Source organism: Streptomyces sp. NPDC005181 (genome assembly GCF_040608395.1).
Taxonomy (GTDB): domain Bacteria; phylum Actinomycetota; class Actinomycetes; order Streptomycetales; family Streptomycetaceae; genus Streptomyces.
Genome location: NZ_JBEXID010000022.1, coordinates 1 through 57,406 on the forward strand (window position 1 = coordinate 1; position 57,406 = coordinate 57,406).

A 57,406-nucleotide genomic window follows, 5' to 3' on the forward strand; every position below is an offset into this window, starting at 1 on the left:
CTAGTGACACGCCACTTCGGCGTGCCCACAGGCATATCCGCAGGTCAACCTACATATTCGTGCCCTAGTCGGCACCGCCAACTGTGGAACTCAGGCTAAGGCTTGTCCCGTAAATGATCTTTGACTGGGTGTGGCGTGGTCGGTGACCAGTCCGGCTGCTCGCCTATCCGGCGAGGTTGAGGTTGTGCAGACGTGCGATGCCGAGCATGGCGTGGTGGACGCCATCGCCTTTGAGGCGGCAGTCGCGGAGGATCTTCCAGGTCTTCATGCGGGCGAAGACGTGCTCGACGCGGGCGCGGACCTGCTTGTGGGACTTGTTGTGGGCCTGTTTCCAGTCGGGCAGTTCTTCGCCTTTGCGGCGGCGGTGGGGCATCACGAGCCCGGTGCCCGGATAGCCGCCGTCGGCGATCGTCATCGTCTTGCCGACGGCAGCCTTCGCGCCGGACTCCTGCCACGCCTTGCAGTCGTTGCGGTTGCCCGGCAGGGGCCGGCCGACCAGCACGACGAGCCGGGTGTCGGCGTCGATGACGACCTGGTGGTTGGTGGAGTACCTGTAGTTCTTGGACTGCATGGCGATGGTGTGGTCGCGGGTAGGCACCAGGGTGCCGTCCACGATGAGCACGGTGTCCTTGGGGAACCGCTTGCGTGGCTGGAGCGCGAGTGATGGGCCGAGGTGGTCGATGACGCGGTCGGCCGCGGACTTCGAGATACCGAAGAGCGGAGCGAGTTGGCGCATCGTCAAGTTCTTGCGCCAGTAGGCCGCCACGAGCAGCACCCGGTCCTCCAGCGGCAGAGCCCACGGGCGACCCTTGCCGACCGGATCTGCACCTTCACGGCGCAGCGCGCTCACCGGCTTGTCGAAGGAACGCGGGCTCAGCCCGGTGAACGGGGCTATCCAGGAGGGCTCCGACGCCGTGATCACACCAGACACCGCAAGATCATCTCACCTGTGACCAGCAGTTACGGGACAGCCCTTAGGCGGTGCCAACTAGAAAGCCTGGTCACAGTTGTGACAAGGCGATTTTCGGATGCCACCCGTCGCGGCACCGATCCCGCCTCCGAACATATCTGGACATTTCAGCAACTGCAGGACCTGCTGGACGAATGGATCGTCGCAGCGACCACACAGCGGAAACACGAGCCGCCCAGCTGCTGGCCGAAGCCGTCACCCGGGCCGCCGCGGCCGGCTGGCGCACGCGTGTGCTCGACTCCACGATGGGCCGGGGACCCGAACCGCTATCCAGCAAAAGGCAGCCCTCGTGATCGCGGATGCTCGCAGAGGTCGTAGCGTGCTGGCGACCGTCTCGCTGGCCATGGCAGCCGGGACCCTGCTGGTCACGGCCTGCGCCGACACGAACCTCAGCCCTGGCAGTGCCCGGGGCGCCACAGCGGTCGCCAACCCGTCACCGGAGCCCGCCCGGGCGATGGCGCCCGAGGCCCGCGTCTACCTGACCGAAGTGCTGGACCTGCTCCAGCAAAGGGCGCTGAATCGTCACGAGGTCGACTGGCCGAGCGGGCGGCGTCAGGCGTTTGCCGAGGCCGCCGGGGCAGCGACCACCGCCGACACCTACCCGGCGATCCAGCTGGCGGTCGCTGCCCTGAACGATTCGCACACGTTCTTCTTCGGCCCCCAGGAGGCCAAGGAATTCACCGAAGCCCCCGAGACATCCGATGCGACGGCGCCGGCCTTGACGCCCCTCGGTCGACTCATCGGCTCGATGATCGGCTATGTGATGCTTCCGGGCAGCCTCGGAGCCGTCTCGGGTTATGCCCGGGCCGGTGCGGCCGCAGTCCGTAAGCTCGATGCCTCCCGGCCCTGCGGGTGGATCGTCGACCTGCGCGGTGACGAAGGAGGGGCCATCTGGCCCATGCTCGATGCCATCGCACCCCTGCTCGGGGACGGCAAGCTGGGCGCCTTCGTCGATGCCGACGGGAAGCGCGAGGACTGGGTGCTGCGCCGAGGCCGGCTGTTCCTGGGCGGCCAGGTCCTCCCCAAGGATCTCCCCGGGGGCAAAGAAGGCGGCGGGATCCCGGACTACGTGACGCACAACGCCTACGTGCTTCACCGCCCCCACCCTCCGGTGGCGGTCCTGACCGGCCCGGACACGGCCAGCGCCGGGGAAGCCACCCTGGTCGCCTTTCGGGGGCGGGCGCAGACCCGGTCCTTCGGACTACCTACAGCCGGTCTGGCGTCGGGCAATGCGTCGTACCCGCTCAGCGATGGCGCGGAGCTCGGCCTCACCGAGTCCGCCGATGTGGACCGGACCGGACGCCGCTACGGAAATTCCCCCATCGCCCCGGACGTCTCGGTGACCTCGACCGCGGTCCGGCCGGCGACCCGGTCACCGAGTCCGCCCTGGTATGGATGCAGAAGCAGCCCACCTGCCGGTCCTGACAGGCTCGGCCGGAGCGGTGCCGGGCCGCCGCCGGCCTGGTCATCTCCGCCCCCACGCGCTACACGGGCGACCGCTGCAAGCACCAGTGGGCCGCTGAGCGTCATACCGACCTTGTTTCCGATCTGGGGTGATGTCATTTCGACGCTTGCGCCGTGCGGGGTGCGTTGCGATCGGTGGTCCGGAGCCCCTCGCCGAGCTCACCAGCCTGTTCACACCGGGCGACAGCACCGCTGACCTGGTCACGGACCACCCCCGCGCCCAAGACGTATCTGCGAGGTCATCGCACCTGGTCACGGTGGGTATGACGGCTGTAGCTGCAATCGAATTCGTGTGCCACGGTGAGGTGTATGGAGGGGAATCGGCACACCCACACACCCGACCAGCACAGTCACGGGCCCGCTCACGCGGACGCTGAGCATCGGCACGAGTCCGGGATTTCGCTGCTGACGCGGCTGCGCCATCAGCTCGCCCACCTGGTCACCCCGCACAGCCACGAGGCCAGTGCCAAGGTCGATTCGGCGATGGAGACCTCCCGGGAGGGAATGCGCACGCTGTGGATCTCCCTGGCTGTCCTGGGTGTCACCGCGCTTGTCCAAGCCGTGATCGTGGCCCTGTCCGGGTCGGTGGCACTGCTCGGCGACACGATCCACAACGCCGCCGACGCGCTGACTGCTGTCCCGCTGGGCATCGCATTCGTGCTCGGGCGCAGGGCGGCGAACCGCCGTTACACCTACGGCTACGGCCGTGCCGAGGACTTGGCCGGCCTTGTCATCGTGGCGACCATCGCTGCATCCGCGGCCCTGGCGGGCTGGGTGGCCGTCGACCGGCTGCTCAACCCCCGCGACGTCACCCATCCGTTGGCGGTGGCCGCTGCGGCTCTGAGCGGGTTCGCCGGCAATGAGTGGGTCGCCCGCTACCGCATCCGCACCGGCCGGAAGATCGGTTCGGCCGCGCTGGTCGCCGACGGTCTGCACGCCCGTACCGACGGCTTCACTTCCCTCGCCGTTCTTCTGGGCGCCGGCGGTGCCGCTGTCGGCCGGCAGGCGGTCGACCCGGTCATCGGGCTGCTCATCACTGTCGCGATCCTGTTCGTCCTCAAGGACGCCGCCCGCGAGGTCTACCGGCGCTTGATGGACTCCGTCGACCCCGCTCTCATCGAAACCGCGGAGCGCGCGCTGCACGGGGTGAAGGGGGTGCTGGACGTCGGGCAGGTGAGGATGAGGTGGATCGGCCACGCCCTGCGAGCCGAGGCCGACATCGTGGTCGCCCCGCACCTGACCGTCGTTGAGGCCCACCGGTTGGCCGTCGCCGCCGAGCACGCCCTGATCCACGCGCTCCCGCGGCTGACCGCCGCGACCGTCCACACCGACCACACCTCCATCGTTGGCCACGACCCGCACGCCGTCCTCCGCCACCACGGTGAGCGGCCGGGGGCGCTGTCGGTGGCGGCTAAAAGGATCACTGGATGACAAACCTCTCTGCTGCCGTCACCGCCTACTCGGACGCCGTCGCCCCGGGTTTCGACGACGAACCGGACCACGGCCTGCGGGCCGCAGAAACCCGCGCCGAACGGGCCATGCGTCTGACCGAACGGCTCCGGTCCGCCCGGCCGACGCTGTGGATGTCGGCTGCGGCACCGGGGCACTGTCCGAGCTGATCGCCGAGGCCGGGCACCGCATCACCGGCGTCGGCCCGGCCTTGCGCACGGCTGAGCAGGCCCGGGCCGCACTCGCGGCTGCCGGCCTCGAGGGCCGCCGTCACCTCTGCGTGCTGACGGCGGTGTCGCGCAGCGGGACCGATGATGCCCGCTTCGTCGGCGGCAGGCTCGTTCGGGCGTCTCGGAGTGAGGTTCTGGCCTGGTCTCCCGAGTACGGAATCCGTCCGGACTCCTCTTGACGATCAGCTACGGACCCGCGCCACAGGTGTCTCGTCCCGGCGCAGGGCATTGAGCGCCTGGTCGAGCGAGGTCTCGAGATAGGTCAGGGAGTCGGTGGCCTGGAGCAAGGTGGCGCCACCGGTGACGGCGGTCAGGATGGCTGTCGCCGCTGCGTCGGCATCGAGGCGCGCGTCGGCCTCTCCCGAGTCCTTCAACGCCTGTACGCCTTCGGCGAGATGGGTGTGCCAGCGGTCGTACAGACGCGTGATGATGCCTTGCGTGGCCGGGCGGGCGACATCGAGCTGGGCGGTAAGTGCGGACAGCGGGCAGCCGGCGCGCTGGGCGTCGTACTTCTCGATCACGCGCTCGCGCCAGGCCTGCCACTTCTGCCAGCTGGTGAGGTCGCCGAGCATGGGCTGCTGGTCGGCGAGGACCTGTTCGGCCTCGTACTCGGCCACCGCGAGGAGCAGGTCGGACTTGCCCTGCGGGAAGTAGTGGAACAGCTGGCTCTTGCTGGTGGAGGTGGCGGCGCGGATGTCGTCCAGGCTGACTCCGGCGACACCGTGGTCGCGGATCAGGGCTGCCGCGCCGGTGATGATGCGCTGACGGGTGGCGGCTCCACGGGTGGTGAGCACGATGTCGGTGACCTCCTTGTGGGCCCGCCTTCCGGGAGGCGTCGATGGCGACCACGCTAACTCCATTGGACTTGACAGTCCAGTTCCGCGGGTTCACATTGGACCTCACGGTCCACACTGGACCTCGCGGTCCACTTGCCGCCATGCGGCCAGGACCGACTGGATCCACAGAGTTCATTCCGCGCGCCGCCACGACGCCACGCCGACGAGAAGAGACACCGCATCATGGGCACTCGCCTGCAGCACAAGACCGCTCTGGTCACCGGAGCCACCAGCAACATCGGACGCGCGATCGCCGAGGCATTCGCCGCCGAGGGGGCACACGTCGTCGTCTCCGGCCGCAACCACGAGCGCGGACAAGAGGTCGTCGACGGCATCAAGGCCGTCGGTGGGCGGGCCGACTTCGTCGCCGCCGACCTCGACGGCAGTGCGGCGGCCTCCCAGGCCCTCGCCGACGAGGCGACCCGCGTGCTCGGCGGGCGGGTCGACATCCTGGTCAACAACGCCGGCATCTACCCCGGCTCGACCACCCCGGCCACGGACGAGAAGACGTTCGACCAGGTCTATGCCGTCAACGTCAAGGCGCCGTTCTTCCTGACCGCCGCTCTCGCTCCCGCCATGGCAGAGGCGGGCGGCGGTGCGATCGTCAACCTCGGATCGTGGATCGCCCGCCTGGGCATTCCCGTCGGAGCCCTCTACAGCTCCAGCAAGGGAGCGGTGGAGACCCTGACCCGGGCGTGGGCCGCCGAGTTCGGCCCGTCCGGTGTGCGGGTCAACGCGATCTCGCCCGGCGTGGTGCGCACGCCCGCGCCGGACGAGACCGAGACGCACCCCGGTGACATCATGATGAAGGGCACTCCGGCCGGCGGGGTCGGCAGCCCCGAGTCCATTGCGCAGGCGGCGGTGTACCTGGCAGGCGACGAGGCGGCATTCGTCCACGGAACCGTGCTCGACGTCGACGGGGGCCGGGTCGGCGTGGCGGTCATCGCCGGGGCGTGACCTAGCCGGAGCGGGGCCTGGAGCATCAGCCCGGTCACAGCGCATCCTGTGGGTGCGTACGTCCTACGCACGTACGCGGCCGAGCGGGAGGTACGAGCAGACATGGCGCACGCCGACCCGGGGCTCTTCGGGCCCCAAACCGTCACCTGGCAGCTGCACGGCGACCCGATGATGTGGATCGCCGGCGTACGCGCTCTGTACCTCCAGGCGCTGCACCCCCGCGCCGTCCGCGGCGTCATGCAGAACTCCGACTTCCGCAAGGACGCCTGGGGGCGGCTGCTGCGCACGGCCGGCTTCGTCGGCACCATCACCTACGGCACCACGGAAGCCGCCGAGAAGGCGGGCGCCCGGGTCCGCAGGATCCACCGGCTCCTCAAGGCCACCGACCCGGCGACCGGCGAGACGTACGGCGTCGACGAACCCGAGCTGTTGCTGTGGGTGCACTGTGCCGAGGTCGACTCCTATCTTCAGGTGCAGCTCCGCTCCGGCCAGTCCCTCACCGCCGCGCAGGCCGACCGTTACATCGACGAACACCGCACCAGCGCCCGCCTGGTGGGTCTCGACCCCGGAGATGCACCCGCGACCACCGCCCAGCTCGCCGCCTACTTCGACCGCATGCGGCCCGAACTCGCCGCGGGCGCCGAGGCGCTCGATGTCGACGCCTTTCTCCGCCGTCCGCCCGTCCATGCCCTGCTGGTCCCGGCGCGCGAACTGCTGTGGCGGCGCGTCGCGGCACTTGCCTACCAGTCACTGCCCTCGTACGCCCATGAGCTCTACGGCAGGGCCGCGCCACCCCCGCGCACCGTCGACCGGCGCCTGCGCGTCGCCGGAAGCGCCCTGCGCTGCATCCCCTCACGGCTGCGCTGGCAACTCCCGCCCGGCCACATCGTGCAGGCGATGGAACGACTCGGACCCGGTAGCCGCCCCACCCCCTCCAAACTCCGCGGCGGGGAAGCCATACTGGACGGGCCGGGGAGGGCGCAGCAGTAGGCGAAGCAACGGGGGCGACAGCACGCGATGGCGGACACCAGGCTGATCCAGAGCCGGTACCGGCTGCTCGATCTGATCGGGCGCGGGGGCATGGGCGAGGTGTGGCGCGCCCGCGACGAGTCGCTCGGCCGCCTCGTGGCCGTCAAATACCTCAAGCCGGTGGGGCCCCAGAACGATCAGTCGTTCACCCGGATCCTGCGTGAACGGTTCCGCCGCGAGGCCCGGGTGGCCGCCGCCCTCCAGCACCGAGGCGTCACTGTCGTCCATGACTTCGGCGAACACGACGGCGTCCTCTACCTGGTGATGGAACTCCTCGACGGCCGCAACCTCAGCCAGCTCCTGGAGGACAACGAACAGCATCCGCTGCCGGTGCCCGACATCGTCGACATCGCCGAGCAGGTCGCCGACGCGCTCGGCTACACCCACCAACAGGGCATCGTGCACCGGGACCTCAAGCCCGCCAACATCATGCGGCTGGCCGACGGCACGGTGAAGATCTGCGACTTCGGCATCGCCAGGCTCGGCCACGACATCGGCTTCACCTCACGCCTCACCGGTACGGGCATCGCCATGGGCACCCCGCACTACATGTCGCCCGAGCAGATCAGCGGCGGCCATGTCGACCACCGCAGCGACCTCTACTCACTGGGCTGTGTGCTGTACGAGATCGCCACCGGAGCCCCGCCGTTCGACCTCGACGACGCCTGGGCAGTGCTCGTCGGGCACCGCGACACCCCGCCCGAACCGCTGCGCACCCACCGCGCAGAACTCCCCGGTTTCTTCGACCGGGTCGTCCTGGAGCTGCTCGCCAAGACCCCGGAGGAGCGGCCCGCCGACGCGGGCGACCTGCGGCAGCGGATCGCCGTCGGGCGCACCGGTGAACAACAGGAGCTCCCGCCGACCGGGTACGGCCGGCCGGCCGGGCATCTCCAGCCGTCGGGGCAGGTCCGGCTGGCCCCGCCGGTCCCCGTCGTACGCCCCGGCCAGCAACCCTCCGGCCTCGGGCCGCGGCTGCCGTCCTGGACCCGCGGCATGACCATCGGACACAAGGCGTCCGGGGCCACGCACCTCGGCCTCGCCCCGCCCGACCATGCCGCGGGCCTGACCGGGGAGTGGACCACCGGCACCGGCATGCGGGCCCTGACCGGCGGAGTCCCGCTCGCCCGGCCCGAGCGGCCCACACCCTCGCCGGAGCTGCTCTCCACTCTCGCCAACCGGCACAGCGCGGGCCTCAACCTGGGCCGGCTCGGCCACTGGGAGGAGGCCGGCGAGGTGCACCGCGCGGTCGCCGCCGAACGCGAACACGCCCTCGGCCCCGACCACCCCGACACCCTTTCCAGCTGGTTCGAGGTCGCGTTCACCCTCAGCCGCACCGGACGCGCCGCGGATGCCCTGCGCGCGTTCGACCGGGTTGCTCAGGGCCGCGAACGGACCATGGGCCCCGACCACCCGGAGACGCTCGCCGCCCGGCAGGAGATGGCGTTCGTACTGGGCCAGCTCGGCCGCCATTTCGAGGCCCATCAGGTGTACGCCGCGGTTCTCGCCTCCCGGGAACGGTCGATGGGCCCCGACCACCCCGACACCCTGCGCTGCCGCCACAACCTCGCGTTCAACCTCAGCAGGCTCGGGCGCCTGGAGGACTCGTACCGGATGGCCCGCGACGTGGCGCACGCCCGCACCCGACTGCTCGGCGCCAGTCACCCGGACACCCTGGTCACTCTCTACGAAGTCGCGTACACCCTGGGCCGGTTGGGGCGGTGGACGGACGCGCTGCAGACCTACCGGCAAGTCGCCCGGGGCCGCGAGGCAACGCTCGGCGCCGACCATCCCGACACGCTCTCCGCGCGCTACGAGGTCGGCATCAGCCTCGGCAGGCTGGGCCGCAGCGCGGAGGCCCTGGAGCTGTACCGCGCCCTCGTCGACGACCGGACCAGGGTGGGCGGTCCCACCGACCCCGAGACGCTCCGTGCCCGCCACGGCCTCGGCGTCAATCTGGGGCGACTGGCACGCTGGGAGGAAGCCCTCGCCGAGTCGCGCGATGTGTGCACGATCCGGGAGCGCGTCCTCGGCCCCGACCATCCCGACACCCTCGTCAGCCGCCGCGAGGTGGCGGTCGGTCTGGGCTGGCTCGGGCGCTGGGCCGATGCCCTCACGGCGTACCGGACGGTCGCCGAGGCCCGCGAGCGTCTCCTCGGCGCCGACCACCCCGATGCGCTCGCCAGCCGGAACGACCAGGCGCACTGTCTCGAACAGCTCGGGCGCGGCACGGAGGCGGTCGAGCTGTACCGCAGGGTCGCGGCGCTGCGCCAGCAACGGGGCGTCGAACCGCACTGACCAGGAACTTCCGCCCCGCCGCCTCTGGTCAGAGGCGATCCTCCCGTGTTACCAAGGGCCATGCCCGCACCTGACATGTATGACGCAGTGATCGTGGGCGGCGGCCACAACGGTCTGGTCGCCGCCGCCTATCTCGCCCGCGCCGGACAGTCCGTCCTCGTCCTCGAACGCCTCGGCAGCACCGGGGGGGCGGCCGTCTCGACCCGACCCTTCGACGGGATCGACGCCCGGCTGTCGCGCTACTCGTATCTGGTGTCCCTGCTTCCGCAAAAGATCGTCCGCGATCTCGGGCTGGACTTCGCCGTACGCAAGCGAACCGTCTCGTCGTACACCCCGACCGTGCGCGGCGGCCGCGCCACCGGACTGCTCGTCGGCGGGGACACCACTCGGGAGTCCTTCGCCGCGCTCACCGGCGGCGAGCGCGAGTACGCGGCCTGGCAGCGCTTCTACGGCATGACGCAGCAGGTCGCCGAACGGGTCTTCCCGACCCTCACCGAGCCGTTGCCCAGCCGGGACGAGCTCCGCAACCGGATCGGCGACCCGGACGCCTGGCGGATGCTCTTCGAGGAGCCCATCGGCGCGGCCGTCGAGGAGAACTTCGCCGACGATCTCGTACGCGGCATCGTGCTGACCGACGCGCTGATCGGCACCTTCGCCGATGCGCACGACCCGTCCCTGCTCCAGAACCGCTGCTTCCTCTACCACGTGATCGGCGGCGGAACGGGTGACTGGGACGTCCCCGTCGGCGGCATGGGCGCGCTCACCGACGCCCTCGAACAGGCGGCCCGGCAGGCGGGCGCCGAGATCCGGGTCCGGCACGAGGCGACCCGGATCGAGACCGACGGCACCCGGGCCGAGGTCACCGTCCGCTCGCCCGAGGGCGAACACCGGGTCGCCGCCCGCCGGGTCCTCGTCAACGCATCGCCGCAGGCCCTCGCCGCACTCCTCGGTGACGAGCCGCCGGCCCCCGCCGAGGGCGCCCAGCTGAAGGTCAACATGCTGTTGCGCCGGCTGCCCCGGCTGCGTGACCGCTCCGTCGACCCGCGCCAGGCGTTCGCCGGAACCTTCCATATCGCCGAGGGGTACGGGCAGCTGGCCGACGCCTACCGGGACGCCGCATCGGGACGGCTGCCCGCGGCGCCCCCGTCCGAGATCTACTGTCACTCGCTGACCGACCCATCGATCCTCGGCCCTGAGCTCGCCGCCAGTGGCTACCAGACCCTCACCCTCTTCGGCCTGCACACGCCCGCTCGGCTCTTCGCCGCGGACAACGAGGCGACGCGCGCCGCCCTCCTCAAGGCCACGCTCGCGGAGCTCGACGCGCATCTCGACGAGCCGATCGCCGATTGTCTGGCCGTCGACGGGAACGGCGAGCCGTGCATCGAGGCGAAGACCCCGCTCGACCTCGAACGGGATCTGCGGCTGCCCGGCGGCCATATCTTCCACCGCGACCTCGCCTTCCCGTACGCCACGGAGTCCTCCGGCCGCTGGGGCGTCGAGACGGCGCACGCCAATGTGCTGCTGTGCGGGGCGGGCGCCGTACGCGGCGGCGGGGTCAGCGGGGTCCCCGGCCACAACGCCGCGATGGCGGCGCTGGGCCGGTGACCCGTCCACGTACCTGCTGATCCGTACCTGACTTGATCTTCAACCCCGGGGTTGAAGATCAAGTCAGCCGAACACGCCGCGCAGCGCGCCCAGCTTGCGCGGCAGGTCGTACTCCGCGCCGCCCTCGTGCCCGTTGTACGTGAACACCTCGATCTCGGCCGGTCCGGCGTAGCGGTGGTAGGCGGCGAACACCGTCGACGACGGGCAGATCTTGTCCATCAGACCCACCGAGAACCACGCCGGAGCGGTCGCCCGCGCCGCGAAGTTGACCCCGTCGAAGTAGGACAGCGTCTCCATCGCCTCGTCGATCCGGAAGCGGTGCCCGGACAGCCAGCGGGCGATCTCCGCGTACGGGCCCGCGTCCGTGATCTGCGAGGCGCGCCGGTAGTGGCAGAGGAACGGCACATCGGCCACCGCCGCCACCACATCGTCGCGCAGCCCGGCCACGGCGAGGGCGAGACCGCCGCCCTGGCTGCCGCCGAGCACCGCGACCCGCGAGGCGTCCACGGCCTCGTGCGCCTTGGCCGCGTCGACGGCCCGCACCGCGTCCGTGATGAGCCGCCGGTAGTAGTGCCGGTACGGATCCTCGATGCCGCGCGTGAGGAATCCGGGGGACGAGGAGCCGTGGCCGTCGGGGCCGATGTCCGGGGTGTCCGCGGTGTTCTTGCCCCCGCCGCCCTGCCCCCGGTTGTCCATGATCAGATGCGCGTAGCCGAGGGCGCTCCAGGTCAGCCAGGAGTACGGAATGCCCCGGCCGCCGTTGTAGCCGATGTACTGCACCACGGTGGGCAGCGGCGCCGAGCGCGCCCGCGGCAGCATGAGCCACGCCTTCACCGGTTGCCCGCCCCAGCCGCGGAACGTCACATCGAAGGCATCGACGGTCGCGAACCCGGCGTCGTACGGGACGAACTCGGCGTCCAGCTCGTGGCGGGCCGTCTCGGTGAGCGTCTTCGCCCAGAAGGCGTCGAAGTCTGCGGGCTCCTCCGGCTCCGGCCAGTACGCCCGCAGCCGCTCCAGGTCCATGTCGAACAGCAAGGGTCTAGCTCCTCTTCAGGGTGAGGTTGAGGGTGAGGGTTGCGCCGTGGCGTTCAGCGGTGTCGGCCGTGATCCGGATGCCCGTGGCCGTGGCCGAGGCGCTGACGCCCGGATCGGCGGAGACGACGGTCAGACCGCGCTGCGCGAGGTCCAGCACGACCGAGGACCGCAGCTGGGTCGGATCGGACAGGGACACCGTCACCGTCTTCCCCTCGGGCCGCACCAGCACCGACGCAGGCCCGTCCGAAGTGAGGTCCTGTGCGGTGCCCGCGGTCCAGAAGTTCGCTGCGAACAGCCCGTCCGCGCAGCGGCGTACCGCATGCACGGCCGTGGAGTCGGCGACCAGCTTCACCGGCGGCGCAGCCGACCACAGTCTGGTGCGTCCGGCGGACGCGGCGGGCGCCTGCAGCCAGAAGTAGCCGGCCCTGTCCGGTGCCGTGCCGTGGTCCTGCCACAGCGTCAGATATGGGCGGGTGACGGGGGTGTCGGTGCCGTACTTGAGGTTGATCTCGCGCCAGGTCGCGGTGCGCTCCTCGCGCACACCGTTGACCGTGGTGGCCCTGGGGAAGATGTAGCCGCCGGCCCCGGCGAGGTGCAGCCAGCGGACCTGGCCGAGCCGATCCGACCAGCCCGAGCCCGCCGGCACTGCCGTGCCGTTGACGAGGAGAGCCGCCTGTGGGTCGCGCAGTTTACGGTTCTCCACGACCGTCTCGGCAATGCCCGCGTCGGCGGTGATGCCCGAGCCGACACAGGCGATCACATCGTCCAGGCAGAACCAGCTCTTCAGACCGCGCAGCGAACTCCCGAACGCGCGCAGCTCCATGCCGTACGCGCCGAGCGTCGTTCCGGGCAGCGCGGCGCCGCCCGCCCAGTCCGCCGTGCTGGTGGTGCGCTGGCCGGCCGCGTCAGCGGGGCGGCCGGCGATGACGGTGGTGCCGGGCAGCCGCGTCGGGTCGACGGTGGGCCAGTAGTCCTCGCTGTAGTGCCCGAGATCGTCCGTGTAGAGCAGAACCATGCCGTCGGAGAGATGCCAGGCGTGCAGATTCTCGTTCTGGATCGACTCGTAGTTGTAGATCCTCGACGAGTACGCGGAGATGCCGAGTGCGAACGACGGCCGGTGGTGGGCCGCCTTGTCCTTCCGCGGGTGCTGCTGGTGGGCGACCAGCGGGCCGCGCGCCGGGACCGGCGAGGCGATGATCCGCCGGGCGGCGACCAGCGTCGCCAGGTCGGTTGCTGCGAGGAAGTCCCGGTAGGTGTCCTCGGCGATCCACTGCTTGACCAGGGCGGTGAACCGGTCGGCGGCGTCCCCGGGGAAGCTCGGGATCAGCCGCACCACCGCTTCGATGACCGTCTGCGCCGAGACATGGCCCTGCTTGCTGGGGCGGGCGATCTCGCGCCCGCACACCGACGCCATCACATCGCCGCGGGCGATCAGCGGGTCGAAGCCGTCGTCGACCCAGTGCCGGACGTTGTCGAGATCGGGGTCGGTGACCGTCCACGGCGTCCCGGCGAGCAGGTTCAGCAGCCGCGAGAGATTGCCGAGCAGCTCTTTGCCGTAGCCGCCGTTGTACGGGTGTTTGTAGTGCTGGAGGAACGATCCGTCGGAGTAGAACCCCTCACCGGTGCCTTCCGCGGCCGCACTGGTGTCGTTGAACGCCAGCACAATGTTGGCCCCCGAACCCTCGACGTCCGAAAGAGCGTCACGGACTCGGACGAGATCGTCGCCGTTGTCGCGCAACACCGCGTTGACTGCGACGACGGTGGCGATCCACACCCGGTTGGCACCGGTCGCGATCTGCCGGTCGGCCCGCCACAGGTTCGGGTCGGGGGTGTAGTGCCGGACGGCCGTGCTGATCCGGTCCAGCCGCTCCGTACCGAGCGCGTCGTACAGCAGAACGGACGCGTCGTTGAGGGCGAGCGCGGAGCCGATCTCCCAGTCCCAGTCGTTGTCGAACCTGGTGTGCTCGGGGCCGTAACGGTGTGTCAGCATCCAGTCGAGGCCGGCCAGCAGCAGATCGCGCAGCGCGGCGTCGCCGTACTGCGGGGTGCCGGGGACGGCCCACGCGGTCGCGACCGTGACGAGGCGCTTGAAGGACGTGGTGACGTGGTTGGAGAGCGTGGTGCTGGTCAGATCGGGGAACAGCCCGTCGGTTCGGGTCGGGTCGAGGCCCTTGACGGACGTGGTCGCGGCTTTGCCGATCCTGGCCACCGTCGCCGCGATCTGCGGGTCCGTGAGATCGAGCCCCGGGCCGCCGGTGAGCAGGGTGTGCCAGCGGGTGCGCAGGGCGGCGACGTCACCCGCTGCGGCGAGTGCGGTCCCACCGGCGGACGTGACAGGCAGCGCGGCGGCTGCGCCGAGCGCCGCCACTCCGGCGAGAACAGTGCGTCGGGTGGTGCCCCGGGTAGTGCCTCGGTTCATGATGCGGGCCCTCACAGGAGGTGTCGGCGGTCGACGGCCGCGGCGAGCGCCGCATGGCCGGAGGGGTTGGGGTGCAGTCCGTCGCCGCTGTCGTGCGCGGGCAGCATCCGCGAGGGGCGGTCCGGGTCGCGGACCGCTGCGTCGAAGTCGGCGACGGCGTCGAAGACCTGGCCGGTGCGCACCGCCGCGTTGATCCGCTGCCGGACCGCTTCGAGCCCGGGCGTCCAACGGGCCCAGCCCTCGAACGGCGTGATGGTCGCGCCGACGACCCGCAGCCCGGTGCCTCTGGCGCGCAGGACGAGCTGCCGGTAGCCGGCCAGGACGAGCGCGGGATCGGTCTGACTGGGCGGCTGCTGAAGGTCGTTGACCCCGAGATGGACGAACACGGTCCGCAGCCCGGGCAGTGACAGCGCATCACGGTCGAAGCGGGCCTGGACGCTCGGTCCGAACCGGGTGTCGTCCAGCAGCACCCGGTTGCCGCTGATGCCGAGATTGGCGACGGCCGAGCCGGGAAGGCGTCGCGCCAACTGGTCCGGCCAGCGCAGATCGGCGTCGTCCGGCGTGCCGACACCCTCGGCTATGGAGTCGCCGACCACCGCGATCGCCGGCCCGTGCGCGCCTGTCACGTCGACGCCCGTCAGCAGGAACACGGAGGTCGTGCGGACGCCGTCGACACGGTGCGAGGCATGGGTGTTGCGGTGGAAGGAGAGCGGTCCGGTGGGGCCGGACAGCCGGGTCTCCACGGTCAACCGGCCCGCTTCTGTGGTACGCAGACCCGGGACCGGATCACTCGTCAGCGAGGCGCCCGCGGCGATCCATGCCTGCGCACGCCCGCCGAAGGTCACGGGCTGCCCGCCCGCAGTCACCGGCCCGATCAGGACCGGTACGGTGCCGAACGCATGCCCGTACCGCAGCCGGATCTGTCCGCCGGCCGACAGCCGGACGGTGGCGGTGAACGTCCCGTCGGTCAGTCCGGTGCTCGCCAGGGTGTCGGTTGCGGTCGGCGCGGTCTGTGCGGTCGCCCAGGACGTCGTCCAGCGTGACCGCTGCGCACCGTTTCGCGGCGCCTCGGCGGCCTGCGTGTGCGGCGCCGTCGCGGCGACCGCGGCCAGCCCGGCAGCCGCCGTCAGTACCCCGCGTCTCGCGGGTCCCCGGCCGGTCATTGCGGGCACGCACCCGTCGGCGTGTACTCGCTGCCGTAGGTGCCGACCGCGTAGCCGCCGGTGTTGCCGCTCATCGTGTTGGTGCACACCGGGCCCTGCGGAGTGCGCATGAACTTGATGCCGCCGCCCGCGTTGTCGGTGATGGTGTTGCCGTAGATGCTGGTACCGATGCCGTCCGTCGCGGTGTCCCCACCGAGCCGGATGCCCGCGCCGACGTTGTCGTGAATGGTGTTGTAGCGGAAGATGTTGCCGCTGCCGCGCGCGTCGAGCCCACGCGAACCGGCGTCCTTCTGACCGCTGCAGTCGTTGTACTCGACGTAGTTGTTGGTCGAGTTCTCCTTCACGTCGACGCACTCATTGCCCTGGGTGGCGATGGTGTTGTGGTGGATGCGGTTGTTCTTGCTGATGTCGGGGGCTGCGTCCGGGGCGCCGTTCGCGCCCTGCTGCTCGGGGGCCGTGCCGAGGTAGATGCCCTCACCGTTCTTGCCACCCCCGCCGAACTTGAAGTCGGCCACGCCGCAGTTGGTGATGGTGTTGCCGAAAATGTCGGCGCCGGTCACGAGATAGCGCACCCGCAGACATTCGTCGGCTGCACCGGCGGCGAGGTTCACCACCGCGCCCGTCGGCGCCAGGTCCACGGCCTTCTGGATCGTGGCGAGCGGAGCACTCGCAGACGTACCTGCGTTGGAGTCACTGCCCGACGGCGACACGTAGTAGGCGGTCGCCGACTCCGCCGCGACCGACGGCGGCGGGAAGGCGAGCGGAGCGCCCGCGGCGAGTGCGGCGACGAGGGCGGTGTGCAGTAAACGGCTCATGGGGTGTGCCTCCTGGGATCGGCGAAGGACAGGGCGAGGAGTACGGGAATGCTCGGGCCCAGAAGCAGCGGCCCCAGCGGTACGACGAGGGAGAGCAGCGTTGCGGAGATCACCGCACCGAGCAGTGCGGTGCCACGGGCCGCGGACCCGAAACCGAGCACGAGCGCACCGCGCGACCAGGAACGGACCGTCTCCTGCGGCGAACGGCCTGCCTCGGCAGCCAGCGCCACATGGTGGATGACCGCAGCCGCCGCGATGCCCACTTGCGCGGCGAGCACCACGAACGTCCAGGGCTCCGAACGGCCCAGCAGGTGGACGATGTTGGCGGTGAGGACGAGCGCCGCGACGGTGGACGCCAGTGAGTGGAGCCACAGCGCGCGCCAGTACTGCGCTGCGGGAACGCCGTGAACGCGCGGGTGAAGCAGCGGGTGTCCCCCTCGGTGCGCCACCGTTGCAGGGCGTACCCCATCGCGGCGAGCGCGGGCAGCCACGTCACGACGCCGAGGGACAGCACGGCGAATGCGGCCCCAGCGGCTGCCGGGTAGGCCACGAACTCCAGCCGGCGCAGCAGCGTCGGCCATCCGGACGGGCCGGCGGCCCGCTGTTCCGGGGGTGAGAGGGTTGCCTGCATGGGTCAGCCGACCTTTCCTGTGTACGGCTCCGAGACGTCGAGGAGCACGCGTCCGTTCAGCTCCAGCCGCGTGGCCGCGACGACGTACGGTGCACGGGCGTCGTCGCGGAGGAGCACGGCCGCGGCATCGGCGCAGACGGCAGCGGTACGGATCCGGCGCGCGACGGGGGAGAGCAGCACCGTTTCGCCGTGGAAGATGACGCCGTGCCCATCCGCGCACTCCGCTCTCTCGCCCGAGTCCGCCGCACCGGGCGTGATCGCCGTGAGGAACAGTCCGGAGACGGACCGGGAGGACATCGACCGGAGTGTGTGCAGCGTGCGGGTGAGACGCAGCTCCGGTGTGCTGGACGTCGGATTGGCCTCGACCTCGGTGACCTCCCAGGTGACCGATGCGTCGAGCGGGGCGAACTGCCGTACCCGCGCCACGGCCGAGCCGGACCGGATCAGCCGCGTACCGTCCGGCTGCGGCTCGGTGGGCCGGTCGGTCTGGAGGAGGAACGTCCACTCCCGTCCCTCGCCCGGTTCCGACTCCGCCAGATCGAGCAGCACCAGCCGCCCCGACGGGGTGAACACCAGCGTCCGGTCGAGCCGCCGCACCCCGAGCCCCGGGTCGTACATGGCGGCGATCTCCGCTGTCGCGTGCGCCCAGCCGCACTCGTCGCCGATCAGCACATCGCGCTGCCGGGCCTGTCGCTCGAACGGAAGGTCCTGGTAGACGTGGTACCGGCCCTCGTCCGCGTACCCCTGCCCGTCCACCAGCAGCAGATTGTGGTGCGCGGCCCGTTTGCGGTTGCTGTACCCCTCGTCGACCGCAAGGAACTCACCCTGCGAGACCATCACGAAGGAGCCGGAGTCCGGGTGGTGGTGCCCCTGGTTGAGGGTCTCCCAGCCCCGCTCGGCGCGGTGCTTCGCAGATGTCTCCCACGCCTTGTGACCGCCGCCCGGACTCGCCTTGAACGAGACGAGCGTGGCGTCGTCGTCCCAGCCCGTACGCGCCGCGAGCAGTCCCAGATCCGGGAAGAACGCCCGGGTCTCGGTGGGCCGCGTTGCCTGCACGGACGGGTCGTACCAGAGGTATTCGAGGAGGGCCTCCGGGAGGATCCCCGGTCGCACCCCGCTCTTCGACGCCTCCTGCCAGAGCAGCTCGCCCGACGCCAGATCACCCATCCACTGCGCCTCCGGAATGCCGTACTGCGCAGCCAGGCGGTAGTACAGGGCGGCGCTGTGACCGCTGCGCCGGTCGTGGCAGTCGCCGTGGTCGACATTGCGGGCGAAGCCGGGGGCGGTCTGGTGCAGCCGGTAGCGGAACGTACGGGACAGGAAACCGCCCCGGTCCCACCAGTCGATGCCCTCCGCCTCCTGGAGGAGATCCAGATGGATCGCGAGGAACGGCACGCCGTAGCGCCAGTAGACGACACCCTCGGCGTGCGAGCCGTCCTCCGGCATCAGATCGAGGACCGTACCGAGGTTCTCCTTGGCGCGCTCGGTCCACTCCTCCTTGCCCAGCACGTATCCGGCCGTCGCCAGCCCTGCGTAACAGATCCAGTTGTGGTTCTGCCAGTAGGACGACGACCACCAGCCGCCCTCGCTCGCCACCGCGAACTCGTACATCCGCCGCCCCTGGAGCAGCAGCTTGTACCGCAGCAGTGCCCGCAACCCGTCCGGCAGCTCGTCACCGATCCACCGGTAGGCGAGCGACAGATGGTGCAGCAGCCAGCCTGCGTCCAGATCGTGGTCCGGCATATGGGCCTTGCCCCAGTGCGGCAGCCGGACCGCCGCTTCGATCCAGCGTCGGCTCTCCGCCAGATGGGCCGGGTCACCGCCGACCCGGTGGGCCAGCGCCGGATTCGATGCGGCGGGACCCAGCCAGGTGATGCTGGCCAGGGGGTGGGTACGGGGCGGGGTCAGCCCGCGACGGCGGGCGGCCTCCCCGTACAACCGCGCCTCCTGGGCGGGGCGCGGGCCGGGCGGCGGGGTCGCCGAGAGCAACAAGAGTCAGTCCTCCGTCCGGAACTGCGCCGTGCTGCCGTCGGCCAGACCGACCGTCAGCCCGTCACCGTCCAGCTGTACGTCGGTGACGGCGGGCCCCGCCGACGACGCCTGGTACACCGAGGCGAACGTGACCCGCTGCGCCTCGGCGGTGAAGTCGACCTGGGTGCGAATCCGCTGCGGATCGTCGGCCGGGCCGGGGCCCGGCCGGGTGACCGGACGGACCGGTACGCCGGCGATGTGCGTGTGCCAGCCGTGCAGCGTCTCGTCGCCGTACCACGTGGTACGCACGGGACCGCCGGCCTGCAGCTGGACGTCCAGCGCGACGCCGGGGCGCAACTGCGCGGTGAGCTGCCGGGAGTCCTCCGCCGTCACGGTCAGCAGATCGACGAGACAGCTGTCACCGACCGTGATCCGCCGCACCGCCCGCACACCTGCGTACGCTTCGGTCACCTCGGCGCGGACGGAGGAACCGTCCGAATCGAGCAGTTTCCCGGTGCACTCCGCCTGCTCGGCGCGGTCCACCCGGAAGGTGGGATGCGCTTCCGTGGATGCGTACAGATCACGGAACTCGGCGTGGGCATAAGGGACCTGACCGGGATCGGGCTGCCATGGGGTGGTGTCCCCGTACAGATACAACGAGAGCTTGTCGCGATGTCCGTGCGAGCCCCCGTGCGGACCGAAGTCCAGCAGCGCATGGATCCCCGCCCCACGCAGCACCGCATATCCGCTTGCGCGGAACACCGTGACCGGACCCGGCGCCGGACGCTCCGGCAGCGGCGGGCCCGCGAACCAGCCGCCCACCGCCCGGTCCAGCCCGTCGTCGTGCGTGCCGAGCTCGGCACGGGCCCGCTCGGCCACCGCCTCCAGGGCTGTGGACGGCACCAACCGTTGTGTCAGCGCTACCAGTTCGAGCCACTCCAGCGCCAGCGGATGGCGCAGATACGGGCCGTCGTGCAGCGCGGGGAGAATGCTGCCGGGTGTGGCGACGGTCGCCAGCACATCCGTCATTGCGGCGAGTACGTCGACCACATCGGACGGAATGGCCGCCGGATCCGTGGAGCGCAGCGCCAGCAGCGCGGCGCGCAGCACGAACCCGTGGTAGTAGGTGCTGCCCTCCCACTCCCAGCCGTCGTCGGCGACCGCGACGCGCAGATGCGCGTACAGCCCGTGGTCGCCGTCGAGCCATACCTTCGCGCCCTGCCACTCCTGGCCGCGGGCGGCGGCCGCGCCACGACTCGCCGCCACTCCTGCGGCGTTGAGCCAGGCGGTGTAGTTGGATGCGAGGTGCCCCTGCCCCGTAAGCACTCCCCGGGCGTCCAGCGTCGCGCGCTCCAGATCGTCGAGGAGCGGCAGCACCGCTGCCAGACCATCCGCGGAGTCCTCGGCCAGGGTGATGACGGCATGCCCGATGTTGACCGCCCAGATGGCGTCGGTCAGCGCCTGGTGGAAGAGGCGGCCGCGCAGCATCCAGGCCTGTGCCTCGCCGTGCCGTTCGGTGGCGAGCTCCGCGTACAGACCGGCGTACTCGATGAGCCGCGCCACCGCCTCAGCCCGCTCGCCTCGGTGGGCGAGCACCCGCAGATGCCGCGCCCACGCCTGGTGCGACAGCACCAGCCAGGCGCCGCGCACAGCCTCGTCGTCCACCCGGCAGCCGTACGCGCACCGCGCACCACCGTCCGGGAAGGCCCCGGCGAGCAGATCACCGTGGTCGAGCTCGATCCCGTGTGCCGGGCAGACGTACGCGTGCCACCAGCCGCCGCGCTCCCGGGCGATCCGCCTCAACGCGGCCATACGCCACCGTCGATGTCCACCGTGGTGGCGGTGAGGAAGCCGGACGACGGCGACGCGAGGTGGACGACGGCCGCGGCCACATCCTCCGGCGTGCCGGCCCGGCCCACGGGGATGCCCGCCTCCATCGACTGCTGCGCCTCCGGCGCGGTGAACGTGTCGTGGAAGGCGGTGCCCTTGATGAAGCCCGGGGCGACGGTGTTGACCGTGATCCCGGTACCGCCGAGTTCCTTGGCCAGCCCCTTGGTGAAGCCGCGGACACCGGCCTTGGCCGCCGCGTACGCCACCGAACCGGGGCCGCCGCCGTTGTGCGCGGCCAGCGAGGACATGGTGATGATGCGACCGGCCGACGACTTCGTCAGATGCGGCAGCGCGGCCCGCACCGTACGGAACGTCGACGTCAGGTTGGTGGAGATCACCCGGTCGAAGTGGTCGTCGGTCATCTCGGCGATCGTGGCGCGGCCGATCAGATGGCCCGCGTTGCAGACCAAGACGTCCAGACCGCCGAGGAAGCCGGTCGCCTCCTCGACGACCCGGTCGACGTCCGTCGCCACGGTCACGTCGGCCTGGAACGCCTTCGCCCTGCGGCCCAGCGCCTCGATCGCGGAGACCGTCTTCACGGCCTCGTCGGCCGAGGAGTGGTAGTGGACGGCGATATCGGCGCCGGCCTCGGCGAGGGCGACGGCGATGGCGCGGCCGATGCCGTGGCCCGCTCCTGTCACCAGTGCGCGGGATCCGTTGAGATCAGCAGACATGGGGGTCACCCTTTCGATAACCGGCCGCTCAGGACCGGAACCGGTCACTTGAGACCGGCAGTTGCAAAGCCCTGCACGAAATAGCGCTGGCCGATGAGGAAGAGAACGACCATGGGGAGGGTGGCGAGCGTCGTGCCCGCCATCAGGAAGTGCCACTGGGTGCCGTTCTCCGTCTTGAAGACGGAGAGCCCGACCTGGATCACCCGCAGGCTGTCCGTGCAGGTCACCAGCAGTGGCCAGAGGAAGTTGTTCCAGGACGACTCGAAGGTCAGCAGCGCCACCGTGGTGAGTGCGGGCTTGACCTGCGGCGTCATGATCCGTGCGTAGATCCGGAACTCGCCGAGCCCGTCCAGCCGGGCTGCCTCCTCCAGCTCCACCGGAAGATCCAGGTAGAACTGGCGGAAGAGAAAGACGGCGAACGGGGTCACGGCGCCAGGGACGATGAGCGCCCACCAGGAGTCCAGCCAGCCGCTGCCGCCCTGGCCGAAGATGTCACTGGTAAATCGATGCACTGATGCTAGGAACGCCTCAAGAGGGACGTCAACAGCTGATGCACAAGAATTTTCAAGGAAGTTAACGAGTGTGCCGGTGAAGAGAGTTCAGTAAATCGGTACACTGGGATCGTGCAATGGGTTCCGAACCGGAGGTGGCATGAGCGGGGTAACGATCCATCAGGTCGCGGAGGCCGCTGGGGTCTCCGCGAGCACGGTCTCGAACGTCCTCAACGGACGTACGGACCGTATGCAGGCGGCCACCCTGGCCCGAGTCGAGCAGGCGATCGAGCAGCTGAGCTACCGGCCCAACCGTGCGGCAAGGATGCTGCGGACCGGCCGGATCAAGGTCATCGGTCTCATCGTGCCATCGGTAGCCAACCCCTTCTGGGGGTCGCTCGCCCGCGAGTTGGAGGCCATTGCGCTCACCGAGGGGTACCACGTACTGCTCTGCAACAGCGAGCGTGATCCGGCCCGCGAGCTCAAGTACAGCGAGGAGTTGCTCGCCGACGGGGTGAGCGGGGTGGTGCTCTGTTCCTCGCTGCCGTCGCTCGACCATGTGGCACCGCTGCTCGGCCGCGGCCTGAAGATGGTTGCCTTCGACCGCACCGCCCAGGCGGGTGACCCGCCGTCACTGTCCTCCATCAGCGTGGACAACGCGATGGGTTCCGAACTCGCCACGCGTCATCTCATCGAACTCGGCCACCGGCGGCTGGCGTTCATCTCCGGGTCGGTCAACAGTGTCAACCGCCGCGAGCGATTGCGCGGTTTCCGTGCCGCCCTGGAATCGGCGGGGCTCGACCCGGCCGACGCGGTGGTCTGGCCGGGCGCCGACACGACCGAGTTCGGCGACAAGGACGCCGCCGAACTGGGCCGCAGAGCGGCGCGGGAGCTCCTGTCCGGACCGCACCCGCCCACCGCTTTCGTCGCCATCAACGACATGTGCGCGATCGGGATCTGCCGGGGGGCGAAGGATGCGGGGCGCAGCGCCGGACAGGACGTCTCGGTGGTCGGCTTCGACGACATTCTGCTCGCCGACCTCTTCGAACCGCCGCTCACCACGGTCCGCCAGCCGCTGCCGGAGATGGCAGCCGAGACGTTCCAGCAGCTGCGGGCCAGGATCGACTCGGCCCCGGTGGCCGGGCGTTCCCTGCTCATCCGGCCGCGTCTGGTCGTACGGGAGTCGACGGCGCCGGCCCCGGTCGCAGTGCCCGTTCTGCCCGGCGCCACCCTCCCTGCGTCGACGGGGGCCGGACAGCCGCTCGTGGGATAGCCGGAATCCGGACACTGCCCGCCGCTTCCGCACCCCGCCCTGTTCCGTACACCGGCGCAGGGCGTGGCGATCGGGAATCGCCATGCCCTGCGTTTGTTCACTTCTGACGTTTCATCAAGAGGCGGTGCAGGCACCGATGGAGGGTGTCGCCGAGCTGCCGTTTGTCATGACCGTGAACCCGAAGGCCGTCGACGCTCCTGCCGCCAGACTGCCGTTGCCGTTCGGCTTCATGGTCATCACGTTTCCGCTGGCGTCCCAGCCGGGAGTGCCGTTCCAGGTCGTGGAGACCTTCTGCGGCGAGGTCAGGGTCACCGGTACGGACCAGTTGGTGATCGCGGAACTGCCGGCCTTCATCGTCACCTGCCCGTTGTAGCGGTCGCTCCAGGTATCGGTACGCGTGCAGGTCGCCGTGCAGGTGGCGCCGCGCGTGCCGCCGCCGGGGGTGCTGCCGCCGAGTGCGGCGAGCACCGCGTCGTACGCGGGCTTCTTGCCGTAGTTGTTGTCGAACAGCAGCGGGGTGCCACTGCTGCGCCACGAGTACTTGTCGGGGATGCCCCAGACCGTGATGCCGGTTGGCCTGGTAGTCACTGGGGACGGGCGAGTTGCTGTTGAAGTGCGACTGGAACTCCGCGCAGTCGATCGGCACCCCGCGCTGCTCTCGGGCGTCACCGCGTTGAACTCGGTGTCCAGCGTGGAGGCGTACTGAGCCTCACCGAGGTGATTCGCGGCCACCGCCGTACCGAAGTACCCGCCCTTGGCCGCGGCCGAGGCGCCGAGGGTGCTCGCAGCGTTCGCGCTGCCGGCGAGCGAGAGGACGCCGGCGGCGGCCAGGACGCCGGCCGTGCCGAGGACGAGTGCAGTAAAATCCACCTGGCCGCTGACCGGCGCTGTCGGCCGTGGCGCTTCTCCTGACCGCCGGGCAGGCTGCTGACAGCCCCCAATTCATCCCCGTCCTGACGAAGGTACGGGTCCTCCTGCCCGTCGGCCGCCCCCGCACCCGGCCCGCCGCCCGGTCGGCAGCACGGCACGGGCGATGCCGGTGAGGTTGCCCTGCAGGACGAGGATCTCCGTCCGGTTCGATCCGTCGAGATCGGCCGCGTAGACGGTCCCGGCCAGGTCGGTCACGTACATGCGGCCGTCGTCCGGATCGAGGGCGAGGCCGATGCCTTCCATGAGGTGGGTCAACAGGATCTCGGGCGTCCATCGCCTGTCCGGCAGGTCCATCGGCGAGCGGTTCACGCTGTTGCCCCGCGGCGGGTCCCCGCGATCCGTCCAATACAGCATGCGCTCCGCGAGGTCGAGTTCCAGGTCGATCGGCTCCGGCAGCTCCTCGAACAGCACCTCGATGTCGCCGCGTTCGGCCGCTCTCTCCCCGGAGGGCAGATCGACTCCGGCCCGCAGGATCTTCCCGAGCCCCGCGTCGCTCGGGCCCTTCTGTGTCCAGTAGAGGTGCCCACCGACAGGGTCGACGGCGACTCCCACGCACCACCTGGTCTCGTCGCGGCGGTCGTCGTCTCCCTGTCCCGTCTGCACGAGGGTCTCGACGTTCGAGCCGTCGAGGTCGCAGCGCATCACGCGCATGCCCTCGCGATCACCCCAGTACAGCTTCCGGCCCGCGGCCTCGAAGTGGAGCTGCTTGGGCGTGTACGTGACGCCGCTCGGGACGATCGTCGTCCGGTTGCCTCCGTCCAGGTCCACGCGCTCGATCGAGCCGTCGTTCTGCGGCGGTAGGCCCATGTTGGTCCAGTAGATGTGCCCGGCCACGACATCGACGGCGACGCCGTCGGGGATCCTGCACCCGGTGACGACGACCTTCTTGTCGGAACCGTCGGGGTTCACGGAGAACAGCCGACCGCCACTGCTGGCCTCGAGCACGAACAGTCTCTCCTGGCCCCCCGTCACGGTCCCTCCTTCGCCCTTTGACCGGCTGCGGCGCTCGGAGGGCCGGACGGGTCGTACTGGGCGCGCACGGCGAGCAGGGCCGAGAGCATCGCGTCGCGCCGGGCGGCCAGTTCGTCGACCGAGTGGCCGTCCGCCTCCTCCAGGACGCCGCCCACGATCTCCTCTTTGAGCTCGGGTGTGAACTCGGGGGTGCCCAGTTCCTCCCAGGACGCCGCCATCCGCGGCATGAGGGTGTCCATGAAGTGCTGGATGCCGCCCGCCCCTCCGCCAAGATGCCACAGCAGATGGGGGCCCATGACGCCCCATCTGAGCCCCGGCCCCCAGGACACCGCGTCGTCGGAGTCCGCCACGTCGAGCACTCCCTCCTGGACCAGGTACACGACCTCGCGGTACAGCGCGGCCTGGATACGGTTGGCGACGTGCCCGGGAAGCTCCTTCTTGAGGTGAATCGGCTTCTTGCCGATCGCGGCGTAGAACGACATGGCGTCCCGGATCGTCTCCGGGGCGGTCCTGGTTCCACCGACGACCTCGACCAGCGGGACGATGTGCGGCGGGTTGAAGGGATGACCGATGACGGTCCGCTCCGGACGCCGGCACTCGGCCTGGATGACGCTCATCGTGATGCCCGACGAACTCGACGCGATGATCGCGTCCGGCGGCGTGGCATCGTCGATGTCGGCGAACAGCCGGACCTTGAGCTCCGGGCGCTCCGGCGCGTTCTCCTGTACGAAGTCGGCGTCCGCGACGGCCTGACGCCGGTCCGCGGTGAAGCTCAGGCGATCGGGCGAGGCGTCGGGCGCGAGACCGATCGAGGCAGCCGCGTCCCATGCCGCCTCCACGTACGACCGCAGGGCCGCCTCCGCGGTGGGGGCGGGGTCGGTGGCCGTGACATCGAAGCCTCGGACGAGGTAGTGCGTCGCCCAGCTCGCACCGATGGTGCCGGTCCCGACGATCGCCACGCGCTGGACGGGTTTGTGCACGTTCATGGCTGGTCACTGCTCCTGGAACTCGGACACGGGCTGCGGGGGAAGGGAAGAGGCTGACGCGGCCGGCATCAGCGGCCGTGCCAGACGGGGGCGCGCCTCTCCGCGAACGCTCGCGCGCCTTCCCGCGCGTCCTCGCTTGTGGCCAGCCCGTGCGTGAGCTCGTCCTGCCGCCTGAACGCGTCGCTCTCGTTCAGGCTCTGCGTTTCGCGCAGGACCTCCTTGACGGCCGCCAGCGCCAGCGGGGCGTTCCGCGCGATGCGCCCCGCCAGCTCGTGGGCCACGTCCAGCGCGCCGCCGGGTGGGGTCAGCTCATTGACGAGCCCGTACTCCTTGCCTTCGGAGGCGGACAGCGGTTCGCCCGTGAGCAGTACGCGCACGGCGACGTGGTAGGGAAGGCGGCGTGGCAGCCTGACCAGTCCGCCCTCTGCTGCCACGAGACCGCGCATGACCTCGGGAAACCCGAACCGGGCATCCTCTGCCGCGACGATCAGGTCGCAGGCGAGCACCAGCTCGAAGCCGCCGCCCAGCGCCCAGCCCTCGACCGCGGCGATCAACGGCTTGCGCACCACCGCGCGGGTGAGCCCGCCCAGTCCCCGGCCCGGCAGCAGGGGCAGCTCGCCCTTGGCGAATGCCTTGAGGTCCATGCCCGCGCTGAACACCCCGCCCGCGCCCGTGAGTACGCCGACCGAGAGATCCGGGTTCGCGTCGAGCAGATCCACGGCGGCCGCCAGCTGTACCGCGACCTCGTGGTCGATGGCGTTCTTCTGCGCCGGGCGGTTGAGGGTGATGGTCAGCACGCCGGCGCGGCGCTCGTGGAGCACCCTGTCGGACGCTTCGGAGGCCGTGCTCATTGCGACGCCTCGCCTTCCGTCGTGCCGGGGATCGTTCCCTGGGCGCGCAGCTCGGCGATCTCGGCGGGGCCGAATCCCAGCTCGGCGAGGATCTCGTCGTTGTGCTCGCCCAGATCGGGCGCTCGCTTCGCCGGCACCTTCGGCACCCCTCGGAGGTTGACCGGACTGCTGATGGTTTCCTTGAGCCCGCTGACTCCTTCCAGCGGCACCACGATGTCGTTCGCGCGCAACTGCGGGTCCTGCGCGGCCTGCTCCGGCGTCTGAATGAGGCTGTAGGTGACGCGTTCCTGGCCCAGGGCGTCCTTCCAGTGGGTGAAGGGCTGCGTGCGGAACTCGGCGTCGAGCAGCTCGCTCAGCGCGGTGGAGTTCTTGACGAAGCCCTCGACGTCCGCGAAACGGGGATCCTCGAGCAGCTCGGGGTGCCCGATGGCCCGCGTCAGTCCCGGCCAGTGCGGGGGTGAGGCGACCAGCATGAACCACTCGTCGTCCGCGGTCCGGTAGGGGTTGATCAGCGGGTTCGCCGGCGCATTCCGGTCGTGCAGCTCGAACGGCGTGCCGCCGGCGAGCGCGCCGGCCACGAGCGTTCCCGTGGCCCAGATGCCCGCGGCGAGCAGCGACGTCCCGACACTGGCTCCTTGTCCCGTGCGCTCACGGCGGTACAGGGCGGTCACGATCGCCGCGTAGATCGCGATCGCCGACATGTAGTCGCCGCTGCCCCAGACCGGCACCGTCGGCGGGGCTCCCGCGTCCCGGGTGGAGGCCAGCAGTCCGCTGCGCGACCAGGCGGCGGTCAGGTCGAAGCCCGGCTGCCCGGCGTCGGGGCCGGTGTCCCCGAAGCCGGTGATGTCGGCGTAGACGACCCGCGGGTTCCAGCCCGAGACTTCGTCGTAACCGAGGTGCAGCTTCTCGCGTGTGCCGTGCGGGAAGTTGGTGATCACCACGTCGGCCCACTCGACGAGGCGCTTGAGGACCGCGGTGGCCGCCGGTGACTTCAGGTCGATCACCATGCCGCGCTTGTTGCGGTTGGCGAGGTGCCAGCTGTAGTTGGCCTGTGCCCGGGGACTGGGCGGCACGGAGCTCAGCCGCCGCTGGGGGTCGCCCTTCCCCGGCGGCTCGATCTTGATGACGTCCGCTCCGAAGTCGGACAGCACGGTGGCCGCGGCAGGACCCGCGATGAAGCTCGACGCGTCGAGGACTTTCAGGCCGGTGAAGACGGATTCGGTGGTCATCTTCGTCACCTCACGAAGGCGCTCAGGCCGCCGGTCACGGCACGTCCGACGATGAGGGTCTGGATCTCCCGCGTGCCCTCGTACGAGTACAGGGCCTCCGCGTCGGCGACGAAGCGCCCGACCTTGTAGTCGAGGATGATGCCGTTGCCTGCCAGCAGTTCCCGCGCCCACCCCACGTTCTCGCGCATCCGCACGGTGCAGTAGGCCTTCGCCAGGGCGGACTGCTCGTCGCGGTAGACCCCGGCATCCTGCAACTGGGCCAGACGCGTCACCATCCCGCAGGAGGCCGTGGCGTTGCCGAGCATCTTCACCAGCAGGTCCTGTACGAGCTGGAAGCCCCCGATCGGGCGCCCGAACTGCTCACGCTCCTTCGCGTACTGCAGGGCGATCTCGTAGGCGCCGAACATCACTCCCACCGCCTGCCACGCCACCCCGCTGCGCGTCCGGCGCAGGATCTCGGCGGTGTCCTTGAACGAGTTCGCGTTCTGCAGCCGGTTGGCCTCCGGAACGCGGCAGCCGTCGAGCACGATGTCGGCGTTCTGCACGATCCGCAGCGCCATCTTGTTCTCGATCTTCGTCGCGGTGAACCCGGGGGTGTCCTTCTCCACGACGAAGCCCAGTACGTGATGCGTCTCGACATCGCGGGCCCAGACGACGACGAGGTCGGCGAACGTCGCGTTTCCGATCCACCGCTTCGCTCCATCGAGGATCCACGCGTCGCCGTCGCGACGCGCGGTGGTCTGCAGGCCCCCGGCCACGTCGGAGCCGCCGTGCGGCTCGGTCAACGCGAAGGCGCCGATCTTCTCGAGGCGGCTCATGGCCGGCAGCCACCGCCGCTTCTGGTCGTCGGAGCCGCAGCTGAGGATGGTGCCCATGGCCAGACCCGAGTGCACGCCGAAGAACGTCGCCATGGACGCGTCGGCGTGCCCGAGCTCCATCGCGATGAAGCCCGCGAAGAGGTTGCTCGGCTTGGATTCCGGGGAGTCCGGCTCGGCCCAGTCCAGAAGACCGAGCCCGCCGAAGCCCTCGACCAACTGGAAGGGGAACTCGGCCCGGGCCCAGTAGTCGTCGACGATCGGGGCGACCTGCGTGCGGAGGAACTCGCGGACGGACTCGATCTTCTCCCGCTCCCCGTCCGACAGCAGTTCCTCATAGGCGTAGAAGTCGGCGGGCAGCAACCCGCTGTCCAGGTATGGACCGGACGGTGTCGGCAAGGCCGAAGTGCCGCTCATTGCAATCTCCCTCAAGCGCTGGGGGCATGGCTCGGAGATCCCCGCCCGTCAGCGCTCTCCGCGCCCGGCGTTTCGGTTCTCTGACGCGATCAAACGCGTATCCGGGATCGGTTCCCCGGACCCGCGCCGTTCAGGGGTGCCGTTGTCGCCCCGGGTCACCCCAGTGGCCCGTGGCCGCCCGGTGCGGGAGAGGTGAGGCAGGACTGCGAGGTGCCCCAGCGGGACGCGGGCAAGCCTGCCAGTGAGCGGTAGGGCCCCGAGCAGACCATGACCGGCCTCTACCCGGCCCGCCGCGGTGGCTGGCGACAAGACCTACTCCTCCCGCGCCAACCGCGCCCACCTGCGCAAACGCCGCACCAAGGCGGTCATCCCCGAAAAGGCGGTCATCCCCGAAAAGAAGGACCAGGCCGCCAACCGCAGGAAGAAGGGCAGCCAGGGAGGTCCGCCCCTCACCCTCGACACCGACCTCTACCGCGACCGCAACACGATTGAGCGCGCCATCAACAGGATGAAAGCCTGGCGAGGCATCGCCACCCGCTATGGCAAGACACCCAGAGAGCTACCTCGCCGGACTGAATCTCCGCGCAGCGACCATCTGGATCCGAAGCCTCCCGCAAGCCCGTTGAACGGGCCGGTGTGAGCGCCCCACGGCGATCCGCTTCGTCAACAGGCTCGGCCACAAGGGGTTTCCTGACTTCCAGGCGGCCCTGCGCGAGGAGCTCGACGAACGCAGGGCCTCACCGCTGGCGCTGTACAGCACGCGCGGATACGGCAGCACACCGCCTCGGGCACAGGACGACGACGGGCCGGGAACGGCGCGCGCCGAAGGCGAGTTGCGCGGTGATGTGGTGATCCTGCCGGACCGGGACGTGGAACGGACCGCTGTACTCGCGGGCCTGGGCAGACAGGACGTCCTCGTGGTGTTCGACTACCGCCGCTACGAACCGGACAAGGTCGTCATCACCGAGGTGGCCAGGCAGTGCGGCAGCAAGATCGTGCTGTTCACCGATGCCTGGCTCTCGCCGACGTCGTCCTGCCCAGCCGGGTGGCCGCCCCGTCGCCGTACGACAGCATGGTGCCGACGCCGGCCACGGTCGAGACGGTCCTCGCGGGCGTACTCGGACAGCTCGGCGAGAAGGGGCGCGTCCACCTGGAGCACAGCGAGAACGTCGCACGGCGGGCCGGGATCCAGCCCGTCGACCGGAGGCCGGACGCCCCGTAGCGAGGGGGACGGGACGGACCCGCCGACTACGGGTTCGCCGGTCTGCGGACCATGAGGTAGGCCTGAGGGCCCGCCTCGTTCCTGCCCGCCTCGCGCACGAGCCTGGCGTCCACGACGAATCCGGCCCGGCTCAGCAGCTCCGACACACGCTCGGGTTCCAGCCAGTAGACATCCAGCGCCAGGGGATGGCCGTACGCGTGTTCCAGGTGCCGGATCTCGTCACCGGCTTTGAAGGCGAGCAGCAGATGGCCGCCCGGGGCCAGCACCCGGTGGAACTCGGCGAACACCTCCGGCAACAGCTCCGGCGGGGTGTGGATGATGGAGTACCAGGCGACGATGCCGCCGAGACCGCCGTCCTCGAGATTCAGCGCGTTCATCGAACCCACATCGAAACGAAGGTCCGGATAGGTCCGACGGGCCACCGCGATCATCTCCGGCGACAGGTCGATGCCGCGTGCGGTCAGCCCCAGGGACCGCAGGTGCCCCGTCACCCGGCCGGGGCCGCATCCGATGTCGGCGACCGGTCCGGCCTCGGACGCCTGCACGAGTTCGACGAATGCGGCCAGCATCGCCCGGTCCAGCGGCCTGTATCCGAGTTCCGTTCTCAGGAGTTCCGCGTAGTCCACGGCGACGGTGTCGTAGGACGCCCGGGTGGTGCTCAGGTAGGTGGGTTCAGTCATGGGCGAGCAGCGTAGTGGCTGACAGAAATTGCGTTGCCCGCGCCCCCTGCCGCCCCCATCATCTGCTCATGAACTCGATCACCGTCCTCCCGTCGCTGACCCTCGCCGCCGCCCGACCGGTCCGGGTCCAGCAGCAGCCCGGCCCCCTGCGGAGGCCTGCCTTCCTGCACGCGTGACGGCCGCCCTGGTCGCGGGGCTCCTGGCCGGCTTGGGCATTGCCATGCCGATCGGAGCGGTCGGGGCCTATCTGGTGACCCTCACGGCCCGGACGTCTCTGAAGACCGGTTCCGCAGCCGCGCTCGGTGTCGCGACGGCCGACGGCCTCTATGCGCTGATCGCGGTCGTCGGAGGTTCGTCGCTCACCCATGTCATCGAGCCCGTCGCGCTGCCCCTTCGCTGGGTTTCGGCTCTGGTGCTCGTCGCGCTGGCGGCCCGGAGCGGGGCCACGGCAATCGGCAGGTACCGCAAGCGGTATTCGGCAGTCCGGACCGACGGGGCACCCCTCGGCGCCGCGCGGGCCTATCTGGGGCTCCTCGGAATGACGATCCTGAACCCCGCCACCGTGATCTACTTCGCGGCGCTGGTCCTCGGCAGCCGGACGACCGCTGCGGATCCGGACCACTGGGAACAGTCGGTGTTCGTCCTCGCCGCCTTCGCCGCATCCGCGGGCTGGCAACTGGTGCTTGCCGGTGGGGGAGCGCTGCTCGGTCGCGCCCTGACGAGCCATCGAGGACGGCTCGTCACCGCACTGGCCTCCAGCACGCTGATCACCGCACTCGCTGTTCATCTGCTCGTCCCGTCGTCCTGACGCCAGGCTGCCGGCCGAACCGGCCGGCAGCCTGGCGTCCTGATCAACGTCTCCCGCCGGCCGGGACGGCCAGCCTCAGTCCGAGGACACCGTCCACCCGTTGGCCTCGATACGTCCCGCGTCGCCGGCTCTGCTGTCGTCGAAGACCGTACGGCCGTCGTCCTTGACCCGGATGCCGTCCACGTACGCCCCGCGTCCGACGTACAGCTGGTCCGTGGTGTACCGCCACCGCAGCCGCACCTCCTTGTCGCGCCAGGCGGCAATGTCCGCGTCCAGCCGGTGCCAGACCCGGCCCGACCAGCCGGATACGGAGCCCGCCGGATGCGGTTCGGGCTCCGTCCCGTGGTGTTCGGCCGCTGTCGGTACGGTGGTGAACGGCACCGGCTGCCAGGTCGCCCCGGCGTCCGAAGAGGCCTCCAGGAACAGGAAGTCGGAGCCCGGCTCGGTGTCCCACCACAGCGCGCAGCTCAGCGCGGCACGCGACGACACCGGACGCAGCACGGGCAGCGCGAGCGTGGCGGACGCGGCGCTCGCCATGCCGGAGAACCACGCGGTACGGCCCCGGGCCGGGCGCACGGCCACCGCTCGCGCCATCTGGTTCGCGGTGGCGACCCGTGGTGCGCTGCCGGAGCGCCAGCTGCGCACCGGGTGCACCGAGTTGCCCAGCACGATGAGGAACGAGTCGGTCGTCGGATCGAGGACCAGGCTCGTGCCCGTGAAACCGGTGTGGCCCGCGGTGCGCGGCGTGGCCATCGCCCCCATGTACCAGTGCTGGTAGAGCTCGAAGCCGAGCCCGTGCGCATCACCCGGGAACGCGGTGTTGAAGTCGGTGAACAGGAGGTCCACGGACTCGTCGGAGAGGATCCTCGCGCGTCCGTAGACGCCGCCGTTGAGCAGTGTTCGGGCGAGGATCGCCAGGTCCCAGGCGCAGGAGAAGACTCCGGCGTGGCCTGCGACCCCGTCCAGGCTGTACGCGTTCTCGTCGTGCACCTCGCCCCAGACGAGGCCGCGGTTCAGGCCGGACCAGGGCAGCCGGGCATCCTCGGTCGCCGCGATCTTCGGCTTCCAGGCGGCGGGCGGGTTGTAACGAGTGCGGTGCATACCGAGCGGAGCGGTGATCTCCTCGCGGAGCAGGACATCCTGGGTGCGGCCGGTGATCTTCTCCAGGACCAGCTGCAACGAGATCAGATTGAGGTCGGAGTAGAGATACACGGTGCCGGGCGGGTTGGCCGGGACCTCGGTCCACAGCAGCCCCAGCTTTCCCTCCCGTGTCGGCTCCTTGTAGAGCGGAATCCAGGCACGGAAACCTGAGGTGTGCGTGAGCAGCTGACGGATCGTTATGTCCTGCTTGCCGCCCCCCGCGAAGTCGGGCAGATATGAGGCGACCTTCGCCTCCAGCTCCAGCGCCCCGCGCTCGATCTGCTGCACGGCCAGGATCGAGGTGAACAGCTTCGACACCGACGCGAGATCGAAGACCGTGTCCTCGGCCATCGCGATCTGCTGGTCCGCCGGGAACTCCACCCCGGTGTCGGTCTTCTCGTCGTACGCCGCGTACCGCACCGCCTTGCCGATCGGCCGGTGCAGTGCCACCGTGCCGCCGCGCCCCGCGAGCAGCACCGCGCCCGCGTACCACGGGTGCTTGGGGGAGGCGGTGAGGAACTTCTCGGCGTCGGTGACCAATTGGTCCAGCGGCCCCTGCAACAGGCCCGCGCGGGCGGCGGAACCGCGTCGCAGCGTCGTCCGACCGTGCGTGGCATCCGTCCCCGCTCCCGATGTTCCCGCCCCCGATTCCATGGCCGACGCCGTCGCCGCGAACGGGATCGGCGCCAGGGCGAGCGCCCCGCCCAGTGCCAGCATCCCGCCGCTCAGCCTGCGTCGGCTGATCCCTGTGCCGGTTGCGTCCTCGGTCATCCGGAACCCCTTCCTACCGGGTGAAAGTTACTTTCGTTATCGAGCCCTGCGGTGAAACTTCCTGCCACCGCAGAGATTACTGTCACCCCTGCCGTCCCGGAGGCCCCCGGCGCCACAAAGAATCTGACACTTCATCAGAAAATCTCTTCCTTCGGATGTCCGACTGCGGCATCCTGCCGCCCATGGAGACGGAGCTGAGCAAGAAACTGGGAGTCGAGCACGCCATCTTCGGCTTCACGCCGTTCCCAGCGGTGGCTGCGGCCATCAGCCGGGCCGGCGGGTTCGGCGTGCTCGGCGCGGTCCGCTACACCGCCCCGGACGACCTCGCGCGCGACCTCGACTGGATTCAGGAGCACACCGACGGCAAGCCGTACGGCCTCGATGTCGTCATGCCCGCCAGAAAGGTGGAGGGGGTGACCGAGGCCGATGTCGAGGCGATGATTCCGGCCGGACACCGCCAGTTCGTCAAGGACACCCTCGCCAAGCGCGGCGTCCCCGAACTCGCCGAGGGCGAGGCCTCCGGCTGGCGGATCACGGGATGGATGGAGGAGGTCGCCCGCAACCAGCTCGACGTCGCCTTCGAGTACCCCATCAAGCTGCTTGCCAACGCCCTCGGTTCGCCACCTGCGGACGTCGTGCAACGCGCCCACGACGGGGACGTTCTCGTCGCAGCCCTCGCCGGAAGCGCCAAACACGCCCGGCACCACGCGGACGCGGGCATCGACATCGTCGTCGCCCAGGGATACGAAGCGGGCGGCCACACCGGAGAGATCGCCTCCATGGTCCTCGTCCCCGACGTCGTCGACGCCGTGGGGCCGCTCCCCGTCCTCGCCGCCGGAGGCATCGGCAGCGGAGAACAGATCGCCGCCGGACTCGCCCTCGGAGCGCAGGGCGTCTGGCTCGGATCGCTCTGGCTGACCACCGAGGAAGCCGACCTCCACTCCCGCGCGCTGACCCGCAAACTCCTTGCCGCAGGCTCCGGAGACACCGTTCGCTCCCGAGCCCTCACCGGTAAACCCGCCCGCCAGCTCCGTACCGAATGGACCGACGCCTGGGACGACCCGTCGGGACCCGGCACGCTTCCCATGCCGCTCCAGGGGCTGCTGGTGGCCGAGGCCGTCTCCCGTATCCAGAAGTACGAGACCGGCGCGCTGCTCGGCACCCCCGTCGGCCAGATCGTCGGCAGGATGAACACCGAACGCAGCGTGCAGGCCGTCTTCGACGACCTGACCCGCGGTTTCGAGCGCGCCGTGGACCGGATCAACCGCATCGCCGGACGGAGCGTCGCATGAACCAATCGCCGAACGGCTTCTGGGCCCAGGCCACCGCCGACCCCGACCGTACGGTCCTCGTGGCGCCCGACGGGGAGACCTGGACGGCGGGCCGGCTGCACGCCGCGGCCAACCGCCTGGTCCACGGGCTGCGCGCGGCCGGGCTCCGGCAGGGCGACGCGTTCGCCGTCGTCCTCCCCAACGGCGTCGAATTCTTCACCGCCTACCTCGCTGCCGCACAGGCCGGTTTCTACCTCATACCCGTCAATCACCATCTCGTCGGCCCCGAGATCGCCTGGATCGTCTCCGACTCCGGCTCCAAGGTGCTGATCGCGCACGAGCGGTTCACCGACGCCGCGACCGCCGCCGCGGACGAGGCGAAGCAGCCCGCGAGCCAGCGGTACGCCGTCGGCGAGGTCGACGGCTTCCGTCCCTACGCCGAACTGCTCGAAGGGCAGTCCGACGCTCCGCCCGACGACCGCACGCTCGGCTGGGTCATGAACTACACCTCCGGCACCACCGGCCGGCCGCGCGGCATCCGTCGCCCGCTGCCCGGCCGACTCCCGGAGGAGAGCCATCTCGGCGGCTTCCTCGGCATTTTCGGCATCAGGCCGTCCGACGACAACGTCCACCTGGTCTGCTCGCCGCTCTACCACACCGCCGTGCTCCAGTTCGCGGGCGCCGCCCTGCACATCGGGCACCCCCTGGTGCTGATGGACAAGTGGGCGCCTCAGGAGATGCTGCGGGTCATCGATGCCCACCGCTGCACGCACACGCACATGGTCCCCACCCAGTTCCACCGCCTCCTCGCCCTGCCCGACGAGGTGAAGGAGCGGTACGACGTCACCTCCATGCGGCATGCCATCCATGGCGCGGCCCCCTGCCCCGACCACGTCAAACGCGCCATGATCGACTGGTGGGGGCAATGCGTCGAGGAGTACTACGCCGCCAGTGAGGGCGGCGGGGCATTCGCCACCGCCGAGGACTGGCTGAAGAAGCCGGGCACGGTCGGGAAGGCCTGGCCGATCAGCGAACTCGCCGTCTTCGACGACGACGGCGAGCGCCTTCCTCCGGGCGAACTGGGCACCGTCTACATGAAGATGAGCACCGGCGGCTTCAGCTACCACAAGGACAGGAGCAAGACGGAGAAGAGCCGCATCGGTGACTTCTTCACCGTTGGTGACCTAGGCATTCTCGATGAGGACGGCTATCTCTTCCTGCGCGACCGCAAGATCGACATGATCATCTCGGGCGGTGTGAACATCTACCCCGCCGAGATCGAGGCCGCCCTCCTCGCCCACCCCGCGGTCGCCGACGCCGCCGTCTTCGGCATCCCGCACGCCGAATGGGGCGAGGAGGTCAAGGCGGTCGTCGAACCGGCCGAAGGGCACCTGCCTGGCGACGGGTTCGCCTCCGAGATCCTCGCCCACTGCGCACAGCGGCTCGCCGGATACAAACGCCCCAAGAGCGTCGACTTCATCGAGACGATGCCGCGCGACCCGAACGGCAAGCTGTACAAGCGACGGCTGCGCGACCCCTATTGGGAAGCCCACCGGCGGGACCTGTGACCGACGGGCCGGTACCCTGCCGCCTCCGGTCAGGGTACCCGCCCACGGCGCGCTACCGGTGCTCGTGCACCCGCACCACCCGCAGCGCGGGCGAGTGGGCGATGTCCTTCTCGCAGAACCGGGACGTCACCCAGCGCTCACCCGAGTAGAGCTCGGTCTGGTCGCTGAAGTGCGGAGACGTCGGGTTCGAGGACTGGGAGTACGTCAGCAGGGTACGGGCCACCGGGCACGTGGAGCCGTCCCAGCCGACCGCCTGGATATAGCTGGAGCCGGCCGACACCTCCGTGTAGCCGCCGCTCGCCGCGTCCCACACCGGCTCCGTCTTGTTCCAGATGCCGAGGGGCTCCGTACCGCCGCCGACCGCGATGCGCTTCCCGTTCCGTACGACCCCCTGGTATGCGCCCAGCGGTGCGTCCAGGGCGATCTTGGCCGCGCGCAGTTCGGCGACCGCGTCGGCGAGCGCCGAAGTGACGCCCGGCGCCGAGGTGTTCAGTGTGTTCGGGGTGCGGACCGGGTCCGCGGCGGAGAAGGGCACCTTCCACAGCTGCGCCTGGGGCACCGTCGTGGCCCTGCGCCAGAAACGGTCGAAGAGCAGCGCGCCCCGGCTGCCGGTGTCGACCTTCCGGTCCCAGCGCGCCAGCACACCGCACGCGGCCGACACGTCGACCGCTGTCCCGTCACTGCCGACGGCACGTCCGCCGGGCAGCTCGGCGCAGGCGCGCGCCAGGTCGGCCGCGGCCAGATCTCCGGCCGGGGCGCGGTTCTCGTACTGCTGGTCCTGCAGGTCGCCGACGGTCAGCCGGCCCTTCGCCGCCATCGCCGACACATCCTCGATCGCGCCCCGGGTCCGCATCGACCGGGGCGCGGCAACCGTCCCGAAGACCCGCTCGAAGCCGGTCAGCGGCGCGTCGGCATTGGTCAGCCAGGCACTGTCGTTGGAGTTCTCGACGTACGGGGCGTCCTTGACGGTCGGCATCCGGCCCGGTCCGAAGATGCCGGGCTGCACCGCGTCCGGATCCGAACCCAGCGCACAGTCGCTCCTCGACCCGTCCAGCACCGCGAGCCCCGACGAGGGGTACGTCGCCCGGCCGAGCGGGGTGGAGCACTGCTGCGCGAGCTCGTCCGTGATCCTCGGCAGCACCTGTGACTGGGAGAAGAACGAATGCCCCGACGAATCGGCGGCGATGGTGTTCACCCACGGCAGCCCCTGGGTACGGCGCAACGCGGTCTGGATGTCCGCGGTGCTGCGCGCCTTGCTGAACCCGAGACCGGTGTCCGAGGACCGCAGGTTTGTGGCGTTCGGGTCATTGAGCGCGTACGCGGACGTCACCGTCCACGGCAGCGGCAGTCCGGCAGCCAGCGAGGTGACGACCGGACCGTACCGGGTCCACCATTGGGTGCGGGTCACCGCGGCGCCGCCCTTCACCGCCACCGAGACCGTGCGCTTCACCATCCGCTCCGGCTTGCCGTCCACCAGATACACGGTCGGATCGGCCGGGTCGAGGGTCAGCTGATGCAGATTGAGGGTGACACCGGTGGCGACGGTGTGGCTCCACGCGATGTTCGCGTTGTGCCCGATCGACACGGTCGCCGAGCCGAGCAGCGAACCGCCCGCCACATTCAGCTCCCCGGGGATGGTCTGCTGCGACTGCCAGAACCGCCGCCCGCCCTGCCACGGATAGTGCGGATTGCCCAGCAGCAGGCCACGCCCGTTCGCCGTCGAACTGCCGCGGAACGCGACTGCGTTGGAGCCCATGTCCGCGTTCTGCGTGGACAGCAGCCGCTGCGCCGCCTGCGCCGCGTCGTCCGGCGGGACACCGGGCGACGCCGACGTGCCGGTGGGCGGCTGCGCCGCCGTGATGCCGTCGATCCCGCGGCCCTGACCGCCCAGCACGGAGAGCGCGAAGGCGCGGGTTGCGACGTCCAGGGTCGTCACCGGCCGCACCCATTCGGCGCCCCGGCAGGCCGGATCAGTGATCCGGTTCTGCGCCAGCCACGCGTTGTACCCGGCCGCCCAGCCGCGCTCCAGCTCCTTCACGTCATGGCTCTGACCTGCCGGAGCGGGCACTTTCAGCAGTTTCTCGACGGTGCGGCTGTCGCGTATCCCGCGGAAGTAGAGATCGCTGGAGAGATTCTTTGTCGCGGAGGACAGTGAGCCGTCCGGCGCCGCGTCCGGACCGAAGTACCTGGACCGCTCGCCGCGCAGCGTCACAAAGCCGTCGGCGAGCGTGCACACCTGGTCGGCGGCCTGCGCCCAGCCGTTACCGAACCCGAGATTCGCGTAGTCCTTCGCCACGATGTGCGGGATGCCGTACTCGGTGTAGCGGATCACGGCGGACAGCCCGCCGCGCGACGGGTGCGGGTCGTGCGAGGGAACGGCCGCGGCCGGTGGCAGGGACGCCGACACGGTGAACAGAGCGAGACCGGATACCGCGAGAAGTCTCAGACGGTTTCGGAGGGGCAAGGGTCCTCCCAACTGTGCGGGTATGAAAGGCGGTTGCTCGGAACTCCCGAGACACCACGCGCAACTCAGCCAGCACCCGCGTACCCCTGTCAACATCGTGGCCGGTATCCGAACCCTTGACCGCCGGGTGCCGGCCGCACAGGATCACGTCATGACAGGTGTACGCAGCTCCACAGCCGACGGTGTCGTGACGCGCAGCGCCCGGCGCACCCCCGAGCGCACCGCCGTGCGCTACGCGGAGCGGTCCTGGACCTACCGGGCCCTCGACACGGCGGTCAGCACCGCGGCCGCCGTCCTCCGCGCCGAACACGGCCTGCACCCCGGTGACCGGGTCGCCTCGTACGCACACAACTCCGACGCGTACCTGATCGCGTACCTCGCCTGCGCCCGCGCCGGCCTCGTCCATGTGCCGGTCAACCAGAACCTCACGGGCGACGACCTGACATACATCCTGCAGCAGTCGGGCAGCACGCTCGTCCTCACCGATCCGGATCTGGCCGACCGGATCCCGGCCGGTTTCGCCGTACGTCCGCTGCGCGACGCGCCGCACTCCCTCCTCGATGAACTCGCCACTCCGCGCCCCTTCACCGCCGAACGGGAACCGGCCGCCGGCGACCTGGTGCAGCTGCTGTACACCTCGGGCACCACCGCGCTTCCCAAGGGCGCGATGATGACGCACGGCGCCCTCGTCCACGAGTACGTCAGCGCGATCGCCGCTCTCGACCTGCGCCCCACCGACCGGCCCGTCCACTCGCTGCCGCTCTACCACTCCGCGCAGATGCATGTGTTCCTGCTGCCCTACCTCGCGGTCGGTGCGGAGAACACCATCCTCGACGCGCCCGAAGCGGGCCGGATCTTCGACCTTGTCGAGGCCGGGCAGGCGGACAGCCTGTTCGCCCCGCCCACCGTCTGGATCGGCCTCGCCAACCACCCGGAGTTCGCCACCCGCGACCTCGGCGGGCTGCGCAAGGCGTACTACGGGGCGTCGATCATGCCGGTCCCGGTGCTGGAACGGCTCCGTGAGCGGTTGCCCGCGCTCGCCTTCTACAACTGCTTCGGCCAGAGCGAGATCGGCCCGCTCGCCACGGTCCTCGGGCCCGACGAGCACGAGGGCCGGATGGACTCCTGCGGCCGGCCGGTGCTCTTCGTCGAGGCGCGGGTCGTCGACGAGCACGGCAAGGAGGTCCCCGACGGGACGGCGGGCGAGGTCGTCTACCGCTCTCCGCAGCTGTGCGAGGGCTACTGGGAAAAACCGGAGGAGACCGCCGAGGCGTTCCGCGACGGCTGGTTCCACTCCGGCGACCTCGCGGTCCGTGACCGCGAAGGCTTCTTCACCGTCGTCGACCGGGTGAAGGACGTCATCAACTCCGGCGGCGTCCTCGTCGCCTCCCGCCAGGTCGAGGACGCCCTCTACACCCACCCCGCCGTCGCGGAGACAGCCGTCGTCGGGCTGCCCGACGAACGCTGGATCGAGGCCGTCACCGCCGTCGTGGTGCTGCGCGAGGACGCCACGGAACAGCAGCTGCTCGACCACGTACGGGAACGGCTCGCCCACTTCAAGGCCCCGAAGAAGGTCCTCTTCGTGGACGAGCTGCCACGTAACGCCAGCGGAAAGATCCTCAAGCGCGAGCTCAGGGACCGGTTCGCACGACCTGGTTCATGATCGCGCCGCAGCTGACACACCGGCTCAGCGGCGCGCGCTCAGCGCCCGCCGCGCTCGTCCACGATCCGCTTGAACTTGCCGACCGACCGCTCCAGCGTCTCGGGGTCGACGATCTCGACCCCCACCGACACTCCGATGCCCTCCTTGACGGCCGTTGCGATCGCGAGCGCGGCGGCCGCCCGCTGGTCCGGCGTCGACTCCGCCCGCGCCTCCGCCCGCACCGTCAGCGCGTCGAGCCGGCCCTCGCGGGTCAGCCGGAGCTGGAAGTGCGGCGCCACCCCCGGTGTACGCAGCACGATCTCCTCGATCTGGGTCGGGAAGAGATTCACCCCGCGCAGGATCACCAGGTCGTCGCTGCGCCCGGTGACCTTCTCCATCCGTCGGAAGACCCTGGCCGTGCCGGGCAGCAGCCGGGTCAGATCCCGGGTCCGGTAGCGGATCACCGGCATGGCCTCCTTGGTGAGTGAGGTGAAGACGAGCTCACCCTCCTCGCCCTCCGGCAGCACCTCACCGGTGAGCGGGTCGACGACCTCCGGATAGAAGTGGTCCTCCCAGATGTGCAGTCCGTCCTTCGTCTCGACGCACTCCTGGGCGACACCCGGGCCGATCACCTCCGACAGGCCGTAGATGTCGACCGCGTCGATCGCGAACCGCTCCTCGATCTCCCGGCGCATCTCCTGCGTCCACGGCTCGGCACCGAATATCCCGACCTTCAGCGATGTCGTACGCGGATCGACGCCCTGCCGCTCGAACTCGTCGAGGAGCGTGAGCATGTACGACGGCATGATCATGATGATCTCCGGCCGGAAGTCCTGGATCAGCTGCACCTGGCGGGCCGTCATGCCGCCGGATGCGGGGATGACCGTGCAGCCGAGCCGCTCCGCCCCGTAGTGCGCCCCGAGCCCACCGGTGAACAGCCCGTACCCGTACGCCACATGGACCTTCTGGCCGGGGCGGCCGCCGGCCGCCCGGATCGAGCGGGCGACCACATCCGCCCAGATGTCCAGATCCGCCTGGGTGTAGCCGACGACGGTGGGACGGCCCGTCGTCCCGCTGGAAGCGTGGATGCGCCGTACCTGGTCCTCCGGTACCGCGAACATGCCGAACGGGTAGTTGTCCCGCAGATCGGCCTTCGTCGTGAACGGGAAGCGGGCCAGGTCGGCAAGGCTGCGGCAGTCGTCCGGGCGCAGCCCCGCCGCGTCGAACGCCGCGCGGTAGAAGCCGACGTGGTCGTACGCATGGTGAAGTGTGGCGCGCAGACGCCCCAGCTGCAGCGCCTCCAACTCCTTGCGGTCGAGCCGTTCCGCCGCGTCCAGCAGAGTCGTCATCCGGATCTCCCTCGTCCCGAGTAGACGACCGATCATTCGGTCGATCCTCACGGGAGCAGTAATTCAGGATGATCCACGGCCTGGCAAGGGGGGCGACACAATCGTGCGCGCAGGGGCCGTCCCGCAGCGCGGATACGCTCACACCGAACACCGGTGCAGCCCGGCACCGTGCCTGTTTGGATGGCATACATGCCGATCTTTCACACGTATGACGGGACCGAGCTCACCTACCACCTCCAGGGCGAGGGCGAGCCACTGATCTGTGTGCCCGGCGGGCCGATGCAGGCCGCCGTCTACCTCGGCGACCTGGGCGGACTCTCCGCCCACCGGCAGTTGGTGCTGCTCGATCTGCGGGGGACGGGCGACTCCGCGGTGCCCGACGACCCCGCGACATACCGCTGCGATCGCCTCGTCGACGACATCGAGGCGCTGCGCGTGCACCTGCGCATGGAGCGCATCGATCTGCTCGGCCACTCCGCCTCCGGCAATCTCGTCGAGCTCTACGCCGCCCGGTACCCGCAGCGGCTGCGCTCGCTCACGCTCGTCACCCCGGGAGCCAGGGCCGTCGGGGTGGAGGTAACCGACCAGGACCGGACCGAGGCCTTCGCGCTGCGCAGCGGTGAACCCTGGTACGAGGCCGGAGCCACCGCACTGAAGGAGATCCAGGCCGGACGCGGGGGGAGCGAGCAGTGGGCGGCGGTCGAACCGTTCTCCTACGGACGGTGGGACGCGGCAGCTCAGGCGCATGCCTCCGGGAAGGCGACACAGCGCAATGCTCAGGCGATGGCCGCCTACTACCAGGACGGCGCCTTCGACACGGCAGCCACCGTTGCCGCACTGCGCAACCTGCCCGTCCCGGTGCTCGTCCTCGCGGGGGAGTACGACGCAGGACCGACCCCCGACCGCGCCGCCGAACTGGCCGCGCTCTTCCCGCAGGCCGAGTTCGCCGTGCAGCGCGGCGCCGCGCACCTCCCGTGGCTCGACGACCCCGGCGCGTTCGTCCGTACCGTCCGCGCGTTCCTCGACCCCGAGGTCCACAGCGTGCAGGCCGGCGGCATACGGCTCGCGTACCGCGTCTGGGGCGATCCTTTCGCACCGCCCGTCGTTCTCGCTCATGGGCGGGGCGGCAACAGCCGGGACTGGACGGAGATCGCCGGACAACTCGCCGCCGACCACCGGGTGTACGCATTCGACTTCCGCGGCCACGGACTCAGCGACTGGACCGGCCGCTATTCCTTCGAGCTGTTCCGCGACGATCTGCACGCCTTCATGGAGGCCCGCAATCTGGCCGGCGCCACCGTCGTCGGGCACTCGATGGGCGGCGCCGCCGCCTATCTGCTCGCCGAACGCGAACCCGGACTGATCGGCAGACTCGTCATTGAAGAAGCCCCGCCACTCATTCCGCTCGACCCGCCCCGCCTGCCCGCCGAACGCCCGGACGAGGAGCTCGACTTCGACTGGCCGGTCGTCCCGTCGATCGATGTCCAGCTCAACGACCCCGATCCGACGGGCCGTGAGCGCCTCGGCGAGATCACGGCCCCGACACTCGTCATCGGCGGAGGGCCCGGCAGCCACCTCCCACAGGATCAACTCGCCCGAATGGCTCAGCAGATCCCCGGCTGCCGGTTCGTCACCATCGATGCCGGACATCTCGTCCACGCCGCCCGGCCCACCGAATTTCTCGCGGCGCTGAGGTCGTTCGGCATGGACTGAGACATCGGCGACGGGTTCCGCGGGACTCCGTCGGGATCAGTCGCGGCTGAGCAGGGTGGCCAGGACCTCGTGCAGGGTCGCCTCCGGATCGGGTACGGAACCGGCCGACCGCCAGGCCACGAAGCCGTCGGGGCGCACCAGCACCGCGCCCTCGGCGGTCGTGCCGTGCGCCTCGGCCCAGTCCGCGCCGTTCTCCGGCTGCAGATCGGATCCGGGGCCGATGCCGAACGCGTCGAGCCGCAGCGACAGCCGGTCGGCAACGCGCGCGGCCGCACGCCGCCACGCCACATCCCCGCCGTCGCAGAGCAGCACGAACGTGCGCTCGTACAGATCCAGTGTGGACTTGCGCTCACCGGACTGACGGACCCACAGATGCGGGGCCCGGGAGCCGGGGTCACCCGTCAGCTGCATACCGCGCGGCACCACGGGCTGCTCGGGGTCGACGCCCATCACGGCGCCACGGACATAGCGGTACCCCAGCGCCACCGGCAGCAGGCCGCCCTGCTTCCCGCCGCCCACACCGGGAGCCGGGGCATAACCGGGGTGGCTGTGCTCCGCGGAACGGGCCGAGGCCCGCTCGCTCGTCGCCCGCGCCACCGGCAGCCGCTCCGCCTCGTACGTGTCCAGCAGTCCCGGACCGGCCTCGCCGCGCAGCACGGCGGCGAGCTTCCAGGCGAGGTTGTGCGCGTCCTGAATACCGGTGTTGGAGCCGAACGCCCCAGTGGGGGACATTTCGTGGGCCGAGTCGCCGGCGAGGAACACCCGGCCGGAGCCGTAGCGGTCGGCGACGCGCTCCGCGGCATGCCACGGGGCCTTGCCGGTGATCTCCACATCGATGTCCGGGGCGCCCGTCGCCCGGCGGATGTGGTCCGCGCACCGCTCGGCGGTGAAGTCCTCCAGGGTCTCGCCCTGTTCGGGCTTCCACGGCGCGTGGAACACCCAGTCCTGCTCGTTGTCCACGGGCAGCAGGGCGCCGTCCGCAGCCGGGTTCGTGAGGTAGCACACGATGAACCGCCGGTCGCCCAGCACATCGGCGAGCTTCTTGGACCGGAAGGTGATGCTGACGTTGTGGAACAGGTCGCCGGGGCCCGACTGGCCGATCCGCAGCTGTTCCCTGATCGGACTGCGCGGGCCGTCGGCCGCGATGAGGTAGTCGGCGCGGACGGTCGTGTGCTCGCCGGTCTCCCGGTTCTTCAGCACCGCGTCCACCGCTGACCCGTCCGAGTCGAAACTCAGCAGCTCGGTGGAGAACCTCAGATCACCGCCCTGCTCACGCGCCTGGGCCAGCAGCACCGGCTCCAGATCGTTCTGGCTGCACAGGCACCAGCCGCTCGGGCTGAACCGGGCGAGTCCGCCACCCGGGTCGATCTCCTTGAACAGCCACTCCTGGTCGTCGCCGGTCAGCGACCCCGCCTGCAGGATGCCGTGGTTGTCCGCGAGGACCGACGCGGCCTCCCGGATTCGCTGATCCACCCCCGCCGTGCGGAACACCTCCATGGTCCGGACATTGTTGCCGCGCCCCCGCGGATGTGTAGAGGTGGCCGCGTGCTTCTCGACCAGCAGATGCTCGACGCCGAGCCTGCCGAGGAAAAGCGATGCGGACAGGCCCACCAGGGAGCCTCCCACGATGAGGACTGGTACGCGGTGGTCGACGTTCTCGTTCATCAGTTGCTCCCGCTAGGACGCCGTACAGATGCACTGTCCATGCCCTTGTGGGAGCCGTTCGGACGGCCGCCGGAGCGCTGCTCACCTGAACGGTTCATAAATCTCGCGTCAGGCGGACCAGCGTTTCACGATCGGTCACGGAGAGATGCCCGCGGTCCGGGGGCGGACCGTACACATCCGCCGGGAGAAACCCCGCTCCGATTCCACTCGACAACCGACGGCCGGCCAACCGATCCGGCCACCGCACCGTCTCGAAGGAGAGCGCAACATGACCACCCTCTCGGAACGGATCTCGCAGTCCGCCTTCGACGGCTCAAGGCTGCGGATCGTTCTGCTGCTCGATCTGCACGACGGAGCCCAGAAGCAATTCCTGGAGGCGTATGAGGATATGCGCAACCAAGTGGCATCCGTCCCCGGACACATCAGCGACCAGCTGTGCCAGTCGATCGAGAACCCCTCCCAGTGGCTCATCACCAGCGAATGGGAGAGTGCGCCGCCCTTCCTCGCCTGGGTCAACAGCGAGGAACACGTCAAGACGGTCCAGCCCCTGCACAGCTGCGTACGCGACACCCGCTCGCTGCGCTACAGCATCCTGCGCGAGACCGGCAGCGCCTTCGAGGCATTGCCGGAGTCGGCCAAGGGCGGCCTGCAGGCCTCGCCGCGACTGGGTGACGGTGTGGTCCGCCACGCGCTCACGTTCACCGTCCGGCCGGGCACCGAGGAGATTGTCGCCAAGATTCTCGCCGACTACGACTCACCGCAGGCACGGGTCGACGAGCACACCCGGCTGCGCCGCACCTCGCTGTTCATGCACGGCAACCGCGTCGTACGGGCGGTGGAGGTCGAGGGAGACCTCCTCGCGGCGCTGCGTCACGTGTCCCGGCAGCCCGAGGTCAGGGCCGTCGAGGAAGCCATCAACCCGTACCTGGAGCAGGACCGGGACCTCACCGATCCCAATTCCGCCCGGATGTTCTTCACCCGGGCAGCGCTCCCCACGGTCCACCACGTGACGCGGGGCAGGCACAACCCCGCCGAGATCCGCCGTCACGCGCTCTTCTACCAGGCCAAGGAGGGCTGCGGCATGGCGCTCGCCCGGCTCCTGGCCGGCCACGACGAAGAGGCCGCCGACGACACGACGAGCCCGATCGACAGCAGCACCATCTTCCAGCGCGACGACATCGTCGTCCGGCTCCTCGAAGCCGTCGGCCCGCTCGACGCCCAGGCCGCCCAGGCGGTCGGTGTCGACGGCCCCGGCAAGGTGGCCAGACTCGGACGCCTCCTCGACGAGGACGCCAACGCCGTCCCCACGAACGACCGGGAGATCTCCCGCTTCATCACGCATGCCGAGATGAAGCTGATCACCGATCGGCGGGCCGCGGAGTCCTGAGCCGCGCGTCAGCACCTGGGGGGTTCTCGCTCAACCCGTCACCATCACGCGCACTGCGCCAGGAGGAAAGCAGTCATGACCACGCACCGGCCACGCATCGTGGACCTCAGTGAGACCCAGCCCAATCGCAGGCGCGGAGGCGATCTGCGCGCCATGCTCACGCCGACAGCGGTGGGCGCCACCAGCGGCTTCATGGGGCTGGCCATCGTGCAGCCCGGCGACCGCATCGGCGAGCACTACCACCCGTACTCCGAGGAGTTCGTGTACGTCGTGAACGGTCTCCTGGAGGTGGACCTGGACGGTGAACCGCATGCCCTGCGCCCCGACCAGGGTCTGCTGATCCCTCCGCATGTACGCCACCGCTTCCGCAACGTGGGCGACGTGGAAGCGCGCATGGTGTTCCACCTCGGCCCGCTCGCCCCGCGCCCGGAGCTCGGCCACGTCGACACGGAGCAGACCGAGACGGCGGACCGGGCCGCGCCGCCAGAACGAGCTGAGGCCGCTTCATGACGCGGCGCGTGGCGGTCACCGGGGTCGGCGTCGTCGCCCCGGGTGGAATCGGCGCGCCGTCCTTCTGGGACCTCCTCGCGAATGGACGCACCGCGACACGGGGCATCACCCTCTTCGATCCGGCCGGGTTCCGCTCCCGGATCGCCGCCGAGTGCGACTTCGACCCGGCGGATCACGGCCTCGACGAGGAGGAGGTCGCACGCGCGGACCGGTACGTCCAGTTCGCACTGGTCGCCGCCCGGGAAGCCCTCGGCGACGCGGAGCTCGATGTGGAGAAGGTGGATCCCTGGCGGATCGGCGTGTCGCTAGGCACGGCAGTCGGGGGCACCACCCGACTGGAGCACGACTACGTCGCCGTCAGCGGCAGCGGCGCCCGCTGGGACGTCGACCACCGCCCGGCGGGCCGCCACCTGGAGCGGGCCTTCTCGCCCAGCTCCCTCGCCTCGGCGGTGGCCGAGAAGGTCGGCGCGCACGGCCCGGTGCAGACCGTCTCGACGGGCTGCACCTCCGGCCTCGACGCGATCGGGTACGCCTTCCAGTCCATCGAGGAGGGCCGTGTCGACGTGTGCATCGCCGGCGCGTCCGACTCGCCGATCACCCCCATCACGGTGGCCTGCTTCGACGCGATCAAGGCGACCTCGGCGAACAACGACGACCCGGAGCACGCCTCCCGACCGTTCGACGCCCGCCGGGACGGCTTCGTCATGGGCGAGGGCGGAGCCGTGCTCGTCCTGGAGGAGCTGGAACACGCCCGCGCCCGCGGCGCGACCGTCTACTGCGAGATCGCCGGATACGCCACCTTCGGCAACGCTTATCACATGACCGGGCTGACGCCCGAGGGGCTGGAGATGGCCGAGGCCATCAACCGGGCCCTGGGTCACGCCCGTATCGACGGTTCGGAGATCGACTACGTCAACGCGCACGGCTCCGGCACCAAGCAGAACGACCGGCATGAGACGGCCGCGGTGAAACGGGCCCTGGGCGCACACGCCTACAACGTGCCCATGAGCTCCATCAAGTCCATGGTCGGTCACTCACTCGGAGCCATCGGTGCCATCGAGATCGCCGCCTGCGTGCTTGCGCTGGTCAACCAGACAGTGCCGCCGACGGCGAACTACGAGACCCCGGACCCGGAGTGCGACCTCGACTACGTGCCGCGTACTGCACGTCCCCTGAAGCTGCGCAGCGTCCTGTCGGTCGGCAGCGGCTTCGGGGGCTTCCAGTCCGCGGTGGCCCTGACCAGAACAGGTGGGAGGACACGATGAGCGTCCGAGAGGCCCGGCGCACCGTCGTCACGGGCATTGGTGTCGTCGCCCCCAACGGCACGACCACGGAATCGTTCTGGAAGAGGACGTTGGAAGGGATGAACGTCCTCGACCACGTCACCCGCGAAGGCTGCGAACATCTGCCGCTGCGGGTTGCAGGGGAGGTCAGGGGATTCGACCCGGTGGAGCTGGTCGAAGAACGCTACCTCGTACAGACCGACCGGTTCACGCACTTCGCGATGGCCGCGGCGGACCTCGCTCTCGACGACGCCCGGCTCGGCCGGGCCGACTACGAGAGCGCCCCGTACGGCGTGGGAGTGGTGACCGCAGCCGGGTCGGGCGGTGGCGAGTTCGGCCAGCGCGAACTGCAACGGCTGTGGGGTCAGGGGTCCAAGTACGTGGGCCCCTACCAGTCCATCGCCTGGTTCTACGCCGCCAGCACCGGCCAGATCTCCATCCGGGGCGGCTTCAAGGGGCCGTGCGCCGTCGTCGCCAGTGACGAGGCCGGCGGCCTGGACGCACTGGCGCACGCAGCCCGGTCCATCCGCCGCGGCGCCGACGCCATGGTCGTCGGCGCGGCCGAGGCACCCCTGGCCCCGTACTCGGTCGTCTGCCAGCTCGGGTACGAGGACCTGAGTGTCTGCGACGATCCCGCACGGGCGTACCGCCCCTTCACGGTTGACGCCTGCGGCTTCGTGCCGGCCGAGGGCGGCGCCATGCTCGTGGTCGAGGAAGAAGGAGCGGTACTGCGCCGCGGGGCCAAGGTCCGTGCCGAACTGGCGGGCCATGCCGCGACGTTCACCGGGGCGTCCCGGTGGGCGGAGTCCCGGGAGGGCCTGTCCCGGGCGATCAGCGGTGCGCTCCGGGAGGCCGACTGCGCGCCGGAGGAGATCGACGTGATCTTCGCGGACGCGCTGGGCGTACCTGCCGCGGACCGTGCCGAGGCACTGGCCATCGCCGACGCGCTCGGCGCGCACGGCAGGCGCGTGCCGGTCACGGCGCCCAAGAGCGGGATCGGCAGGGCCTACTGCGGAGCGCCGGTGATGGACGTGGCGTCCGCAGTGCTGGCCATGGAGGACGGTCTGATACCGCCCACCCCCAATGTGGTCGACGTGTGCCACGACCTCGACGTGGTCACCGGCCGGGCGCGCCCCGCCGAGCTGCGGACGGCGCTCGTGCTGAGCCGCGGCCTCATGGGATCGAACGCGGCGCTCGTGCTGCGGCACCCCACTGACACCCACGCGTGAGAAGGAGAAGCCCCTCATGACCAATCCACTGACGTACCAGGAGCTGGCCGCTCTGATGAAGAAGGGCGCGGGAGTCACCGTCGACCCGCAGGACATGGAGAGCCGGCCCGCGTCCGGCTTCGACGAGTTCGGCCTGGACTCGCTCGGACTCCTCGGCATCGTGGGTGTGCTGGAGAACCGGCACGGCCAGGCGCTCCCCGCCGACGCGGACCGCTGCAAGACCCCCCGTGAATTCCTCGACCTGGTCAACAACAACCTCGTGACAGGAGCCTGAAGTGTCCGGACACACCGAGAACGAGATCACCATCGCCGCCCCTCTGGACCTGGTCTGGGACGTGACGAACGACCTCGAGAACTGGCCGCGGCTGTTCAGCGAGTACGCGTCCGTCGATGTCCTCGAGCGGGACGGTGAGACGACGAAGTTCCGGCTGACCATGCATCCCGACGAGAACGACAAGGTCTGGAGCTGGGTCTCCGAGCGCACCACCGACCGCGCCGCGCGTACGGTCGTCGCCCGCCGGGTCGAGCCCGGACCCTTCCAGCACATGAACATCCGCTGGGTGTACTCGGAGGTCCCCGGCGGCACGAAGCTGCACTGGGAGCAGGACTTCGCGATGCGGCCCGACGCACCCGTCGACGACGCGTGGATGACCGACAACATCAACCGCAACTCCCGCGTCCAGATGGAACTCATCCGGGACAAGATCGAGCAGCGCGACCGTGAGCGGCGCACCGCCCCTGTCAGCGCCCGCTGACGTTTCGCCCGTCCACGTCCGGCCACCCCGCCGCCCGGCGAGGCACCGGCGGGTACCAGAAAGGCATCCTCCCGATGCACCATGCTCTGATCGTCGCCCGTATGGCACCGGATTCGGCACCGGACATCGCCGAACTGTTCGCCGCCTCGGACGGCAGTGAACTGCCGCACCTCGTCGGCGTCAGCCGGCGCAAGCTGTTCCAGTTCGGCGACGTGTACCTGCATCTGATCGAGTCCGACCGGCCGCCCGGCCCGGAGATCGCCAAGGTGCACCAGCACCCTGAGTTCAGGGACCTCAGCGACAAGCTCACCGCCTTCATCAGCCCGTACGACCCGAAGACCTGGCGTGGTCCGAAGGATGCGATGGCGCACGAGTTCTACCGGTGGGAGCGCGACTCCACTGCCTGAGCAGGTACGAACGATTGCCCCGGGACCGGCTGAAGAGCCGGACCCGGGGCGATTCCACGTCCCGGAGTTCCACGGTCCGAGGAGCGAACGGGTCAGGCGGGGACGACGCATTCGAACGCGTGCAGATACGCGTTGACCGGACTGATGTCGCCGACGATCAGGCCGGCCTCCGCCATCCGGCTCATCAGACTCTCCCTGGTGTGCTTCGCTCCGCCGACATTGAGGAGCAGCAGCAGATCCATGGCTGTGGTGAACCGCATCGACGGCGTGTCGTCGACCAGGTTCTCGATGATCACGACCCGGGCCCCCGGGCGGGCCGCCGCCATCACATTGCGCAGGGTCTTGCGGGTGCTCTCGTCATCCCATTCCAGGATGTTCTTGATGATGTAGAGATCGGCTTGGACGGGGATCTCCTCGCGGCAGTCCCCGGCGACGATGCGGGTCCGTCCGGCGAGCGGGCCGCCGTCCCGGAGCCGGGCGTCCGCCCGCGCCACCACGCCCGGCAGATCCATCAGCGTTCCGCGGACCGACGGGTGCTTCTCCAGCAGGCTGGCGAGCACGTGTCCCTGACCGCCGCCGATGTCGGCGACCTCGGACACCTCGGCGAGGTCGAGGAGTTCGGCGACCTCCAGCGCGGACTGCATGCTGGAGGTGGTCATTGCCCGGTTGAACACCTGGGCCGACTCGTGTGCGTCCTCGTGCAGGTAGTCGAAGAACCCCTTGCCGAACACCTCGGGGAAGACGCTCGTGCCCGAGCGCACCGCGTCGTCCAGGCGGGGCCAGACCTCCCAGGTCCAGGGCTCGGTGCACCACAGGGAGATGTACCGCAGGCTGTTCGGGTCGTCCTCGCGCAACAGCCGGGACATGTCGGTGTGGACGAACGTGCCGTCCTCGGTCTCGGCGAAGATCCCGTAGCAGGACAGGGCACGCAGCAGCCGCTTCAGCGGCATCGGCTCGGTGCTCAGCTCCGCCGCGAGCTCCTCCGCGCCGGCGGGCGTCTCTCCGAGCGCGTCGGCGACGCCGAGCCGCGCCGCCGCACGCACGGCGGCGGCGCAGGCCGCGCCGAAGACGATTTCACGCAGCCGCATCCCCGGATGCGGGGTGAGGGGGGTGGTGGCGATGGGGGTGGTGGTGGGGGTGGTGCTCACGGTGGTCATACCGTCTCGCTTCTCCTAGTGCGGGGGAATATGGGTCAGCACATTCCGGCCGGTGCGGACGTCGCGCATACGTTGTCGGCGAAGCTGTTGCGTTGTCCGGTCTCCTGGTTGGTCAGGTCCGCGGGCCGGTTGCCCATCGCCCGGTTGTCGCTGATGGTGTTGCCGGTGTTGTGAGCGCCCACGAAGCTCTTGAACAGCACGATTCCGCCCGAGAGCGGTGTGGCGCCCACGTTGTTCTCGACGATGTTCGAGCGCACATCGGTGTCCACGGTGCCGGTGAGGATGATCCCGGATCCCTGGATGGCGGGCAGTCGCTCGGTCTTGACGCAGAACTTGTTGTTCTTGGTGACCCGGTTGTTGTGGATGGACATTGCCCCGGCTTGCGGCTTGCCCTCGTCGCCGACGACGAAGACGCCGCTGCAGTTGCCGGTGAACGTGTTGTCGCGGATCGAGAGGTTGCGGACCCGGCGGGCGGTGAGGCCGATCCGGTTGTCCGTCAGCGTGTTGCCCTGGACCCTGGTGCCCCGGGTGTCGGTTGCGCCACCCTCCTCGTCCACGGTGTTGGCGACGAAGATGCCGGCGTCGCCGTTGGAGCGGGCGGTGTTGCTCCGGATATCGGAGCGGGTGGACCGCTCCTGGGCGATGCCCCAGATGCCGTTGGACCGGGACGTCACCTGCCGGACCGACAGTCCGTCGGTCCAGGAGGCCCAGACTCCGTTCTTCTTGAATCCGGAGACGGTCAGCGAACGGATACGCACACCGTCGACGGTCTTCTTGGACGTGCCCTGGACACAGATGCCGTTGCCGGCCTGCGCGCAGGCGTTGGCTGCCTTGGTTCCGGTCGCGCGCGGCACGAGCACGGTCGCGCCCGGGGCGCCGCGCAGGGTCAGGCGCGCCTTCTTGATCAGAATGCTCTCGTGGTAGGTGCCGGGCCGGATGTCGATCGTGTCACCCGGCCGGGCGGCATCCACCGCGGCCTGGATCGACTGGCCCGAACGCACCACGCGCACGACCGGGGAGTCCACGGAACGCGAAGCAGCCGCGGTACAGGCCGGAACAGCGGCGCCCACTGCGCTGGCCGACACGGCTGCGAGACACAAGAGCTGTTTGATGTGACGTTTCTCCATGAGCCGAAACTATGGGCGAACACCCCCCGATGCCACGCAGGGTGAGCGGTTGGAGACATCACGTGCCCGAATGGCTTACGTCGGGACAGTCGCTGCGCGCAAGTGGTGGACGCGCGGCGGCGCATTCGGGTGAGATTGCACGGCTCGGTGGCTGTCCTTGCACCCGGGGGCGGGCCGGGATCAGGGGCGGGCGCTCAGGCCTGCGGTCCGCGGCCGGGTGCGACGACCGAGCGGGCCCACCGGTAGTCGGCCTTGCCGCTCGGCGAGCGCTGGATCAGCGGGGCGATCACCAGCTGCCGGGGGATCTTGTATCCGGCGAGCCGGGTCCGGCAGTGTGCCTGGACATCGTCGAGCGAGGGTTCGGCCGCGCCCTCCCGTAGTTGCACCACCGCCGCGACGTGGTTCCCCCACCGTTCGTCCGGGACCCCGGCGACCAGCGCGTCGTACACGTCCGGATGGGACTTGAGCGCCTGTTCGACCTCCTCCGGGTACACCTTCTCGCCTCCGGTGTTGATGCACTGGGAGCCACGGCCGAGGACCGTGACGATGCCGTCCGCGTCGACGGTGGCCATGTCGCCGAGCAGCACCCATCGCTCGTCGCCCTTGTGGAAGAACGTCTGCGCGGTCTTGTGCGGGTCGTTGTAGTAGCCGAGCGGTACGTGGCCCCGCTGGGCGATCCGGCCCGGCTCGCCCGGCTCCACCGGTTCGTACGTCGCCGGATCGACCACTGCCGTACGGGAGTTGACCTGGATACGGAACCCGTTCTCCGGCCCCGAGTCGGCCGTTGCCGTGCCGTTGAAGCCGGACTCCGACGAGCCGAAGTTGTTGAGCAGCATCACGGTGGGCACCAGTGACTGGAACTCCGCGCGCACCGAGTCGGACATGATCGCGCCCGAGCTGGAGACGGAGAACAGCGACGAGCAGTCGGTGGCCTTCAACGGCCCCCTCAGTGCGTCGATCAGTGGTCGCAGCATCGCGTCACCGACCAGCGACACGCTGGTGACCTTCTCCTTCTCGATCGTGCGGAGCACCTCCTCGGGCACGAACTTGCGGTGGATGACGACCCGCTGCCCGAAGTTGAAACCGATGAACGCGGTCAGCGTCGAGGTGCCGTGCATCAGTGGGGGAGTCGGGAAGAAGGTGATGCCGTCGCCGCCCGCGGCGACCCGCTCGGCCAGCTCCTGCGGGGTCTTCACCGGGTAACCGGTCGGCGCGCCGCCGCCGAGACCGGAGAAGAAGAGGTCCTCCTGGCGCCACATCACGCCCTTGGGCATGCCCGTGGTGCCACCGGTGTAGATGATGAACTGGTCGTCGGCCGATCGGGGCGCGAAGCCGCGCCCGGGATCCCCGGCCCGCTCGGCATCGGCGAACGCCACGGCATCCGGCCCCGGGGTGCCCGCCACCGGCGTACCGACCCGAACGAGATGGCGGAGCCTGCGTGCCTTCGGCGCGGCGGCCGCGACCCGCTCGTCGAACTCCGCGTCGAAGACCAGGGCCGCCAGATCCGCGTCCCGGTAGAGGTAGGCCAACTCGTCCTCCACATACCGGTAGTTGACATTGACCGGGACGATCCGCGCCTTGAGGCAGGCCAGCACGGTCTGGAGGTACTCGATGCCGTTGTAGAGGTGGAGTCCGAGGTGCTCGCCGGGGGTCAGGCCCGCGTCGATCAGATGGTGCGCGATCCGGTTGGCGGCGGCGTCCAGCTCCGCGTAGGTGAGCCGCCGCTCGGCACCTGTACCGGGATGGTCGAGATACACGAGCGCCTCGCGATCCAGGACCGCGTCGACGACCGACTCGAACAGGTCGGCAAGGTTGTACTCCACCGTTCCTCCTGACCCCGGATGCTGAGTGGTCCGGCGGTCATTAGAGCGCCGACCGGCGCAACTGGGAAGAGGCGCTGCCGAAGAAATCTGACTGACTGTCAGAAAACTATTGAACTGGATCCCCACCTACTGCAACCTGTTCTAGATCTGGAAACGGGAGGCAGGCAATGGGTGGTACGGAACACCTCACCGTGCAGCGCGAAGGCGCCACACTGGTGCTCACCTTGAACAGGCCGGAGGCGAAGAACGCGCTCTCGCTGCCGATGCTGGTCGGGCTGCACGACGGCTGGCTGGCCGCGGACGAGGACGACGGAATCCGCTCCGTGGTCCTCACCGGCGCGGGGGGCTCCTTCTGCGCCGGCATGGACCTCAAGGCCCTCGCGGGCAAGGGGATGGAGGGCGAGCAGTACCGGGACCGGATGACGGCCGACCCCGATCTGCACTGGAAGGCGATGCTGCGCCACCACCGCCCTCGCAAGCCGGTCATCGCCGCCGTCGAGGGGTACTGCGTGGCGGGCGGAACCGAGATTCTGCAGGGCACGGACATCCGTATCGCCGGTGCGAACGCCACCTTCGGGCTCTTCGAGGTCAAGCGCGGGCTGTTCCCCATCGGCGGCTCGACGGTACGGCTGCCCCGCCAGATCGCCCGCACCCACGCCCTCGAAATGCTCCTCACCGGACGCCCGTACAGCGCCGACGAAGCGGCCCGCATCGGGCTGATCGGCAGAGTCGTCCCCGACGGCACCGCACTGGAACAGGCCCTCGACGTCGCCGAGCAGATCAATGCCTGCGGCCCGCTCGCCGTCGAGGCCGTCAAGGCCTCCGTGTACGAGACCGCCGAAATGACCGAGACCGATGGGCTCGCCGCCGAACTGAAGCGTGGCTGGCCGGTCTTCGCGACCGCCGACGCCAAGGAAGGCGCCCGCGCCTTCGCCGAGAAGCGCCCGCCCGTCTACCGGCGCGCCTGAGCCAAGGAGACAAACGTGCCCGACGTCCTCAGCGCACCACTGGTGGTCGAGTTCCCCTTCACCCGCTCTCTCGGTCCGGTTCAGAGCGCCTTCCTCACCGGGCTGCGCGAACGGACCGTGCTCGGCGTGCGGACCGGCGACCGCAAGGTCCTGGTCCCGCCCGTCGAGTACGACCCCGTCACCGCCGAGGAGCTGAGCGAACTCACCGAGGTCGCCGCCACCGGCACCGTCACCACCTGGGCCTGGAACCCGGCCCCGCGCCGCGGCCAGCCCCTGGCGACCCCGTTCGCCTGGGTGCTGGTGAAGCTGGACGGGGCCGACACCGCCCTGCTCCATGTCCTCGACGCGCCGGGACCCGAAGCCGTGCACACCGGCATGCGGGTGCGGATCCGCTGGGCCCCGCAGCGGACCGGTGCCATCACGGACATCGCCTGTTTCGAACCGTACGAGAGTGAGGTGACGACCGAAAGCACCCCGCACAGCGGCGAGTTCGCCGACCCCGTCACCGGCATCGTCACCCCGGCCCGCCTCGACTACACGTACACCCCCGGCCGCGCCCAGAGCGCGTACCTCAATGCCCTCTCCGAGCAGCGCACCGTCGGCGAGCGCTGCCCGTCCTGCCGCAAGGTGTACGTCCCGCCCCGCGGCGCCTGCCCCACCTGTGCTGTCGCCACCGCCGAACAGGTCGAGGTCGGCCCGCGTGGCACCGTCACCACGTACTGCATCGTCAACATCAAGGCGAAGAACCTCGACATCGAGGTCCCGTACGTCTACGCCCACATCGCCCTCGACGGCGCCGACCTCGCCCTGCACGGGCGGATCGGCGGCATTCCGTACGACCAGGTGCGGATGGGTCTGCGGGTCGAGCCCGTCTGGACCGCGGGCAGCCGCCACCCCGACCACTACCGGCCCACCGGAGAGCCGGACGCCGACTACGACGCGTACAAGGAGCTGCTGTAGATGCGAGACGTAGCGATCGTCGCCTTCGCGCAGACGGATCACCGGCGGCGCACCGACGAACTCTCCGAAGTCGAAATGGTCATGCCGGTCCTGCACAAGGTCCTCGACGC

General features: G+C 70.1%; 49 protein-coding genes and 2 pseudogenes (1 of these 51 cut by a window edge). 26 read left to right on the top strand and 25 right to left on the bottom strand.

What is annotated here, in order from left to right; translation table 11 throughout:
* Window positions 1–163: 163 nt before the first annotated feature.
* Window positions 164–931, bottom strand: coding sequence for a transposase (locus tag ABZV38_RS16665; protein WP_356327650.1), 768 nt, complete (start codon window positions 929–931; stop codon window positions 164–166).
* 358 nt (window positions 932–1,289) lie between these two features.
* Between ABZV38_RS16665 and ABZV38_RS16670 the strand changes: the two genes are divergently transcribed.
* The 4 genes from ABZV38_RS16670 (at window position 1,290) to ABZV38_RS16685 (ending at window position 4,292) form a co-directional block, all read left to right on the top strand.
* Window positions 1,290–2,630 (top strand): S41 family peptidase, encoded by a 1,341-nt coding sequence (locus ABZV38_RS16670; protein WP_356327651.1) that lies wholly within the window; start codon window positions 1,290–1,292, stop codon window positions 2,628–2,630.
* A 113-nt stretch (window positions 2,631–2,743) separates the two neighbouring features.
* A complete protein-coding gene (locus ABZV38_RS16675) occupies window positions 2,744–3,865 on the top strand; it encodes a cation diffusion facilitator family transporter (protein ID WP_356327653.1) in 1,122 nt (373 codons plus the stop codon).
* Window positions 3,862–4,053, top strand: coding sequence for a hypothetical protein (locus ABZV38_RS16680; protein WP_356327655.1), 192 nt, complete (start codon window positions 3,862–3,864; stop codon window positions 4,051–4,053). The genes ABZV38_RS16675 and ABZV38_RS16680 overlap by 4 nt, the downstream gene beginning before the upstream one ends.
* Window positions 4,014–4,292 carry a methyltransferase domain-containing protein gene (locus tag ABZV38_RS16685; protein WP_356327656.1) on the top strand — a complete coding sequence of 93 codons (279 nt, stop codon included), beginning with the start codon at window positions 4,014–4,016 and terminating at the stop codon, window positions 4,290–4,292. Before ABZV38_RS16680 ends, ABZV38_RS16685 begins: the two co-directional genes overlap by 40 nt.
* A 3-nt stretch (window positions 4,293–4,295) precedes the next feature.
* Here the strand turns inward: ABZV38_RS16685 and ABZV38_RS16690 are convergent, their stop codons facing one another.
* The gene (locus ABZV38_RS16690; RefSeq protein WP_356327658.1) at window positions 4,296–4,907 is read right to left on the bottom strand and encodes a TetR/AcrR family transcriptional regulator; all 612 of its coding nucleotides are present in this window, start codon (window positions 4,905–4,907) and stop codon (window positions 4,296–4,298) included.
* 225 nt (window positions 4,908–5,132) lie between these two features.
* Here ABZV38_RS16690 and ABZV38_RS16695 point away from each other — a divergent pair, with 225 nt between their 5' ends.
* From ABZV38_RS16695 to ABZV38_RS16710, 4 genes are all read left to right on the top strand, one after another.
* Window positions 5,133–5,906, top strand: a complete 774-nt coding sequence (locus ABZV38_RS16695; protein ID WP_356327660.1) for an SDR family oxidoreductase — start codon at window positions 5,133–5,135, stop codon at window positions 5,904–5,906.
* 102 nt (window positions 5,907–6,008) lie between these two features.
* Window positions 6,009–6,896 carry an oxygenase MpaB family protein gene (locus ABZV38_RS16700; RefSeq protein ID WP_356327798.1) on the top strand — a complete coding sequence of 296 codons (888 nt, stop codon included), beginning with the start codon at window positions 6,009–6,011 and terminating at the stop codon, window positions 6,894–6,896.
* 27 nt (window positions 6,897–6,923) lie between these two features.
* Window positions 6,924–9,230: a tetratricopeptide repeat protein gene (locus ABZV38_RS16705; protein ID WP_356327662.1), complete on the top strand. Its 2,307-nt coding sequence runs from the start codon at window positions 6,924–6,926 to the stop codon at window positions 9,228–9,230.
* Window positions 9,231–9,290: 60 nt separating this feature from the next.
* The gene (locus tag ABZV38_RS16710) at window positions 9,291–10,835 is read left to right on the top strand and encodes an NAD(P)/FAD-dependent oxidoreductase (RefSeq protein ID WP_356327663.1); all 1,545 of its coding nucleotides are present in this window, start codon (window positions 9,291–9,293) and stop codon (window positions 10,833–10,835) included.
* A 63-nt stretch (window positions 10,836–10,898) separates the two neighbouring features.
* On the opposite strand, the gene ABZV38_RS16715 is transcribed toward ABZV38_RS16710, so the two are convergent.
* The 9 genes from ABZV38_RS16715 to ABZV38_RS16755 all read right to left on the bottom strand — a co-directional run bounded on the left by ABZV38_RS16715 (window position 10,899) and on the right by ABZV38_RS16755 (window position 21,945).
* The gene (locus ABZV38_RS16715; protein WP_356327665.1) at window positions 10,899–11,870 is read right to left on the bottom strand and encodes an acetylxylan esterase; all 972 of its coding nucleotides are present in this window, start codon (window positions 11,868–11,870) and stop codon (window positions 10,899–10,901) included.
* A gap of 4 nt (window positions 11,871–11,874) precedes the next feature.
* Entirely contained in the window at window positions 11,875–14,289 is a 2,415-nt protein-coding gene (locus tag ABZV38_RS16720; RefSeq protein WP_356327667.1) for a polysaccharide lyase 8 family protein, read from the bottom strand.
* A gap of 11 nt (window positions 14,290–14,300) precedes the next feature.
* Complete coding sequence (locus tag ABZV38_RS16725; RefSeq protein ID WP_356327669.1) at window positions 14,301–15,452, bottom strand: SGNH/GDSL hydrolase family protein; 1,152 nt, start codon at window positions 15,450–15,452, stop codon at window positions 14,301–14,303.
* Window positions 15,449–16,267, bottom strand: a complete 819-nt coding sequence (locus tag ABZV38_RS16730; RefSeq protein ID WP_356327671.1) for a right-handed parallel beta-helix repeat-containing protein — start codon at window positions 16,265–16,267, stop codon at window positions 15,449–15,451. The genes ABZV38_RS16725 and ABZV38_RS16730 overlap by 4 nt, the downstream gene beginning before the upstream one ends.
* Complete coding sequence (locus ABZV38_RS16735) at window positions 16,264–16,716, bottom strand: hypothetical protein (RefSeq protein WP_356327673.1); 453 nt, start codon at window positions 16,714–16,716, stop codon at window positions 16,264–16,266. The genes ABZV38_RS16730 and ABZV38_RS16735 overlap by 4 nt, the downstream gene beginning before the upstream one ends.
* Window positions 16,717–16,901: 185 nt before the next feature.
* On the bottom strand, window positions 16,902–18,890 hold the full coding sequence (locus tag ABZV38_RS16740; RefSeq protein ID WP_356327675.1) for a hypothetical protein: 1,989 nt from the start codon (window positions 18,888–18,890) through the stop codon (window positions 16,902–16,904).
* A gap of 3 nt (window positions 18,891–18,893) precedes the next feature.
* Window positions 18,894–20,681, bottom strand: a complete 1,788-nt coding sequence (locus tag ABZV38_RS16745) for a heparinase II/III family protein (protein WP_356327677.1) — start codon at window positions 20,679–20,681, stop codon at window positions 18,894–18,896.
* Window positions 20,669–21,433 carry an SDR family NAD(P)-dependent oxidoreductase gene (locus ABZV38_RS16750; protein WP_356327679.1) on the bottom strand — a complete coding sequence of 255 codons (765 nt, stop codon included), beginning with the start codon at window positions 21,431–21,433 and terminating at the stop codon, window positions 20,669–20,671. The genes ABZV38_RS16745 and ABZV38_RS16750 overlap by 13 nt, the downstream gene beginning before the upstream one ends.
* Before the next feature lie 44 nt (window positions 21,434–21,477).
* Window positions 21,478–21,945, bottom strand: coding sequence for a carbohydrate ABC transporter permease (locus ABZV38_RS16755; RefSeq protein WP_356327681.1), 468 nt, complete (start codon window positions 21,943–21,945; stop codon window positions 21,478–21,480).
* A gap of 139 nt (window positions 21,946–22,084) precedes the next feature.
* On the opposite strand from ABZV38_RS16755, the gene ABZV38_RS16760 reads away from it, so the two are divergent.
* On the top strand, window positions 22,085–23,197 hold the full coding sequence (locus ABZV38_RS16760) for a LacI family DNA-binding transcriptional regulator (protein WP_356327683.1): 1,113 nt from the start codon (window positions 22,085–22,087) through the stop codon (window positions 23,195–23,197).
* A 114-nt stretch (window positions 23,198–23,311) separates the two neighbouring features.
* On the opposite strand, the pseudogene ABZV38_RS16765 reads toward ABZV38_RS16760, so the two are convergent.
* From ABZV38_RS16765 to ABZV38_RS16790, 6 genes and pseudogenes are all read right to left on the bottom strand, one after another.
* A pseudogene (locus ABZV38_RS16765) lies at window positions 23,312–24,067 on the bottom strand (endo-1,4-beta-xylanase).
* Window positions 24,068–24,139: 72 nt separating this feature from the next.
* On the bottom strand, window positions 24,140–25,099 hold the full coding sequence (locus ABZV38_RS16770) for a 3-hydroxyacyl-CoA dehydrogenase (RefSeq protein ID WP_356327685.1): 960 nt from the start codon (window positions 25,097–25,099) through the stop codon (window positions 24,140–24,142).
* Window positions 25,096–26,085 carry a 3-hydroxyacyl-CoA dehydrogenase NAD-binding domain-containing protein gene (locus tag ABZV38_RS16775; protein ID WP_356327687.1) on the bottom strand — a complete coding sequence of 330 codons (990 nt, stop codon included), beginning with the start codon at window positions 26,083–26,085 and terminating at the stop codon, window positions 25,096–25,098. The genes ABZV38_RS16770 and ABZV38_RS16775 overlap by 4 nt, the downstream gene beginning before the upstream one ends.
* Window positions 26,086–26,153: 68 nt before the next feature.
* Window positions 26,154–26,936: a crotonase/enoyl-CoA hydratase family protein gene (locus tag ABZV38_RS16780; protein WP_356327689.1), complete on the bottom strand. Its 783-nt coding sequence runs from the start codon at window positions 26,934–26,936 to the stop codon at window positions 26,154–26,156.
* On the bottom strand, window positions 26,933–28,165 hold the full coding sequence (locus ABZV38_RS16785) for a CoA transferase (protein ID WP_356327691.1): 1,233 nt from the start codon (window positions 28,163–28,165) through the stop codon (window positions 26,933–26,935). Before ABZV38_RS16785 ends, ABZV38_RS16780 begins: the two co-directional genes overlap by 4 nt.
* Window positions 28,166–28,170: 5 nt before the next feature.
* On the bottom strand, window positions 28,171–29,397 hold the full coding sequence (locus ABZV38_RS16790; RefSeq protein WP_356327693.1) for an acyl-CoA dehydrogenase family protein: 1,227 nt from the start codon (window positions 29,395–29,397) through the stop codon (window positions 28,171–28,173).
* 280 nt (window positions 29,398–29,677) lie between these two features.
* On the opposite strand from ABZV38_RS16790, the pseudogene ABZV38_RS16795 reads away from it, so the two are divergent.
* A pseudogene (locus tag ABZV38_RS16795) lies at window positions 29,678–30,023 on the top strand (transposase); the annotation flags it as partial.
* 353 nt (window positions 30,024–30,376) lie between these two features.
* On the top strand, window positions 30,377–30,619 hold the full coding sequence (locus tag ABZV38_RS16800; RefSeq protein WP_356327695.1) for a hypothetical protein: 243 nt from the start codon (window positions 30,377–30,379) through the stop codon (window positions 30,617–30,619).
* Between the two features lie 26 nt (window positions 30,620–30,645).
* On the opposite strand, the gene ABZV38_RS16805 is transcribed toward ABZV38_RS16800, so the two are convergent.
* On the bottom strand, window positions 30,646–31,299 hold the full coding sequence (locus ABZV38_RS16805; protein WP_356327697.1) for a class I SAM-dependent methyltransferase: 654 nt from the start codon (window positions 31,297–31,299) through the stop codon (window positions 30,646–30,648).
* A gap of 172 nt (window positions 31,300–31,471) precedes the next feature.
* On the opposite strand from ABZV38_RS16805, the gene ABZV38_RS16810 reads away from it, so the two are divergent.
* Window positions 31,472–32,107: a LysE family transporter gene (locus ABZV38_RS16810; RefSeq protein ID WP_356327699.1), complete on the top strand. Its 636-nt coding sequence runs from the start codon at window positions 31,472–31,474 to the stop codon at window positions 32,105–32,107.
* A 75-nt stretch (window positions 32,108–32,182) separates the two neighbouring features.
* Here the strand turns inward: ABZV38_RS16810 and ABZV38_RS16815 are convergent, their stop codons facing one another.
* Window positions 32,183–34,018 carry a serine hydrolase gene (locus ABZV38_RS16815; RefSeq protein ID WP_356327701.1) on the bottom strand — a complete coding sequence of 612 codons (1,836 nt, stop codon included), beginning with the start codon at window positions 34,016–34,018 and terminating at the stop codon, window positions 32,183–32,185.
* Between the two features lie 182 nt (window positions 34,019–34,200).
* Here ABZV38_RS16815 and ABZV38_RS16820 point away from each other — a divergent pair, with 182 nt between their 5' ends.
* Together ABZV38_RS16820 and ABZV38_RS16825 are read left to right on the top strand one after the other, a co-directional pair.
* Window positions 34,201–35,310 carry a nitronate monooxygenase gene (locus ABZV38_RS16820; RefSeq protein WP_356327703.1) on the top strand — a complete coding sequence of 370 codons (1,110 nt, stop codon included), beginning with the start codon at window positions 34,201–34,203 and terminating at the stop codon, window positions 35,308–35,310.
* Entirely contained in the window at window positions 35,307–36,857 is a 1,551-nt protein-coding gene (locus ABZV38_RS16825) for an acyl-CoA synthetase (protein WP_356327705.1), read from the top strand. The genes ABZV38_RS16820 and ABZV38_RS16825 overlap by 4 nt, the downstream gene beginning before the upstream one ends.
* Before the next feature lie 52 nt (window positions 36,858–36,909).
* Here ABZV38_RS16825 and ABZV38_RS16830 read toward each other — a convergent pair whose 3' ends face one another.
* Window positions 36,910–39,321, bottom strand: coding sequence for a penicillin acylase family protein (locus tag ABZV38_RS16830; RefSeq protein ID WP_356327706.1), 2,412 nt, complete (start codon window positions 39,319–39,321; stop codon window positions 36,910–36,912).
* 151 nt (window positions 39,322–39,472) lie between these two features.
* On the opposite strand from ABZV38_RS16830, the gene ABZV38_RS16835 reads away from it, so the two are divergent.
* A complete protein-coding gene (locus tag ABZV38_RS16835) occupies window positions 39,473–40,984 on the top strand; it encodes an acyl-CoA synthetase (RefSeq protein WP_356327708.1) in 1,512 nt (503 codons plus the stop codon).
* Between the two features lie 38 nt (window positions 40,985–41,022).
* On the opposite strand, the gene paaK is transcribed toward ABZV38_RS16835, so the two are convergent.
* Window positions 41,023–42,312 carry a phenylacetate--CoA ligase PaaK gene (paaK, locus tag ABZV38_RS16840; RefSeq protein WP_356327710.1) on the bottom strand — a complete coding sequence of 430 codons (1,290 nt, stop codon included), beginning with the start codon at window positions 42,310–42,312 and terminating at the stop codon, window positions 41,023–41,025.
* Window positions 42,313–42,501: 189 nt separating this feature from the next.
* On the opposite strand from paaK, the gene ABZV38_RS16845 reads away from it, so the two are divergent.
* Window positions 42,502–44,025 (top strand): alpha/beta hydrolase, encoded by a 1,524-nt coding sequence (locus ABZV38_RS16845; protein WP_356327712.1) that lies wholly within the window; start codon window positions 42,502–42,504, stop codon window positions 44,023–44,025.
* A gap of 36 nt (window positions 44,026–44,061) precedes the next feature.
* Here ABZV38_RS16845 and ABZV38_RS16850 read toward each other — a convergent pair whose 3' ends face one another.
* Window positions 44,062–45,690: an FAD-dependent monooxygenase gene (locus tag ABZV38_RS16850; RefSeq protein WP_356327714.1), complete on the bottom strand. Its 1,629-nt coding sequence runs from the start codon at window positions 45,688–45,690 to the stop codon at window positions 44,062–44,064.
* A 268-nt stretch (window positions 45,691–45,958) separates the two neighbouring features.
* Between ABZV38_RS16850 and ABZV38_RS16855 the strand changes: the two genes are divergently transcribed.
* The 7 genes from ABZV38_RS16855 to ABZV38_RS16885 all read left to right on the top strand — a co-directional run bounded on the left by ABZV38_RS16855 (window position 45,959) and on the right by ABZV38_RS16885 (window position 51,261).
* The gene (locus tag ABZV38_RS16855) at window positions 45,959–47,077 is read left to right on the top strand and encodes a SchA/CurD-like domain-containing protein (protein WP_356327716.1); all 1,119 of its coding nucleotides are present in this window, start codon (window positions 45,959–45,961) and stop codon (window positions 47,075–47,077) included.
* A gap of 75 nt (window positions 47,078–47,152) precedes the next feature.
* The gene (locus tag ABZV38_RS16860) at window positions 47,153–47,587 is read left to right on the top strand and encodes a cupin domain-containing protein (protein WP_356327718.1); all 435 of its coding nucleotides are present in this window, start codon (window positions 47,153–47,155) and stop codon (window positions 47,585–47,587) included.
* Window positions 47,584–48,852 (top strand): beta-ketoacyl-[acyl-carrier-protein] synthase family protein, encoded by a 1,269-nt coding sequence (locus ABZV38_RS16865; RefSeq protein ID WP_356327720.1) that lies wholly within the window; start codon window positions 47,584–47,586, stop codon window positions 48,850–48,852. Before ABZV38_RS16860 ends, ABZV38_RS16865 begins: the two co-directional genes overlap by 4 nt.
* On the top strand, window positions 48,849–50,099 hold the full coding sequence (locus tag ABZV38_RS16870) for a ketosynthase chain-length factor (protein ID WP_356327722.1): 1,251 nt from the start codon (window positions 48,849–48,851) through the stop codon (window positions 50,097–50,099). Before ABZV38_RS16865 ends, ABZV38_RS16870 begins: the two co-directional genes overlap by 4 nt.
* 16 nt (window positions 50,100–50,115) lie before the next feature.
* The gene (locus ABZV38_RS16875) at window positions 50,116–50,373 is read left to right on the top strand and encodes an acyl carrier protein (protein WP_356327724.1); all 258 of its coding nucleotides are present in this window, start codon (window positions 50,116–50,118) and stop codon (window positions 50,371–50,373) included.
* Window position 50,374: 1 nt separating this feature from the next.
* A complete protein-coding gene (locus ABZV38_RS16880; protein ID WP_356327726.1) occupies window positions 50,375–50,854 on the top strand; it encodes an SRPBCC family protein in 480 nt (159 codons plus the stop codon).
* A 74-nt stretch (window positions 50,855–50,928) separates the two neighbouring features.
* Window positions 50,929–51,261 carry a TcmI family type II polyketide cyclase gene (locus tag ABZV38_RS16885; RefSeq protein WP_356327728.1) on the top strand — a complete coding sequence of 111 codons (333 nt, stop codon included), beginning with the start codon at window positions 50,929–50,931 and terminating at the stop codon, window positions 51,259–51,261.
* Window positions 51,262–51,353: 92 nt separating this feature from the next.
* Here ABZV38_RS16885 and ABZV38_RS16890 read toward each other — a convergent pair whose 3' ends face one another.
* From ABZV38_RS16890 to ABZV38_RS16900, 3 genes are all read right to left on the bottom strand, one after another.
* The gene (locus ABZV38_RS16890; RefSeq protein WP_356327730.1) at window positions 51,354–52,418 is read right to left on the bottom strand and encodes a methyltransferase; all 1,065 of its coding nucleotides are present in this window, start codon (window positions 52,416–52,418) and stop codon (window positions 51,354–51,356) included.
* A 35-nt stretch (window positions 52,419–52,453) separates the two neighbouring features.
* On the bottom strand, window positions 52,454–53,545 hold the full coding sequence (locus ABZV38_RS16895) for a right-handed parallel beta-helix repeat-containing protein (protein ID WP_356327732.1): 1,092 nt from the start codon (window positions 53,543–53,545) through the stop codon (window positions 52,454–52,456).
* A 194-nt stretch (window positions 53,546–53,739) separates the two neighbouring features.
* Window positions 53,740–55,368 (bottom strand): acyl-CoA synthetase, encoded by a 1,629-nt coding sequence (locus tag ABZV38_RS16900; RefSeq protein WP_356327733.1) that lies wholly within the window; start codon window positions 55,366–55,368, stop codon window positions 53,740–53,742.
* Window positions 55,369–55,535: 167 nt separating this feature from the next.
* Between ABZV38_RS16900 and ABZV38_RS16905 the strand changes: the two genes are divergently transcribed.
* The 3 genes in view from ABZV38_RS16905 to ABZV38_RS16915 are tightly spaced (at most 15 nt apart) and all read left to right on the top strand, a layout consistent with a single transcriptional unit that may run on beyond the window.
* Entirely contained in the window at window positions 55,536–56,336 is an 801-nt protein-coding gene (locus ABZV38_RS16905; protein ID WP_356327735.1) for a crotonase/enoyl-CoA hydratase family protein, read from the top strand.
* Window positions 56,337–56,351: 15 nt separating this feature from the next.
* Window positions 56,352–57,296 carry an OB-fold domain-containing protein gene (locus ABZV38_RS16910; RefSeq protein ID WP_356327737.1) on the top strand — a complete coding sequence of 315 codons (945 nt, stop codon included), beginning with the start codon at window positions 56,352–56,354 and terminating at the stop codon, window positions 57,294–57,296.
* A protein-coding gene (locus ABZV38_RS16915; protein WP_356327738.1) for a thiolase domain-containing protein crosses the window boundary here: on the top strand, window positions 57,297–57,406 show its 5' portion. 943 nt of this gene lie beyond the right edge of the window; the window shows 110 of its 1,053 coding nt (coding positions 1–110); it begins with the start codon at window positions 57,297–57,299; its stop codon lies beyond the right edge, outside the window.

Coding starts and splice junctions, on each gene's coding strand:
- ABZV38_RS16675 (WP_356327653.1), top strand. CDS start 2,744: ATGGAGGGGAATCGGCACACCCACACACCCGACCAGCACAGTCACGGG.
- ABZV38_RS16680 (WP_356327655.1), top strand. CDS start 3,862: ATGACAAACCTCTCTGCTGCCGTCACCGCCTACTCGGACGCCGTCGCC.
- ABZV38_RS16695 (WP_356327660.1), top strand. CDS start 5,133: ATGGGCACTCGCCTGCAGCACAAGACCGCTCTGGTCACCGGAGCCACC.
- ABZV38_RS16700 (WP_356327798.1), top strand. CDS start 6,009: ATGGCGCACGCCGACCCGGGGCTCTTCGGGCCCCAAACCGTCACCTGG.
- ABZV38_RS16705 (WP_356327662.1), top strand. CDS start 6,924: ATGGCGGACACCAGGCTGATCCAGAGCCGGTACCGGCTGCTCGATCTG.
- ABZV38_RS16710 (WP_356327663.1), top strand. CDS start 9,291: ATGCCCGCACCTGACATGTATGACGCAGTGATCGTGGGCGGCGGCCAC.
- ABZV38_RS16720 (WP_356327667.1), bottom strand. CDS start 14,289: ATGAACCGAGGCACTACCCGGGGCACCACCCGACGCACTGTTCTCGCC.
- ABZV38_RS16725 (WP_356327669.1), bottom strand. CDS start 15,452: ATGACCGGCCGGGGACCCGCGAGACGCGGGGTACTGACGGCGGCTGCC.
- ABZV38_RS16730 (WP_356327671.1), bottom strand. CDS start 16,267: ATGAGCCGTTTACTGCACACCGCCCTCGTCGCCGCACTCGCCGCGGGC.
- ABZV38_RS16745 (WP_356327677.1), bottom strand. CDS start 20,681: ATGGCCGCGTTGAGGCGGATCGCCCGGGAGCGCGGCGGCTGGTGGCAC.
- ABZV38_RS16750 (WP_356327679.1), bottom strand. CDS start 21,433: ATGTCTGCTGATCTCAACGGATCCCGCGCACTGGTGACAGGAGCGGGC.
- ABZV38_RS16760 (WP_356327683.1), top strand. CDS start 22,085: ATGAGCGGGGTAACGATCCATCAGGTCGCGGAGGCCGCTGGGGTCTCC.
- ABZV38_RS16775 (WP_356327687.1), bottom strand. CDS start 26,085: ATGAACGTGCACAAACCCGTCCAGCGCGTGGCGATCGTCGGGACCGGC.
- ABZV38_RS16780 (WP_356327689.1), bottom strand. CDS start 26,936: ATGAGCACGGCCTCCGAAGCGTCCGACAGGGTGCTCCACGAGCGCCGC.
- ABZV38_RS16785 (WP_356327691.1), bottom strand. CDS start 28,165: ATGACCACCGAATCCGTCTTCACCGGCCTGAAAGTCCTCGACGCGTCG.
- ABZV38_RS16790 (WP_356327693.1), bottom strand. CDS start 29,397: ATGAGCGGCACTTCGGCCTTGCCGACACCGTCCGGTCCATACCTGGAC.
- ABZV38_RS16805 (WP_356327697.1), bottom strand. CDS start 31,299: ATGACTGAACCCACCTACCTGAGCACCACCCGGGCGTCCTACGACACC.
- ABZV38_RS16815 (WP_356327701.1), bottom strand. CDS start 34,018: ATGACCGAGGACGCAACCGGCACAGGGATCAGCCGACGCAGGCTGAGC.
- ABZV38_RS16820 (WP_356327703.1), top strand. CDS start 34,201: ATGGAGACGGAGCTGAGCAAGAAACTGGGAGTCGAGCACGCCATCTTC.
- ABZV38_RS16825 (WP_356327705.1), top strand. CDS start 35,307: ATGAACCAATCGCCGAACGGCTTCTGGGCCCAGGCCACCGCCGACCCC.
- ABZV38_RS16835 (WP_356327708.1), top strand. CDS start 39,473: ATGACAGGTGTACGCAGCTCCACAGCCGACGGTGTCGTGACGCGCAGC.
- paaK (WP_356327710.1), bottom strand. CDS start 42,312: ATGACGACTCTGCTGGACGCGGCGGAACGGCTCGACCGCAAGGAGTTG.
- ABZV38_RS16845 (WP_356327712.1), top strand. CDS start 42,502: ATGCCGATCTTTCACACGTATGACGGGACCGAGCTCACCTACCACCTC.
- ABZV38_RS16850 (WP_356327714.1), bottom strand. CDS start 45,690: ATGAACGAGAACGTCGACCACCGCGTACCAGTCCTCATCGTGGGAGGC.
- ABZV38_RS16855 (WP_356327716.1), top strand. CDS start 45,959: ATGACCACCCTCTCGGAACGGATCTCGCAGTCCGCCTTCGACGGCTCA.
- ABZV38_RS16860 (WP_356327718.1), top strand. CDS start 47,153: ATGACCACGCACCGGCCACGCATCGTGGACCTCAGTGAGACCCAGCCC.
- ABZV38_RS16865 (WP_356327720.1), top strand. CDS start 47,584: ATGACGCGGCGCGTGGCGGTCACCGGGGTCGGCGTCGTCGCCCCGGGT.
- ABZV38_RS16870 (WP_356327722.1), top strand. CDS start 48,849: ATGAGCGTCCGAGAGGCCCGGCGCACCGTCGTCACGGGCATTGGTGTC.
- ABZV38_RS16875 (WP_356327724.1), top strand. CDS start 50,116: ATGACCAATCCACTGACGTACCAGGAGCTGGCCGCTCTGATGAAGAAG.
- ABZV38_RS16885 (WP_356327728.1), top strand. CDS start 50,929: ATGCACCATGCTCTGATCGTCGCCCGTATGGCACCGGATTCGGCACCG.
- ABZV38_RS16890 (WP_356327730.1), bottom strand. CDS start 52,418: ATGACCACCGTGAGCACCACCCCCACCACCACCCCCATCGCCACCACC.
- ABZV38_RS16895 (WP_356327732.1), bottom strand. CDS start 53,545: ATGGAGAAACGTCACATCAAACAGCTCTTGTGTCTCGCAGCCGTGTCG.
- ABZV38_RS16905 (WP_356327735.1), top strand. CDS start 55,536: ATGGGTGGTACGGAACACCTCACCGTGCAGCGCGAAGGCGCCACACTG.